Source organism: Chromobacterium subtsugae (assembly GCF_035919665.1).
Classification (GTDB): Bacteria; Pseudomonadota; Gammaproteobacteria; order Burkholderiales; family Chromobacteriaceae; genus Chromobacterium; species Chromobacterium subtsugae.
In genome coordinates this window covers 3,276,484-3,330,973 of record NZ_CP142381.1, presented here as the reverse complement: position 1 = coordinate 3,330,973, position 54,490 = coordinate 3,276,484, and the positions used below count along the sequence as shown (strand labels likewise).

The 54,490-nt window shown below is 65.1% G+C and carries 58 protein-coding genes and 1 tRNA gene (2 of these 59 running past the window's edge); 23 read left to right on the top strand and 36 right to left on the bottom strand.

The window, feature by feature from the left end:
• Positions 1-451: the 5' portion of a glutathione S-transferase family protein gene (locus U6115_RS15995; protein ID WP_043577752.1), read on the bottom strand. 161 nt of this gene lie to the left of the window's left edge; 451 of the gene's 612 nt are visible here — the first part of the coding sequence; the start codon lies at positions 449-451; its stop codon lies beyond the left edge, outside the window.
• The gene (locus U6115_RS15990) at positions 429-710 is read right to left on the bottom strand and encodes a hypothetical protein (RefSeq protein ID WP_146008470.1); all 282 of its coding nucleotides are present in this window, start codon (positions 708-710) and stop codon (positions 429-431) included. Before U6115_RS15990 ends, U6115_RS15995 begins: the two co-directional genes overlap by 23 nt.
• Positions 711-732: 22 nt before the next feature.
• On the opposite strand from U6115_RS15990, the gene U6115_RS15985 reads away from it, so the two are divergent.
• Positions 733-2,175: a M4 family metallopeptidase gene (locus tag U6115_RS15985; RefSeq protein WP_052258181.1), complete on the top strand. Its 1,443-nt coding sequence runs from the start codon at positions 733-735 to the stop codon at positions 2,173-2,175.
• Positions 2,176-2,250: 75 nt separating this feature from the next.
• Here the strand turns inward: U6115_RS15985 and U6115_RS15980 are convergent, their stop codons facing one another.
• Entirely contained in the window at positions 2,251-2,778 is a 528-nt protein-coding gene (locus U6115_RS15980) for a MarR family winged helix-turn-helix transcriptional regulator (RefSeq protein WP_043577749.1), read from the bottom strand.
• Positions 2,779-2,889: 111 nt separating this feature from the next.
• On the opposite strand from U6115_RS15980, the gene U6115_RS15975 reads away from it, so the two are divergent.
• Positions 2,890-3,768 carry an EamA family transporter gene (locus U6115_RS15975; RefSeq protein ID WP_043577738.1) on the top strand — a complete coding sequence of 293 codons (879 nt, stop codon included), beginning with the start codon at positions 2,890-2,892 and terminating at the stop codon, positions 3,766-3,768.
• Positions 3,769-3,774: 6 nt separating this feature from the next.
• Here the strand turns inward: U6115_RS15975 and U6115_RS15970 are convergent, their stop codons facing one another.
• Both U6115_RS15970 and U6115_RS15965 read right to left on the bottom strand, forming a co-directional pair.
• Entirely contained in the window at positions 3,775-4,302 is a 528-nt protein-coding gene (locus U6115_RS15970; RefSeq protein ID WP_047237539.1) for a GNAT family N-acetyltransferase, read from the bottom strand.
• Between the two features lie 66 nt (positions 4,303-4,368).
• A complete protein-coding gene (locus U6115_RS15965) occupies positions 4,369-4,761 on the bottom strand; it encodes a MerR family transcriptional regulator (protein WP_043577736.1) in 393 nt (130 codons plus the stop codon).
• A gap of 117 nt (positions 4,762-4,878) precedes the next feature.
• Here U6115_RS15965 and U6115_RS15960 point away from each other — a divergent pair, with 117 nt between their 5' ends.
• From U6115_RS15960 to U6115_RS15950, 3 genes are all read left to right on the top strand, one after another.
• Positions 4,879-6,567 (top strand): AMP-binding protein, encoded by a 1,689-nt coding sequence (locus U6115_RS15960; protein WP_043577734.1) that lies wholly within the window; start codon positions 4,879-4,881, stop codon positions 6,565-6,567.
• Between the two features lie 91 nt (positions 6,568-6,658).
• On the top strand, positions 6,659-7,336 hold the full coding sequence (locus U6115_RS15955; RefSeq protein WP_043577732.1) for a YecA family protein: 678 nt from the start codon (positions 6,659-6,661) through the stop codon (positions 7,334-7,336).
• Positions 7,337-7,505: 169 nt separating this feature from the next.
• Positions 7,506-8,663 (top strand): iron-containing alcohol dehydrogenase, encoded by a 1,158-nt coding sequence (locus U6115_RS15950; protein WP_043577724.1) that lies wholly within the window; start codon positions 7,506-7,508, stop codon positions 8,661-8,663.
• Between the two features lie 2 nt (positions 8,664-8,665).
• Here U6115_RS15950 and U6115_RS15945 read toward each other — a convergent pair whose 3' ends face one another.
• The 3 genes from U6115_RS15945 to U6115_RS15935 form a co-directional block, all read right to left on the bottom strand.
• Positions 8,666-9,181, bottom strand: a complete 516-nt coding sequence (locus tag U6115_RS15945; protein WP_043577722.1) for a DUF5610 domain-containing protein — start codon at positions 9,179-9,181, stop codon at positions 8,666-8,668.
• 25 nt (positions 9,182-9,206) lie between these two features.
• Positions 9,207-9,860 carry a DUF5610 domain-containing protein gene (locus U6115_RS15940; RefSeq protein WP_052258179.1) on the bottom strand — a complete coding sequence of 218 codons (654 nt, stop codon included), beginning with the start codon at positions 9,858-9,860 and terminating at the stop codon, positions 9,207-9,209.
• A gap of 203 nt (positions 9,861-10,063) precedes the next feature.
• A complete protein-coding gene (locus tag U6115_RS15935) occupies positions 10,064-11,848 on the bottom strand; it encodes an acyl-CoA dehydrogenase C-terminal domain-containing protein (protein ID WP_043577719.1) in 1,785 nt (594 codons plus the stop codon).
• Between the two features lie 185 nt (positions 11,849-12,033).
• On the opposite strand from U6115_RS15935, the gene U6115_RS15930 reads away from it, so the two are divergent.
• The 6 genes from U6115_RS15930 (at position 12,034) to U6115_RS15905 (ending at position 18,654) form a co-directional block, all read left to right on the top strand.
• A complete protein-coding gene (locus tag U6115_RS15930) occupies positions 12,034-12,591 on the top strand; it encodes a DUF2062 domain-containing protein (protein WP_043577716.1) in 558 nt (185 codons plus the stop codon).
• A complete protein-coding gene (locus U6115_RS15925; protein WP_043577714.1) occupies positions 12,578-13,135 on the top strand; it encodes an NUDIX domain-containing protein in 558 nt (185 codons plus the stop codon). The genes U6115_RS15930 and U6115_RS15925 overlap by 14 nt, the downstream gene beginning before the upstream one ends.
• The gene (locus U6115_RS15920) at positions 13,122-13,439 is read left to right on the top strand and encodes a PilZ domain-containing protein (RefSeq protein ID WP_230623409.1); all 318 of its coding nucleotides are present in this window, start codon (positions 13,122-13,124) and stop codon (positions 13,437-13,439) included. Before U6115_RS15925 ends, U6115_RS15920 begins: the two co-directional genes overlap by 14 nt.
• Before the next feature lie 307 nt (positions 13,440-13,746).
• Entirely contained in the window at positions 13,747-15,675 is a 1,929-nt protein-coding gene (locus U6115_RS15915) for a PrkA family serine protein kinase (RefSeq protein ID WP_043577710.1), read from the top strand.
• Between the two features lie 154 nt (positions 15,676-15,829).
• A complete protein-coding gene (locus tag U6115_RS15910; protein ID WP_043577706.1) occupies positions 15,830-17,110 on the top strand; it encodes a YeaH/YhbH family protein in 1,281 nt (426 codons plus the stop codon).
• Positions 17,107-18,654, top strand: a complete 1,548-nt coding sequence (locus U6115_RS15905) for a SpoVR family protein (RefSeq protein ID WP_047243567.1) — start codon at positions 17,107-17,109, stop codon at positions 18,652-18,654. The genes U6115_RS15910 and U6115_RS15905 overlap by 4 nt, the downstream gene beginning before the upstream one ends.
• A gap of 73 nt (positions 18,655-18,727) precedes the next feature.
• Here U6115_RS15905 and U6115_RS15900 read toward each other — a convergent pair whose 3' ends face one another.
• From U6115_RS15900 to U6115_RS15880, 5 genes are all read right to left on the bottom strand, one after another.
• Positions 18,728-19,195, bottom strand: coding sequence for a hypothetical protein (locus U6115_RS15900; protein ID WP_043577704.1), 468 nt, complete (start codon positions 19,193-19,195; stop codon positions 18,728-18,730).
• A gap of 68 nt (positions 19,196-19,263) precedes the next feature.
• Positions 19,264-20,058, bottom strand: a complete 795-nt coding sequence (locus tag U6115_RS15895; RefSeq protein ID WP_043577701.1) for an ATP-binding cassette domain-containing protein — start codon at positions 20,056-20,058, stop codon at positions 19,264-19,266.
• Positions 20,051-21,016, bottom strand: coding sequence for a FecCD family ABC transporter permease (locus U6115_RS15890; RefSeq protein WP_052258175.1), 966 nt, complete (start codon positions 21,014-21,016; stop codon positions 20,051-20,053). Before U6115_RS15890 ends, U6115_RS15895 begins: the two co-directional genes overlap by 8 nt.
• 33 nt (positions 21,017-21,049) lie before the next feature.
• Positions 21,050-21,853, bottom strand: a complete 804-nt coding sequence (gene dapB / locus U6115_RS15885; protein WP_043577699.1) for a 4-hydroxy-tetrahydrodipicolinate reductase — start codon at positions 21,851-21,853, stop codon at positions 21,050-21,052.
• Positions 21,850-22,233, bottom strand: coding sequence for an outer membrane protein assembly factor BamE (locus U6115_RS15880; RefSeq protein WP_043577696.1), 384 nt, complete (start codon positions 22,231-22,233; stop codon positions 21,850-21,852). Before U6115_RS15880 ends, dapB begins: the two co-directional genes overlap by 4 nt.
• A gap of 96 nt (positions 22,234-22,329) precedes the next feature.
• Here U6115_RS15880 and fur point away from each other — a divergent pair, with 96 nt between their 5' ends.
• Genes fur through U6115_RS15865 form a run of 3 tightly spaced genes read left to right on the top strand, consistent with a single transcriptional unit; the run spans position 22,330 to position 24,177 of the window.
• Positions 22,330-22,761, top strand: a complete 432-nt coding sequence (gene fur, locus U6115_RS15875) for a ferric iron uptake transcriptional regulator (protein ID WP_043577694.1) — start codon at positions 22,330-22,332, stop codon at positions 22,759-22,761.
• Positions 22,762-22,808: 47 nt separating this feature from the next.
• Positions 22,809-23,459 (top strand): leucyl/phenylalanyl-tRNA--protein transferase, encoded by a 651-nt coding sequence (gene aat / locus U6115_RS15870; protein WP_230623408.1) that lies wholly within the window; start codon positions 22,809-22,811, stop codon positions 23,457-23,459.
• On the top strand, positions 23,446-24,177 hold the full coding sequence (locus U6115_RS15865; RefSeq protein WP_043577685.1) for an arginyltransferase: 732 nt from the start codon (positions 23,446-23,448) through the stop codon (positions 24,175-24,177). The genes aat and U6115_RS15865 overlap by 14 nt, the downstream gene beginning before the upstream one ends.
• A 60-nt stretch (positions 24,178-24,237) precedes the next feature.
• Here U6115_RS15865 and U6115_RS15860 read toward each other — a convergent pair whose 3' ends face one another.
• From U6115_RS15860 to U6115_RS15825, 8 genes are all read right to left on the bottom strand, one after another.
• Entirely contained in the window at positions 24,238-24,702 is a 465-nt protein-coding gene (locus tag U6115_RS15860; protein ID WP_043577683.1) for an outer membrane lipoprotein, read from the bottom strand.
• 13 nt (positions 24,703-24,715) lie between these two features.
• Positions 24,716-25,756, bottom strand: a complete 1,041-nt coding sequence (locus U6115_RS15855; protein WP_043577680.1) for a quinone-dependent dihydroorotate dehydrogenase — start codon at positions 25,754-25,756, stop codon at positions 24,716-24,718.
• A 64-nt stretch (positions 25,757-25,820) separates the two neighbouring features.
• Complete coding sequence (locus tag U6115_RS15850) at positions 25,821-26,411, bottom strand: malonic semialdehyde reductase (protein WP_043577677.1); 591 nt, start codon at positions 26,409-26,411, stop codon at positions 25,821-25,823.
• Positions 26,408-27,211, bottom strand: a complete 804-nt coding sequence (gene motD, locus U6115_RS15845; RefSeq protein ID WP_043577670.1) for a flagellar motor protein MotD — start codon at positions 27,209-27,211, stop codon at positions 26,408-26,410. Before motD ends, U6115_RS15850 begins: the two co-directional genes overlap by 4 nt.
• 15 nt (positions 27,212-27,226) lie before the next feature.
• Complete coding sequence (locus U6115_RS15840; protein ID WP_043577667.1) at positions 27,227-28,165, bottom strand: S49 family peptidase; 939 nt, start codon at positions 28,163-28,165, stop codon at positions 27,227-27,229.
• A 41-nt stretch (positions 28,166-28,206) separates the two neighbouring features.
• The gene (locus U6115_RS15835; protein WP_043577665.1) at positions 28,207-28,566 is read right to left on the bottom strand and encodes a Rieske (2Fe-2S) protein; all 360 of its coding nucleotides are present in this window, start codon (positions 28,564-28,566) and stop codon (positions 28,207-28,209) included.
• Positions 28,542-29,195 carry an HAD-IA family hydrolase gene (locus tag U6115_RS15830; protein ID WP_173428522.1) on the bottom strand — a complete coding sequence of 218 codons (654 nt, stop codon included), beginning with the start codon at positions 29,193-29,195 and terminating at the stop codon, positions 28,542-28,544. The genes U6115_RS15835 and U6115_RS15830 overlap by 25 nt, the downstream gene beginning before the upstream one ends.
• Positions 29,195-30,133: an RluA family pseudouridine synthase gene (locus tag U6115_RS15825; protein WP_043577660.1), complete on the bottom strand. Its 939-nt coding sequence runs from the start codon at positions 30,131-30,133 to the stop codon at positions 29,195-29,197. Before U6115_RS15825 ends, U6115_RS15830 begins: the two co-directional genes overlap by 1 nt.
• Positions 30,134-30,659: 526 nt before the next feature.
• On the opposite strand from U6115_RS15825, the gene U6115_RS15820 reads away from it, so the two are divergent.
• The gene (locus U6115_RS15820; RefSeq protein WP_043577658.1) at positions 30,660-33,581 is read left to right on the top strand and encodes an Rne/Rng family ribonuclease; all 2,922 of its coding nucleotides are present in this window, start codon (positions 30,660-30,662) and stop codon (positions 33,579-33,581) included.
• 99 nt (positions 33,582-33,680) lie between these two features.
• A tRNA-Asn gene (locus tag U6115_RS15815) sits at positions 33,681-33,756 on the top strand.
• A gap of 46 nt (positions 33,757-33,802) precedes the next feature.
• Here the strand turns inward: U6115_RS15815 and U6115_RS15810 are convergent.
• The 8 genes from U6115_RS15810 to U6115_RS15775 are packed head-to-tail and all read right to left on the bottom strand — an operon-like array spanning position 33,803 to position 43,267.
• Positions 33,803-35,221: an alkaline phosphatase family protein gene (locus U6115_RS15810; RefSeq protein ID WP_047236807.1), complete on the bottom strand. Its 1,419-nt coding sequence runs from the start codon at positions 35,219-35,221 to the stop codon at positions 33,803-33,805.
• A gap of 8 nt (positions 35,222-35,229) precedes the next feature.
• The gene (locus U6115_RS15805; protein ID WP_043577656.1) at positions 35,230-36,123 is read right to left on the bottom strand and encodes a TatD family hydrolase; all 894 of its coding nucleotides are present in this window, start codon (positions 36,121-36,123) and stop codon (positions 35,230-35,232) included.
• Positions 36,110-36,799 (bottom strand): EboA domain-containing protein, encoded by a 690-nt coding sequence (locus tag U6115_RS15800; protein ID WP_052258174.1) that lies wholly within the window; start codon positions 36,797-36,799, stop codon positions 36,110-36,112. The genes U6115_RS15805 and U6115_RS15800 overlap by 14 nt, the downstream gene beginning before the upstream one ends.
• Before the next feature lie 26 nt (positions 36,800-36,825).
• Positions 36,826-37,677 carry a UbiA family prenyltransferase gene (locus U6115_RS15795; protein WP_043577653.1) on the bottom strand — a complete coding sequence of 284 codons (852 nt, stop codon included), beginning with the start codon at positions 37,675-37,677 and terminating at the stop codon, positions 36,826-36,828.
• A complete protein-coding gene (gene eboE / locus U6115_RS15790; protein WP_052258173.1) occupies positions 37,674-38,888 on the bottom strand; it encodes a metabolite traffic protein EboE in 1,215 nt (404 codons plus the stop codon). The genes U6115_RS15795 and eboE overlap by 4 nt, the downstream gene beginning before the upstream one ends.
• A complete protein-coding gene (locus tag U6115_RS15785) occupies positions 38,885-40,099 on the bottom strand; it encodes a 3-dehydroquinate synthase (protein ID WP_047243572.1) in 1,215 nt (404 codons plus the stop codon). The genes eboE and U6115_RS15785 overlap by 4 nt, the downstream gene beginning before the upstream one ends.
• 38 nt (positions 40,100-40,137) lie before the next feature.
• Positions 40,138-41,250 carry a ferritin-like domain-containing protein gene (locus U6115_RS15780; protein WP_052258172.1) on the bottom strand — a complete coding sequence of 371 codons (1,113 nt, stop codon included), beginning with the start codon at positions 41,248-41,250 and terminating at the stop codon, positions 40,138-40,140.
• A 10-nt stretch (positions 41,251-41,260) separates the two neighbouring features.
• Complete coding sequence (locus U6115_RS15775) at positions 41,261-43,267, bottom strand: hypothetical protein (RefSeq protein ID WP_043577651.1); 2,007 nt, start codon at positions 43,265-43,267, stop codon at positions 41,261-41,263.
• A 260-nt stretch (positions 43,268-43,527) separates the two neighbouring features.
• On the opposite strand from U6115_RS15775, the gene U6115_RS15770 reads away from it, so the two are divergent.
• The 3 genes from U6115_RS15770 (at position 43,528) to U6115_RS15760 (ending at position 46,801) form a co-directional block, all read left to right on the top strand.
• Positions 43,528-44,130, top strand: a complete 603-nt coding sequence (locus tag U6115_RS15770; RefSeq protein ID WP_043577649.1) for a phosphatase PAP2 family protein — start codon at positions 43,528-43,530, stop codon at positions 44,128-44,130.
• Between the two features lie 46 nt (positions 44,131-44,176).
• Positions 44,177-45,385, top strand: a complete 1,209-nt coding sequence (locus U6115_RS15765; protein ID WP_230623407.1) for an MFS transporter — start codon at positions 44,177-44,179, stop codon at positions 45,383-45,385.
• A 123-nt stretch (positions 45,386-45,508) separates the two neighbouring features.
• On the top strand, positions 45,509-46,801 hold the full coding sequence (locus U6115_RS15760; protein ID WP_043577646.1) for an L-cysteine desulfidase family protein: 1,293 nt from the start codon (positions 45,509-45,511) through the stop codon (positions 46,799-46,801).
• A gap of 65 nt (positions 46,802-46,866) precedes the next feature.
• On the opposite strand, the gene U6115_RS15755 is transcribed toward U6115_RS15760, so the two are convergent.
• Together U6115_RS15755 and U6115_RS15750 are read right to left on the bottom strand one after the other, a co-directional pair.
• Positions 46,867-47,001: a helix-turn-helix domain-containing protein gene (locus tag U6115_RS15755; RefSeq protein ID WP_080509542.1), complete on the bottom strand. Its 135-nt coding sequence runs from the start codon at positions 46,999-47,001 to the stop codon at positions 46,867-46,869.
• Between the two features lie 3 nt (positions 47,002-47,004).
• Complete coding sequence (locus U6115_RS15750; RefSeq protein WP_197466027.1) at positions 47,005-47,304, bottom strand: helix-turn-helix transcriptional regulator; 300 nt, start codon at positions 47,302-47,304, stop codon at positions 47,005-47,007.
• Between U6115_RS15750 and U6115_RS15745 the strand changes: the two genes are divergently transcribed.
• Positions 47,281-48,021 carry an FAD-dependent monooxygenase gene (locus U6115_RS15745; protein WP_146008471.1) on the top strand — a complete coding sequence of 247 codons (741 nt, stop codon included), beginning with the start codon at positions 47,281-47,283 and terminating at the stop codon, positions 48,019-48,021. The two genes, U6115_RS15750 and U6115_RS15745, sit on opposite strands and share 24 nt — an antisense overlap.
• Before the next feature lie 13 nt (positions 48,022-48,034).
• Here the strand turns inward: U6115_RS15745 and U6115_RS15740 are convergent, their stop codons facing one another.
• The 5 genes from U6115_RS15740 to U6115_RS15720 form a co-directional block, all read right to left on the bottom strand.
• The gene (locus U6115_RS15740) at positions 48,035-48,964 is read right to left on the bottom strand and encodes a CysB family HTH-type transcriptional regulator (protein WP_047236811.1); all 930 of its coding nucleotides are present in this window, start codon (positions 48,962-48,964) and stop codon (positions 48,035-48,037) included.
• A complete protein-coding gene (locus U6115_RS15735) occupies positions 48,961-50,040 on the bottom strand; it encodes a sulfate/molybdate ABC transporter ATP-binding protein (protein ID WP_043577641.1) in 1,080 nt (359 codons plus the stop codon). The genes U6115_RS15740 and U6115_RS15735 overlap by 4 nt, the downstream gene beginning before the upstream one ends.
• A 1-nt stretch (position 50,041) precedes the next feature.
• A complete protein-coding gene (gene cysW / locus U6115_RS15730; protein ID WP_043577638.1) occupies positions 50,042-50,920 on the bottom strand; it encodes a sulfate ABC transporter permease subunit CysW in 879 nt (292 codons plus the stop codon).
• Positions 50,917-51,783 (bottom strand): sulfate ABC transporter permease subunit CysT, encoded by an 867-nt coding sequence (gene cysT / locus U6115_RS15725; RefSeq protein ID WP_043577636.1) that lies wholly within the window; start codon positions 51,781-51,783, stop codon positions 50,917-50,919. The genes cysW and cysT overlap by 4 nt, the downstream gene beginning before the upstream one ends.
• Before the next feature lie 162 nt (positions 51,784-51,945).
• The gene (locus U6115_RS15720; protein WP_047236813.1) at positions 51,946-52,947 is read right to left on the bottom strand and encodes a sulfate ABC transporter substrate-binding protein; all 1,002 of its coding nucleotides are present in this window, start codon (positions 52,945-52,947) and stop codon (positions 51,946-51,948) included.
• A gap of 206 nt (positions 52,948-53,153) precedes the next feature.
• On the opposite strand from U6115_RS15720, the gene U6115_RS15715 reads away from it, so the two are divergent.
• The 3 genes from U6115_RS15715 to U6115_RS15705 all read left to right on the top strand — a co-directional run.
• The gene (locus tag U6115_RS15715) at positions 53,154-54,029 is read left to right on the top strand and encodes an EAL domain-containing protein (protein ID WP_157889266.1); all 876 of its coding nucleotides are present in this window, start codon (positions 53,154-53,156) and stop codon (positions 54,027-54,029) included.
• A 77-nt stretch (positions 54,030-54,106) separates the two neighbouring features.
• On the top strand, positions 54,107-54,289 hold the full coding sequence (locus U6115_RS15710; RefSeq protein WP_146008472.1) for a hypothetical protein: 183 nt from the start codon (positions 54,107-54,109) through the stop codon (positions 54,287-54,289).
• 1 nt (position 54,290) lies between these two features.
• Positions 54,291-54,490 carry the 5' end (the start) of a GNAT family N-acetyltransferase gene (locus U6115_RS15705; protein WP_080770276.1) on the top strand. 775 nt of this gene lie beyond the right edge of the window, so 200 of the gene's 975 nt are visible here — the first part of the coding sequence; it begins with the start codon at positions 54,291-54,293; its stop codon lies beyond the right edge, outside the window.

The following is a 54,490-nucleotide window of genomic DNA, read 5'->3' as shown; positions in this document are numbered from 1 at the left end:
CGGCCAGGAACGGCCGTTCCGCCAGTTCTTGCTCCATCACTTGCAGCAGCGCTTCGGCGCGGCTGACAGCCAGCGGGTAGTCCAGCGGCACGCCGCGCCATTTGTGCAGCCGCGCCTGCGCGGCGCCGAAGGCCAGCGGGCCGGCGGCGGCGGACAGCCAGCGCTGCACTTGCGCTTCGGCGGCGGGGTCGGCAGGGATCCAATCGCCATGGCCGTAGCGGCGCGCCAGATAAACCAGGATGGCGTTGGAGTCGGCGATGACGGCGTCGCCGTCCACCAGCACCGGCACCTGGCCGAAGCGGTTGCGTTTCAGGTATGCCGGCTGCTTGTGCTCGCCGGCCGCCAAATTGACCAGGATGGCTTCGTATTCCAGGCCCAGCAGAGACAGCATCAGCCGCGCGCGATGGCTGTGGCCGGACAGGGGGAAGTCATATAGCTGGATGGCGCTCATGGAGGTTTCCTGTATTGGGGGGCGATGTCACTGTGCCAGCAAATGGTCTTTTCAAGAATGCCTGAACAAGACAATAGATTATTCCGCCGCTTGCAATAAAGCCAGCGCGGCGTCCAGGCAGGATGGCAGGAGGTGCTTCCGTTTTGACGGCAATATTGATGCGCAATCTCAACTGATATAAAGCACGAATGATCTTTTGTGCCGCATTAAACATAATCGTGTGCCACTGTTTTCGGCAGAAAAAGATACTTTCACTCAAGTTTGACTACTTGGAGTCCGTGATGAACATTCGGCAGGCGATATTGGGCGGTTTGATCGGCGGCATGGCTGCGGGAATGGGCGGGGCGGCCTGGGCCGCGGAGCGCTTCGATCTGGCGGCGGCCGGGGCGGCGTTTCCCGGCATCGAGCAGGCGGGGCTGAAGGCGCAGCGCAGCGCGCAGTTTCCCGACGGCAAGGTGGTGACGCGCTACCAGCAGTACTACCAGGGCGTGCCGGTATGGGGCGAGGCGGTGGTGGAGGATAAGCGTCCCGGCCAGCCCGCGCAGTACAGCGGCCGTTATATCGCGGGGATAGAGGCCGATCTGGCTTCGGCGCAGCCCACCGTGAAGCGCGACGCCGCGCTGGCGCAGGCCAAGGCGTTGGCGGCGAACGGCTATCCCACCCGCAACGACAAGGCTGAGCTGTGGGTGCGCGTCAACGAAAGCGGCGTCGCGCAGCTGGTCTACCTGGTTTCCTTCGTGGTGGAAGGCGGCCGCGGCCCCAGCCGGCCCAATTTCTTCATCGACGCGCATGGCGGCCAGGTGCTGCAGCGCTGGGAAGGCCTGGCCCATGCCGAGGCCGGCGGCCCGGGCGGCAACGCCCGCACCGGCAAATACGTTTACGGCAAGGACTACGGCCCCTTGATCGTCACCAGCGATTGCGCGATGGACAGCGGCGAGGTGGCGACCGTCAACCTGGCGGGCGGCACCCGCGGCGACGCGCCGTTCAAGTTCGCCTGCCCCACCAATGATTACAAGGCGGTCAACGGCGCGTACTCGCCCTTGAACGACGCGCACTTTTTCGGCAACGCCGTGGTGAAAATGCACAAGGCCTGGTTCGGCGCCGCGCCGCTGCGGCAGAAACTGTACGTCAAGGCGCATTACGGCAACGGCTCCGAGGCGGCGTTCTGGGATGGCCAGGCGCTGAATCTGGGCGATGGCTCCAGCCGCTTCTATCCGCCGACGGTGCTGGACGTGATCGCGCACGAAGTGCACCACGGCTTCACCGAGCAAAATTCCGGCTTGGTCTACCAGGGCCAGTCCGGCGCCATCAACGAGGCGTTTTCCGACATGGCCGGGGAGGCCGCCGAGTATTACCTGCGGGGCCGGAACGACTGGCTGGTCGGCGCGGAAATCTACAAGCAGGGCGGCGCGTTGCGTTATTTCGCCGACCCGGCGCGCGACGGACACTCGATCGGCCATGCCCGCGACTACCGCGACGGCATGGACGTCCACTACGCCAGCGGCGTGTACAACAAGGCGTTCTATTTGCTGGCCACTCGTCCGGGCTGGAACACCCGCAAGGCGTTTGAGGTGTTTGCCGACGCCAACCGGCTTTACTGGACGGCGAATGCCACTTTCAATAGCGCCGCTTGCGGCGTGAGCCGCGCCGCGGAAACGCGCGGCTACGGCCGGCTGGATGTGGCGCAGGCTTTCGCCGAGGTGGGGGTGGTTTGCGCCGCTTGAGCGGCGTGCAGGCTTGATTGTCGCTATTCGGCGCGGGCGGCGGATCGAGGCTGCATCCGCCGCTCCGCGCCGGATTTATCTTTTGCCGCTGGCCGCCGTCGCATCCTCCAGCGCGGCGAGCAGCTCCGCCAGCCGTTTTTCCAGCGCGTCCAGGCTGCGCGGGCGCAGCGCCGACAAAATGGCGTGCTCATTGGCCACATGCGCTTCCAGCGCGCGCTCGATCAAGGCGAAGCCGGCTTCGCTCAGCCGCACCAGCGTGCTGCGCGCGTCTTGCGCGCTGGCCTCGCGCGAAATCCAGCCTTTTCCTTCCAGCACTTTCAGCCGGTGCGTCATGGTGCCGGATGTCACCATCAAGGACGAAAACAGCTCGGTCGGCGCCAGGCAATAGGGCGCGCCGCTGCGCCGCAGCGTGGCCAGCATGTCGAACTCCCAGCCGCTCAGCCCGTATTGTCCGAACACCGCGTCCATCCGTTGCGACAGCAGCGCCGCGCAGCGGTTGAGGCGGCCTATCACGCCCATCGGGCTGGCGTCCAGATCGGGTCTTTCCCTGGCCCATTGCGCCAGAATTCTGTCTACCGCATCGCCTTCCCGTTGTACGGCCATTCATGTTCCTTGTCTTGAATTCAAGATTTATTTGCCTTGAATTCAAGGTAAATGTTATCTTGAATTCAAGTTAATTGATCTAGATTATAAATCGAATGGAAAGGCTTGCCCATGTCTCTTCGGCGCGCATCCGCTCTGTGGAGCGATGTCTTGATCACCGCCATGGTGCCGGTGATCTGGGGTTCTACCTATATCGTCACCACCCAGTTGCTGCCGCCGGACCGGCCCTTCACCGCCGCCTTGCTGCGCGTGTTGCCCGCCGGTTTGCTGCTGGCTTGCCTGGGCGGCTGGCGGCCGGCCAAGGGGCAGTGGGGAAAATTGCTGGCGCTGTCGGCGTTGAACATCGGCGTGTTCCAGGCTTTGCTGTTTGTCGCCGCCTATCGTCTTCCCGGCGGACTGGCCGCGGTGGTGGGCGCTTGCCAGCCGCTGCTGGTGATGGCGCTGGCCTGGCAGGTGGAAAAGCGCAAGCCGGCGCGGCTGGCTTTGTGGGCCAGCTTGAGCGGCGTAGCCGGCATGGCGGCCTTGCTGTTGTCGCCGGGTTCGCGCTGGGACGGCTTGGGCATGCTGGCGGCGTTCGGCGGCGCGGTGGCGATGGCCTGCGGCACCTATCTGACCCGGCGTTGGCGTTTGCCGGCGCCGGTGGCGGCCTTGACCGGCTGGCAGCTGACTCTGGGCGGCCTGATGCTGCTGCCCCTGGCGCGGATCATCGATCCGCCGTTGCCGGTTTTGACCGCGGCGCAGATCGGCGGCTATGCCTATTTGACGGTTTTCGGCGCTTTGATCGCCTACTGGCTGTGGTTTCGCGGCATCGCCCGCCTGTCGGCGGTGGCGGTGACATCGCTGGGCCTTCTGAGCCCGTTGACGGCGGTGGTGCTGGGCTGGGCCTTGCTGGGCCAGGCCTTGTCGGCGCAATCGATGCTGGGCCTGGCCATTGTGCTGGCCAGCGTGCTGGCGGTGCAGTGGAGCATGCTCAATGCCGCGGCCAAATAAGAGGTCTTATGGCTTGGACGACGCGGTAGGCGTCAGCCGCGCCATCATCAAGACATCCTTGTAGCGCCCATCGATGCAGATCGCCTCGCGTTTGCGGCCTTCCAGCAGAAAGCCGTGTCTTTCGTAGAGCTTGATCGCGTTGAGGTTGTCTTCATGCACGGTCAGCTCCAGGCGGCGATAGCCGCGCTGCTCGGCCAATTGCAATGTGCTGTCCAGCAGCCATCCGCCCAGGCCCATGCCGCGGTAGCGCGGCAGCAGGCCCATGCCCAGCGTGCCGCCATGCTGGTAGATGGGAAAGTGCTGGGGGGCGACATCGCACCAGCCGACGACCTGCTTGCCGTCCAGCAGCAGCAAGTGCGGGGCTTTCCGGGCCAATTGGCTGCGCGCGTATTCGGCCGAAGCCGCTTGCGGGATTTCCAGAAAGGCCAGGTAGCGCCGTTCTCGGGCCACGCTGTCGGTGACGCGCCAGAAATTCTCGATATGCTCGGCGCTCAGGTGTCGCAGGGAAAATGCGGTGGTGTAGGGATTGGGCATGGCAATGGCCTTCTTTGAGAGGGCCATTTTATGGAATGGGAAATGACGTTGCAATATTGCTGTCGATCAGGCGGCTGGGCTCTGGCTGCCGATCACGTTGCGGCAATGGTTTTCCAGCGCGCCGATTTCGTCCAGCACCGCGTCGATGTCATGGCGCTGCGATTCCAGCTGGTTGCGGCGGGACTGGAGCAGATCCAGCAGCTTTTGCGACTGGCTGGCTTCATCGCGCGCCAATTGGTACAGGTCGATGATTTCGCGGATCTCCGCCAGCGACAGGCCGATGCGCTTGCCGCGCAGGATCAGCTTCAGACGGGCGCGGTCGCGGCGGTTGAACAGACGCTGGCGTCCTTCGCGCTGGGGCTCGATCAGCCCTTGTTCTTCGTAGAAGCGGATGGTGCGCAGGGTGACGTCGAATTCTTGCGCCAGATCGGAGATGGTGAAAAATTCTGCTTGGTTCATATGTTTTCCTTCAGGCGGCGATTGTAGCGTTTTTCCCACTCCAACAGATGAAAGCTTGATTTACGTTTACGTAATCGTCAACCTGTGTCTTCGCGCAACCGACACGGGGAACCGTCGATGCAACAGGCCAGCTACGCCCAGGGGGCCAGCGATCAGCCGCTATTGGGACAGACCATAGGACGTTTTTTCGACCAGGCTTGCGAACGCCATGCCGACCGGCTGGCGCTGCGCGTGCGGCAGCAGGACATCCGCTGGAGCTACGCCGAATTGCGGCGGCAGGTGGATCGGCTGGCCTGCGGCTTGCTGCGGCTGGGCCTGGCCCCGGGGGAGCGGGTAGGCATCTGGTCGCAGAACCGCGCCGAATGGGTGCTGATGCAGTTCGCCAGCGCCAAGGCCGGCCTGGTGCTGGTCAACATCAACCCGGCCTACCGCCGCGCCGAGCTGGAGTACGCGCTGAACAAAGTGCAGTGCCGCGCGCTGGTGCTGTCGCCCGGCTTCAAAAGCAGCGACTACGTGGAGACGATGCGCCAGCTGGCGCCGGAACTGGACGCCTGCAGGCCGGGCGAGCTGCGCGCGGGGCGCGTGCCCGAGCTGCGCTGGGTAGTGCGGATGGGGCAGCAGGCGCTGCCGGGCATCCTGCCGTTTTCCGAGCTATTGGCCGAGCCGACGGCGGCCGAGCTGGCGGCGCTGCAGGCGGTGGGCGAGGCGCTGCAGTGCGGCGACGCGGCGAACATCCAGTTCACCTCAGGCACCACCGGCCATCCCAAGGGCGCGACGCTGTCGCATCGCAATATTCTCAACAACGCCTGGTTCGTCGGCGCGGCGATGCGGCTGCGCGCCGACGACAGGCTGTGCATTCCGGTGCCGCTCTACCATTGCTTCGGCATGGTGATGGGCACGCTGTGCTGCCTGTGCCGCGGCGCGGCGATGGTGCTGCCGGCGGAGGGTTTCGACGCGCTGGCGGTGTTGCAGACGGTTGCCGAGGAGCGCTGCACCGCCTTGCACGGCGTGCCGACCATGTTCATTTCGCTGCTGGACCACCCGCGCTTCGCCGAATTCGAGCTGTCCAGCCTGCGCACCGGCATCATGGCCGGCAGCCCCTGCCCGGTGGAGGTGATGAAGCGGGTGTTGTCGCAGCTGCACATGGCCGAGGTGACCATCTGCTACGGCATGACCGAAACCAGCCCGGTCAGCCTGCAAAGCGCCGCCGACAGCCCGCTGGAGCAAAGGGTGAGCACGGTGGGCGGCGTTCATCCGCATGTGGAGGTGAAGATAGTGGACGCCGAGGGGCGCGTCGCGCCGCGCGGCCAGCGCGGCGAGTTGTGCGTGCGCGGCTACTCGGTGATGCTGGGCTATTGGGACGATCCGGACATGACGCGCGCCGCCATCGATGCGGAAGGCTGGATGCACAGCGGCGATCTGGCGATCATGCGCGACGATGGTTTGGTCAACATCGTCGGCCGGGTCAAGGACATGGTGATCCGCGGCGGCGAAAACATCTATCCGCGCGAAGTGGAGGAGTTCCTCTACCGCCATCCCAAGATCCAGGACGTGCAGGCGATAGGCGTGCCGGACGCGCGCTACGGCGAGGAGCTGTGCGTGTGGATACGGCTGCGCGACGGCGAAACCGCGACCGAGGAGGAGATCCTCGCCTTTTGCCAGGGCGAGATCGCTCATTACAAGATTCCGCGTTACATCGAGTTTGTCGATGGCTTTCCGATGACGGTCACCGGCAAGGTGCAGAAGTATCTGATGCGGCGGCAAATGCTGGAAAAGCTGGGTTTGCCGGATGTCAAAACAGCCTGATTCCAGACCGTCCAGGCAGCGAAATGCCGGCCAGAAGCGCGCTTTTGGCTTACAATGCGCCCAGACCTGATTCACCCTTGAGGAATACACCATGACCGTTACCGCTTTCAACGATGCCGACCTGGCCCGTCTCGAAACGCTGTTGACCCCGTTGTCCGCCAGCGGCAGCACCATGCGCCCGGACGAAGTGCAGGGCTTCTTCGCCGCGTTGGTGAGCGGACCAGATGCGGTCGATACCGATTTCTGGCTGCCGGAAGTGCTGGGCGACGCGCCGGCTTTCGAAAGCCAGGCCGATGAAGCCGAGCTGAAAACCCTGCTGCAAAAGCTGTTCGACACCACCCGCGACGTGCTGGCCGCCGGCGAAGAGCTGGACATGATCTTGTACGCGGAAGAAGACAGCGAAGAAGAGGGCGAGCCGGACTACTGGCCGTGGGCGAACGCCTACCTGTACGCGCTGGATCTGGTCGACACCGACTGGTTCGAAGTGGCGGAAGAGGACGAGGGCTTCGAAAGCCTGATGATGCCGATGCTGGTGCTGGGCGGCGCGTTCGAGGAAGAAGACGGCGAAGACCTGCTGACTTTCACCGACGAAGAGGTGGAAGGCTACAAGGAAGAGCTGACCGACGCCCTGCAGGCGGTGTTCGGCTACTGGCGCGCCAAGGAGCAGGCGCCGACCACGGTTCGCCGCGATGGCGACAAAGTGGGCCGCAACGACGTGTGCCCGTGCGGCAGCGGCAAGAAGTACAAGGCTTGCTGCGGCAGCAACTGAGCCGGCCGGCCGATCATGAAAGCGGACCATGGGTCCGCTTTTTTTATGGCCATGCATCCGGAACGCGCGCAGGCGGGCCCCATCGACGCGGAGACGCTAGGCGCGGGTGCTTAGGCATGGCTTAATATGCCTTTGAAATTTTCGGCCGCAAGCCTAGCCTGGACCCGCGATGAACCCCGCCCTCGTTTTCGATTACTACAATCCCACCCATCTTCATTTCGGCGGCGGCCAGTTGGCCGGCCTGGAGCGGCTGCTGCCTGCCGGCGCCAGGATCCTGCTGCTGTACGGCGGCGGCTCGATCAAGCGCAACGGCATCCACGCGCGCTTGCAGCAAGCCTTGCGCGGCCATGACTGGCTGGAGTTCGGCGGCGTGGCGCCCAATCCAGACGTGGAGGCTTTAGCCGGCGCGCTGGCGCTGCTGCGCGAGAGCCGGCGCGATTTCATCCTGGCGGCGGGCGGCGGTTCCGTCATCGACGCCGCCAAATACCTGGCGGCCGCGGCCTTGCATGACGGCGATGGCTGGGAGCTGGTTTCTGGCAAGCAGCCAGTGCGGGCGGCATTGCCGCTGGGCGTGGTGCTGACGCTGGCCGCCACCGGTTCGGAAGGCAACGGCACCGCGGTGATTTCGCGGCTGTCCAGCCAGGAGAAGCTGGCTTTTCGCTCGCCGCTGCTGCGGCCGCGTTTCGCGGTTCTCGACCCCGACACCCTGGCCACCCTGCCTGACCGGCAACTGGCCAACGGCGTGACCGACGCCTTCGTCCATGCCTGCGAGCAATACCTGACCTACCCGGTAGGCGCGCTGGTGCAGGATGGCTGCGCCGAGGCGGTGCTGCGGGCGCTGTACCGGCTGGCTTGCCGTTTCGACGAGCGCGGCACGCCGGACTGGCGGCAGAACATGATGTGGGCCGCCAACCAGGCGCTGTCCGGCGCCATTGGCCTGGGGGTGCCGCATGACTGGGCCACGCACGGCATCGGCCGGGCGCTGACCGCGCTGTACGGCATAGACCACGGCCGCACCCTGTCCATCGTACAGCCGTCGCTGCTGCGCGAGGCCTGCGCGGAAAAAGCCGCCAAGCTGCGCCAGATGGGCGCGCGGGTGTTCGACGCTCCGGAATTGGCCGCGGAGCGGGTGATAGACAAGGTGGAAGACATGTATCGCGCGCTCGGCATGCCGGTGACGCTGGCCGAGGCCGGCGTGCCGGATGCCGGGGCGGCCGCCGACGATGTGCTGGCCTTGCTGCGGCGCGACGGCCGGTTCGGATTGGGGGAGGGCGGCATCTTGATCGAGGCGCGCGTCGGCCGCATCGTGCGGGCGTTTTGCCGCTGAGGCTAGTTTTGCGCCAGGCGCTCGCGCAGCAGCCGGGCCGTCAGCTGGCACAGGCCCTGCAGCTGGGCGGCGGTGGCTGGCGGATAGGCATTCAGTTGCCGCAGCACCTGGCAGGTTTCCTGATGGCCGCGCTCCAGCCCGGCCTCGGCCAGCGGCGCGAAGGCCTGGCCGGCTTCCTGCCGCGCCAGTTGCGGATGCCGGCCGCAATAGTGCTCGAACAGGGCCGCGATGCCCAGCAGCAGGTGCTGGCTGTGGCTGTCGCCCGGCAGCGCGCTTTCCTGCAGCTGGCCCGGGTCGACGTCCAGTCCGGCCAGTTGCGCGACTTGGTCCATCACCGCGCTGTACAGCAGCTGGGCGGCCTGCCGGCCATGGCTGAGGCTGATGTCGGCATTGTCTTCCGTGTCCTGGCGGCGCCCGCGCTGTCCGTGCTGGGCCAGCGCGTGCACGCCGCGCGCCCCCCCGGCGCGCGGGTGGACGCCGCCTATCGGCGCGACGATGATGTCGTCATCGATTGCCATGGCCGACTCCCGCGGTCATGCCTGCTCAGCTGCCGCTCTGGCTGTCGCCGGCGGCCGCCTGCGAGGACTGCGTGCCGGCGGACTGATTCTGCTGCAGGAAGGCGTCCAGTCCCTGCTCGACCAGGTCGTGGGTTTGCTGGATGCCGCTGGAGACATCGCCGTTGAAGACATTGAGGTTTTTCAGGATGCCGGTGGCCTCCTGATAACCTTGCTCGAAGCCTTGGCGGATCAGCCCGACGAAGTTTTGCGCCTGCTGGTCGGAGCTCAGCTCCGGGTGCTGCTGCTTGTACAGGCCGAACAGGCTGGTGGCGCCGTCCAGGATGCGCTTGGCGGTGGCTTGCGGCGAATTGTCGTCGTCGCTGTTCTGTCCGCTTTGCTGCTGCACCGAAATGCTCAGCTGCGTGCTGTTGATCTGCAGCGTGGACGAGGAGGCGTTGCCGCTGCCGTCGCTGTTTTGTCCGCCGCTGTCGGCGCTGAGGATCTGGTTGATATTGGTGATCGAGGCGTGGAACAGCAGCGTTTGCGATTGCTTGCCGCTGCTGATGGATACGTCCAGCGACTCCACCAGCACCGAGTTGAGCTGGTTGCGGGCGGTCTGGGCGCTGTAGCCGGCGTTCTGCGTCTGGCTGGCGCCGCCGGTCTGGCCGGCCTGGTTGCTGTTCAGCGATGAGATCGACATCACGGACTCCTGTCGGCGCGTCTCTGCAATCCGGCGCACTGTATAGGGTTGAGGGAACGACTTCAGTATGACCTGATTTCGGCAGCGGCACGGAAAACTTGTGGATTGCCGATTCGGGCTAGGTGGTTTCGCTGAAGAAAAAGCAACAGGCCGCATGCCTGCATGGCATGCGGCCCGTTCGCGGCGCAATCCGCGGCGTCATATCAGAAGCCGAAGTGCGCTTCCTCCAGCGCCATCAGCGGCTTGGCGCCCGTTTTGATGCTGGCCTTCAGCGCTTCCGCTTCCGGCAGCAGCTTGGCGTAGTAGAAGCGGGCGGTGGCGATCTTGGCGTTGTAGAACGCATCCTCGCCCTGGCCCAGCTTGGCGTAGGCGACTTCGGCCATCCGCGCCCACAGCCAGGCGTAGGTCAAGTGGCCGACCAGGCGCAGGTAGTCGGTGGCGGCGGCGCCGGCCTCATCCTTGTTGGACAGGCTGGCCATGCCGATGCCCATGGTGATCTCGCCGATTTCCTTCATCAGCTTGGCGAGCGGATTGACGAATTCGCCCAACTGCGCATGGCCTTCGTACTGCTGGCAGAACTTGTGGATCAGCTTGGTGAACTTGCGCAGCTTGGCGCCCTGGTCCAGCAGCACTTTGCGGCCCAGCAGATCTATCGCCTGTATGCCGTTGGTGCCCTCGTAGATCTGCGAGATGCGGGCGTCGCGCACCAGTTGCTCCATGCCCCATTCACGGATGTAGCCGTGGCCGCCGAACACTTGCATGCCCAGATTGGCGGCGGTGTAGCCGTTGTCGGTCATGAAGGCCTTGGCCACCGGGGTCAGCAGCGCCACCAGGTCGGCGGCGTCGGCGCGGACGCTGGCGTCCGGATGCTTGTCCTCTATGTCCAGCTGCAGCGCCAGCAGCGCCGCCAGCGCGCGGCCGGCTTCGGTATAGGCTTTCTGAGTCAGCAGCATGCGGCGCACGTCCGGGTGGACGATGATGGGGTCGGCAGCCTTGTCCGGACACTGCGCGCCGTTCAACGCGCGCATCTGCAGCCGTTCGCGGGCGTAGGAGAGCGCGCCCTGGAACGAGGCTTCGCCTATGCCCAGGCCCTGCATGCCGCAGCCCAGGCGGGCGGCGTTCATCATGGTGAACATGCAGGACAGGCCCTTGTTAGGTTCGCCTATCAGCCAGCCCTTGGCGCCGTCCAGATTGATCACCGCGGTGGCGTTGGCCTTGATGCCCATCTTGTGTTCCAGGCTGCCGCAGGACACGGCGTTGCGGCTCTTGTCGTCGAGGAATTTGGGCACGATGAACAGCGAGATGCCCTTCACGTCTTTCGGCGCGTCCGGCAGGCGGGCCAGCACCAGATGGATGATGTTGTCCGATAGGTCGTGCTCGCCGGCGGAGATGAAGATCTTGGTGCCGGTGATGCGGTAGCTGCCATCGCCGTTCGGCTCGGCCCTGGATTTGAGCAGGCCGAGGTCGGTGCCGCAGTGGGGTTCGGTCAGGCACATGGTGCCGGTCCAGCTGCCGTCCACCAGCTTGGGCAAGTAAGCGGCTTTCTGTTCTTCTGTGCCGTGCGCGTGGATGGCAGAATACGCGCCATGGGACAGGCCCGGATACATCGACCAGGCGACGTTGGCCGAGCATTGCATCTCCATGATGGGGAAGGCCAGGCTCTTGGGCATCCCCTGGCCGCCGTAGGACGGATCGCAGTCCAGCGCCGGGAAGCCCAGTTCGCAGTACTGTTTGTAGGCTTCCTTGAAGCCCGTGGGAGTGGTCACCGATTTGGTCGCGCTATCGTACTGGCAGCCTTCTTCGTCCGCCTGGCGGTTGAGCGGCGCGAGCTCGGACTCGCAAAACTGGGCCGCCGCCTCCAGGTAGGAGCTGAAGATGTCCTGCGTGGCCTCTTCGTAGCCTGGCAGAGAGGGGATGATGTCCTGTACCTTGATCAACTCGTTGAGAACAAAGTCGAAGTCGCGCAGCGGTGCTTTGTAGACAGGCATTCGGTTTCTCCAGTGGGTTGGCGCGGCCTGGTGCATGCCAGGTCGATACGCTTTATGATGACCCCTTGGCCGGGGCGGTTTAATTCAAACGCTTGTTTAAATTATTCCCGGCCTTTTGACAACAAAATGCGTTGCCGCGCGCGGGCGGGTGTGGCATTACGACAACGTAGCGGCATGAAAATGGAATGACCTGGCTCAAGCGGAAAATGCGGCGGTTCGCCGGACGGCGCCACCAATGGTTCGCCCGGCCGGGCATGCGCCGGCTGGCGCCGTATCTGGACCAGCCGGCCTATTGGGCGTTCAATCGGCGCAAGGTGGCGATGGGCGTGGCGGTGGGACTTTATTCCGGCGTGATGCCCGGCTTCACCCAGAAGGCCACCGCGCTGGCGCTGGCGCTGCTGCTGCGGGTGAACCTGCCGGCGGCGATGGTGGTTTCCCTGTACAGCAATCCGTTGACGGTGTTGCCGCTCTATTATCTGGCCTACTGTTATGGCAGATGGCTGCTGGGCGGCCCCACCTCCCTGTCGATGGCGCCGCCTCCCGGCCTGGGCGGAGCGGGCTTGGCGGCTTGGCTGGCCGGCACGGTCGGCTGGCTGGTGGACATGGGGTGGCCGCTGCTGGTGGGCATGCCGGCGCTGGGGCTGACGCTGGGGGCGGCGGGCTATCTGGCGACGCGAGTGATGTGGCGCTGGGCTGTAGTCAGCGCCTGGAACAATAGAAAGGCGAAGTGTGGATCTGCTTGAAAAACAATTGACGTCGGAGCTGGTGTACGAGGGCGGCTTCCTGCGCGTGCGCAAGGACCAGGTGGCGCTGCCGGATGGCAAGCAAGCCGCCCGCGAGTACATCCTCCATCCCGGCGCGGTGGCCATCCTGGCCCTGACGCCGCAGCGCGAGCTGGTGCTGGAGCGGCAGTACCGCTATCCGGCCGGCCGCGAGTTCATCGAGATTCCCGCCGGCAAGATCGACCCGGACGAGGCGCCGGAAGAGACCGCGCGCCGCGAGCTTTTCGAGGAAACCGGCTATCGCGCCGCCAGCTGGACTTATCTGGGCACCGCCCACCCCTGCATCGGCTATTCGAATGAAAAAATCAGCTATTACCTGGCGCAAGATCTTATTCTTAGCGAAAGGCGGCTGGACGAGGGCGAGTTTCTGGAGGTGCTGACCAAGCCGCTGGACGAAGCGATGGAGATGGCGCTGAGCGGCGGGATCTGCGACAGCAAATCGATAGTCGGCCTGCACTGGCTGGCGGCTTATTTGAGCGGGAGGATGCGAGGTGTCCCGATTTGACGCGTATTACGACCGTCGGCGCGGCCGACGCGTCAGCATGGGGTGCAAGGCCCGGATCAAGTCGCTGTTGAGCGGGCAGACCTATTACGGCGAGTGCGTGGACTTGTCGGTGGACGGCATGGCGCTGCGCTCAGCCTTTGTGCCGCAGTACGGCGAAAAGCTCAATGTGATCGTGCTGGTGCCCAGCGTGGGCGGGGTGTCGGGCAAGCCATTCGAGGCCGAGGTCGAGGTCAAGCGCTGCAATGAAGTGCAGCGTGGACTCATATATGAAATCGGTGTCCGCATCCTGCAGAGAAAAAGCTGACAAGCCTTTGTAATTTCAGATTTTTATATCCAATTATTCCTTTCGGCATTACAAGAATTTACTAAGCTTCATCAATTGTTACAAAATTCCAAAATTAAAAATCCTTATTGATTCAACGGCTTTTCCCACGCGATGCCGGCTGTGCTGGTTGATTCCAGTTTTTGCCGGCTTTTGTCCGGTCGTTTCGTACTGCTATGCTATACCCAAAAAAAGACCGGAGACACAGTCAGCACTCTAATTCAGCAAGGGGAACGGCCTCATGCGAGGTGCATTTCGCCCAGCCCCTGCTACCAGCCAGGAGAGAGTCATGCACCCGGATATCTTCAGTCACTACGCAGTGCGCTACGACAAGACCCGCGAGGAAGAGTACACGATCCAGGAGTATCTGGAGCTGTGCCGGCAAGACCCCGGAGCCTACGCCACTGCCGCAGAGCGCATGCTGGCAGCCATCGGCGAACCGGAGCTGGTGGACACCCGCCACGACTCCCGGCTGTCGCGCATCTTCTCCAACAAGGTCATCAAGGTATATCCGGCCTTCCGCGACTTCTACGGCACCGAGGAAGTCATTGAACAGGTGGTCGCCTACTTCCGCCATGCCGCGCAAGGGCTGGAAGAGAAGAAGCAGATTCTCTACCTGCTGGGGCCGGTGGGCGGCGGCAAGTCCTCCATCGCCGAGAAGCTGAAGGAGCTGATGGAGCTGGTGCCGTTCTATTGCCTGAAGGGCAGCCCGGTCAACGAGTCGCCGCTGTCGTTGTTCAATTACGACGAAGACGGCCCCATCCTGGAAGAACAGTACAATATCCCGCGTCGCTACCTTAAGGGCATTCCCAGCCCCTGGGCGGTGAAGCGGCTGCATGAATTCAACGGCGACATCGGCCAGTTCCGCGTGGTCAAGCGCTATCCGTCCGTGCTGCGCCAGGTGGCGGTGGCCAAGACCGAACCGGGCGACGAAAACAATCAGGACATCAGCTCGCTGGTGGGCAAGGTGGACATCCGCAAGCTGGAAAAATACGCGCAGGACGATCCCGACGCCTACAGCTACTCCGGCGGCCTGTGCCTGGCCAACCAGGGGCTGCTGGAATTCGTCGAGATGTTCAAGGCCCCGATCAAGGTGCTGCACCCGCTGCTGACCGCCACCCAGGAAGGCAACTTCAAGGGCACCGAAGGTTTCGGCGCGATTCCGTTCGAAGGCATCATCCTCGCCCACTCCAACGAGAGCGAATGGAAGCAGTTCCGCAACAACAAGAACAACGAGGCCTTCCTCGACCGGATCTACATCGTCAAGGTGCCGTACTGCCTGCGGGTGGCCGAGGAAATCAAGATCTACGACAAGCTGATCCGCAACTCCTCGCTGGGCAAGGCGCCGTGCGCGCCGGGCACGCTGAAGATGATGGGCCAGTTCGCCGTGCTGTCGCGGCTGAAGGAGCCGGAAAACTCCAGCCTGTACAGCAAGATGCAGGTGTACGACGGCGAAAACCTGAAGGACACCGATCCCAAGGCCAAGTCGCTGCAGGAGTACCGCGACTACGCCGGCGTGGACGAGGGCATGAGCGGGCTGTCGACGCGCTTCGCCTACAAGATCCTGTCCAAGGTGTTTAATTTCGACCACAGCGAAGTCGCCGCCAATCCGGTGCATCTGCTGTACGTGATCGAGCAGCAGGTCGAGCGCGAGCAGTTCCCGGCCGAAACCGAACAGAAGTACCTGACCTTCCTGAAGGAGTATCTGGCGCCCAAGTACGTCGAGTTCATCGGCAAGGAAATCCAGACCGCCTATCTGGAAAGCTATTCCGAGTACGGGCAGAACATCTTCGACCGCTACGTGACCTTCGCCGACTACTGGATCCAGGATCAGGAATACCGCGATCAGGACACCGGCGAAATCTTCGACCGCACCTCGCTGAACGCGGAGCTGGAAAAGATCGAGAAACCCGCCGGGATCTCCAACCCCAAGGACTTCCGCAACGAAATCGTCAACTTCGTGCTGCGGGCCCGGGCCAACAACGGCGGCAAGAACCCGACCTGGACCAGCTACGAGAAGCTGCGCACGGTGATAGAGAAGAAAATGTTCTCCAACACCGAAGAGCTGCTGCCGGTGATTTCCTTCAATGCCAAGGCCAGCGCCGAGGACGCCAAGAAGCACGAGGACTTCGTCAACCGCATGGTGGAAAAGGGCTATACCGCCAAGCAGGTGCGCCTGCTGTGCGAATGGTATCTGCGGGTGCGCAAGTCCTCATAAGCCGTCATGAACCGCTCGCTCCGATTGGAGCGGGCGGGTTGGCGATGTCCGGCGGTTGACGCCGGGCGACAAGGAGACACAACCGCGCGCGGCGTCGGGCGGCGGGTTTCGGAACGGAACCGGCCGCCCGCGGCTGCGCGCAAGAGAGGTGGCTATGTCCCACATCATAGACAGACGCCTCAACGGCAAGAACAAGTCGGCGGTCAATCGCGAACGCTTTCTTCGCCGTTTCAAGGCGCAAATCAAGGAAGCCGTCTCCAAGGCGATCAAGGGACGGAGCATTACCGATATCGAAAGCGGGGAAAAGGTCTCGATACCGGTCAAGGATATTTCCGAACCCAATTTCCATCATGGCAAGGGCGGGGTGTGGGAGAACATCCACCCGGGCAATGAGGAATTCATCAAGGGCGACCGCATCCCGCGGCCGCAGGGCGGAGCGGGCGGCGGGGGCAGCAAGGCCAGCCAGGACGGCGAGGGCGAGGACGATTTCGTGTTCCAGCTGTCGCGCGAAGAATTCATGAACGTGTTCTTCGATGATCTGGCGCTGCCCAATCTGATCAAGACCCAGCTGATGGGAATCGAGGAGCTGAAAACCGTGCGCGCCGGCTACACCAACGACGGCACGCCGGCCAACATCAATATCGTCCGCTCGCTGCGCGGCGCGCTGGCGCGGCGGGTGGCGATGGCGGCGCCCACCTTGTCGAGCCTGGACGACGCCGAGGAAGAGCTGGACACGCTTATCGAGTCGGACGACGACAACGCGCTGGAGGTCCGCGAAAAGCGCCAGCGCATCCACCAGATGCGCGAGCGCCTGGCCAGCATCCCCTTCATCGATCCCTTCGACTTGCGCTACAACAACCGGGTCAAGCAACCCAAGCCGACCAGCCAGGCGGTGATGTTCTGCATCATGGATGTGTCCGGCTCGATGGATGAGCAGAAAAAGGACATGGCCAAGCGTTTCTTCATCCTGTTGTACATGTTCCTGCAGCGCAATTACGAAAAGATCGAGGTGGTGTTCATCCGCCACCATACCAGCGCGGTTGAAGTCAACGAGCAGGACTTTTTCCACTCGCGCGAGAGCGGCGGCACGGTGGTGTCGTCGGCGCTCAACCTGATGAGCGACGTCATCCGCAAGCGCTATGCCAGCAGCGAGTGGAACATCTACGCCGCCCAGGCATCCGACGGCGACAACTGGGACAGCGATTCCGCCAACTGCGGCCGCATCCTGGAGGAGAACCTGCTGCCGTACTGCCAGTACTTCGCCTACATCGAGATCACCGAGGGCGAGCCGCAAAACCTGTGGTACGAGTACCTGAAGGTCAAGTCGCAATGCCCGCAGTTCGCGATGCAGAAAATCCGCTCGGCGTCGGACATCTACCCGGTGTTCCGGGAGTTGTTCAAGCGCCAGCCAGCCAATGGAAGGGTCGGCACATGAAACGGACTCGCAAGGGGGAAGAGGAGGTCGGCAAGCCGATTTCCACCGGTTCGGAATGGACTTTCGACCTGATAGGCGAATACGACCGGCAGATCCGCACCATCGCGGTGGACGAATTCAAGCTGGACGTCTACCCCAATCAGCTTGAGGTGATCACCGCCGAGCAGATGATGGACGCCTACGCCTCGGTCGGCATGCCGGTCAACTACCACCACTGGAGCTACGGCAAGCATTTCGTCTCCACCGAGAAAAGCTACAAGCGCGGCCAGATGGGGCTGGCCTACGAAATCGTCATCAATTCCAACCCCTGCATCGCCTATCTGATGGAGGAAAACTCCATGATGATGCAGGCGCTGGTGATCGCCCACGCCGCTTACGGCCACAACAGTTTCTTCAAGGGCAATTACCTGTTCCGCTCCTGGACCGACGCGTCGGCCATCATCGATTACCTGGTGTTCGCCAAAAGCTATATCAGCAAGTGCGAGGAGCGCTACGGCATAGACGAGGTGGAGGAGCTGCTGGACTCCTGCCATGCGCTGATGAACTACGGCGTCGACCGCTACAAGCGGCCGCAGAAACTGTCGCTGGCCAAAGAGCAGGCGCGGCAGGAGGAGCGCGAGCAATACCTGCAGATGCAGGTGAACGACCTGTGGCGCACGATACCGAAGCGCGACAAGGACGACAGCGGCAAGCCGGCGCCGCGCTTCCCGCTGGAGCCGCAGGAAAACCTGCTGTACTTCATCGAGAAATCGGCGCCGTTGCTGGAACCCTGGCAGCGCGAGGTGGTGCGCATCGTGCGCAAGGTCGCCCAGTATTTCTATCCGCAGCGCCAGACCCAGGTGATGAACGAAGGCTGGGCCACCTTCTGGCACTACACCATCATGAACCGGCTGTACGACAAGGGCCTGATCACCGACGGCTACATGCTGGAGTTTTTGCAGAGCCACACCAATGTGGTGACGCAGCCGCCGGTGACGGCGCGCTGGTACAACGGCATCAATCCCTACGCGCTGGGTTTCGCCATGTATCAGGACATCAAGCGCATTTGCGAGGCGCCCACCGATGAGGACCGCGCCTGGTTCCCGGACCTGGCCGGCAGCGACTGGCGCGAGTCTCTGGAATTCGCGATGCGCAATTTCAAGGACGAAAGCTTCATCTCGCAGTATCTGTCGCCGAAGCTGATCCGTGATTTCCGCTTCTTCGCCATCCGCGACGACGACAAGGACGACAAGCTGGAGATCTCCAGCATCCACGATGAAGAAGGCTACCGCGATATCCGCGGCAAGCTGGCCGAGCAGTACAACCTGGGTTCGCGCGAACCCAATATCCAGGTGTGGTCGGTCAATGTGCGCGGCGACCGCAGCCTGACGCTGCGCCACGTGATGCATAACAGGCGGCCGCTGGAAGACCAAAGCGCCCAGGAGGTGCTCAAGCACGTCTGCCGGCTATGGGGCTTCGATGTGAAGCTGGAAAGCGTGGACGGCAACGGCGAGGTCAAGCAGTCGTACGAGGTTCAGGCGGTCAGGGATCCGGAGATGGCTTGAACGCCGGCGCGAACGCCGCGATGAAAGCCGGGCAGCCAAATGGCGGCCCGGTTTTGTTTTGGCTCCGCCGCACTCAGGCGGTGCCGGCGACGGGCGTCAGGCTGCAGCGCGAGCGGTCTTCGAAACTGCAGTTGGGCAGGCCCCAGCCATGGGTGTATTGCATCTGGCCATTGGCTTCCAGCCGAATGGTGATTTCCTGGCGGAATTGCTCGGTCAGACTGCGCGGCGCGCTGGCGAACACCACTTCCAGCGTGCCGTGGGCGCCCTCGGCCAGGCGCACCGCAGGGTGGGGCAGGATGAAGGGCAGCTCTTCCATCACCGGCCACAGGCACAGCGTGCCGTCCGGCAGATAGCCCAGCAGGGTGGTTTCGCGGTGCAGCACATCGCCGCTGGTGCCGCTGGCGGTGTAGTGCAGCAGCAGGGCTCTTTGGCCGGGCAGTGCCTGCCAGTGCAGGCAGCCGGTGAAGGTCTGGTCCTCGTGGTTGATGCCTTCGCCACAGAACTGGTTGGGAAGCGATTGCAAAGCGGCAAGCAGCGGCATGTTCAATCTTCCAGTCGCAAATGCGAGATGGTCAGAATGGCAGGTTTGCCGTTCCGGCGCAATATGGATCAGCGTTGCGGGCTGTCGGACAGGGGGATGAAGGCCCGCCATGGCTGTTCGGGGTGGCTCAGCTCCGCCAGCCTGACGCCGTATACCGCTTCCAGCCGCTCGCGCCGCATCATCTCCTGGTTGTCGCCGTAGCCGGCCGCCTGGCCATTGCTGAGCAGCAACACCTTGTCGGCGTGGCGCAGCGCCAGGTTGAGGTCGTGGATCACGGCCAGGCCGCCTATTTGCAGGCGGCGGCATAGCTGGCGCACCTGCGCCATCAATTCGTCGGCCAGTCCGAAGTCGAGCGCCGCGGTGGGCTCGTCCAGCAGCAAATAGCGCTCGGTTTCAGGCGAGAGCAGCAACTGGCACAAGGCGCGCGCCAGTTGCAGGCGCTGCAGCTCGCCGCCGGATAATTCGTTCAGGCTGCGCGCCGCCAGTCGTTCGGCGCCGGTCAGCGCCAGCGCTTCCGTAATGGCTTGGCGAATCTGCCGCGAAGGCAGGCGGGGATAGCGGTAGGCGCCGGCGGCGACCAGCTCGGTGCCGGTCCAGCCGGCGGGCGTCACCGGATGCTGCTCGACCACCGCGCGCCAGCCGGCTTGCGCGGCGGCGGGCAGATCGTCCAGATTTTCGCCGGCCAGGCGGATCGAGCCGGAATCGGGCCGCCACAGGCCGGACAGCAGCTTGAGCAGGCTGCTCTTGCCGGCGCCGTTGGGGCCCAGCGCGATCAGCAGCTCGCCCGGGCGCAGCGCCAGGCTGATGTCCTGAAGCAAAAGCCGGCCGTTGCGGCGGAGGGTCAATCGGCTGGCTTCAAGCATGGCGGCGCTCCTGCCGGCGCAGCAGCCACAGGAAAAACGGCGCGCCCAGCAAGCTGGTGATCACGCCGACCGGCAACTCCGCCGGCGCGAGCAAGCCGCGCGCCAGCCAATCGGACGAGACGGCCAGCCAGGCGCCCAAGAGCGGCGCGGCCAGCAGCAAGCGGCGCGAATCGCTGCCCAGCAGCTGGCGGGCCAGGTGCGGCGCCATCAGGCCGATGAAGCCTATCATGCCGCAGCCGGACACCACCAGGCCGGTGGCCAGCGCCGCCAGCATCACGATGCGCCACTCCAGCCGGCGCACGGCGAAGCCCAGGTGGAAGGCCGTGCTTTCCCCCAGCTGCAGCGCGTTGAGAAAGCGCCACTGGCGGAACAGGGCCAGCCAGACCAGCGGCGCGGCCAGCAGCATCAATAGCGCTTGCGGCCACTCCACGCTGGCGAAGCTGCCCATCAGCCAGAAGGTGACGATGCGCAGCGAGCCGTCGGGCAGCATGGTGATCAGCAGGGTCAGCAGGCTGCCGAGCAGGGTGCTGACCGCCAGTCCGCTCAAGATCAGCCGGTTGCCGTCCTGATCGGCGCCCAGGAGGCGCACCAGCAGCAGGGCCGCCATGCCGCCGCCGAAGGCCGAGGCGGCGACCCCGTACAGGCCGGCGCCCAGGCTGAGCGCCAGCGCCGATGCCAGCGCCGCGCCGCTGTTGACGCCTATCAGGCCGGGCTCGGCCAGCGGATTGCGAAAGCGCGCCTGCATCGCCGCGCCGGCGCTGGCCAGCAGGGCGCCGGCGCCGGCCGAGGCCAGCAGCCGGGGCAGGCGCAACTCCACCAGCAATTGCCATTCCAGCGCCGGCTGAGGCTGCAGCCGCCACAAACTGGCGAGCAGCAGATGGCTGTGATGGAGCAGGGACGCGATTGACGTCAGCGTGAGCAGGAGCAGCAGAGTGAGGGTCAGCGTGAGCGCGCGCATAGGAAGGAAAGGGAGGGGATGTCCCCTCCCGGATCAGCGCAGGCCCAGCACGTCCTGCATGTCGAACAGGCCGTGCGGCTTGTCCGACAGCCAGCGCGCGGCGCGCACCGCGCCATTGGCGAAGGTGGCGCGGCTGGAGGCCTTGTGGCTGATTTCCACCCGTTCGCCCAGCGTGGCGAACAGCGCGGTGTGGTCGCCGACGATGTCGCCGCCGCGCACGGTGGCGAAGCCGATGGCATTGGGGTCGCGCTCGCCGGTCACGCCTTCGCGGCCATAGACCGCGCATTGCTTCAGGTCGCGGCCCAGCGCGTCGGCGATCACTTCGCCCATCCGCAAGGCGGTGCCGGACGGGGCGTCCACCTTGAAGCGGTGGTGGGCTTCGGTGATTTCTATGTCGTAGCCTTCGTTCAGCACCCGGGCGGCCATGTCCAGCAGTTTGAAGGTGAGGTTGACGCCTATGCTGAAGTTGGAGGCGAACACGATGGCTATCTTGTCGGCCGCGGCGCGGATGGCGGCCTTGCCGGCGTCGTCGAAGCCGGTGGTGCCGATGATCATCTGCACCTGGTGCTCGACGCAGGCCATCATGTGTTCCAGCGTGCCTTCCGGGCGGGTGAAGTCTATCACCACGTCGGCGCCTTCCAGCGCGGCGATGAAGTCGGAAGTGATCTTGACGCCGCTGGCGCGGCCGCAGAACAGGCCGGCGTCCTGGCCGACGAAGCCGGAGTCGGAGCGTTCTATCGCCGCGTGCAGGCGCGCGCCGGGGGCGCTCAACACCGATTCGATCAGCACGCGGCCCATGCGGCCGGATGCGCCTACGATGACGATGTTTTGGCTCATGGCTGTTTCGTCTCCTGCGCCGGCATCGAGGCGTCCAGTTGCTTGGCCGGCGGGGCGGGCTGGGCGGCGCCTTCGACGCGGTCGAGCACGTCGCCCTTGAAGTAAACGGTCAGCAGCTTGTCGCTGGAGGTTTCCAGCCGGCCTTGCTTGGTGTCGCTATACTTGTAGTCCCAGCGGTCGGCATGGAAGGCGTCGGTCAGCAGCGGAGTGCCCAGCAGGAAGCGCACTTGCGAGCGGGTCATGCCCGGCTTCAGCTTGGCGACGGCGTCCTGGGTCACGTAGTTGCCCTGCTGGATTTCCACCTTGTGGGTCCAGTCAAGCGGATTTATGGAACTGCAGCCGGAGACGGCGATGACGGCGGCGAAAATCAGGGCGCGCATGATACTCCGATTGACTCAAGTGTTTATGAGGCTGTAATTAGGCAAAGCCGTCAAAAGGCTTTATCATGATTCGAAATCGACACACTTTATATCACGATGAGCAAAGCCAGTCACCTCAAAGATATCGGCCTGAAAGCCACCGGTCCGCGCCTAAAAATCCTCGACTTGTTCGAGGAGGCGGACTCCGGTCACATGTCCGCCGAAGACGTTTACCGCAAGCTTCTGGCGGAGAACATCGACATCGGTCTCGCCACCATTTACCGGGTGCTGACCCAGTTCGAGCAGGCCGGCATCCTGGTGCGCCACCATTTCGAAACCGGCAAGGCGGTGTACGAGCTGAACCAGGGCGGCCACCATGATCACATGGTCTGCGTCAGCTGCAGCAAGGTGGTGGAGTTCTTCGATCCGGAGATCGAGGCGCTGCAGGACCGCATCGCCGAGCAGCATGGTTTCCGCATCGTCGACCACGCGCTGTACATGTACGGCGAGTGCCCGGACTGCCTGGCCAAGGGCGGCCGCCGCGGATGATTCCCTGGCTCGGTCCCGAGCCTGTCTTCCCGCCGGTGGCGCAGGCCTTGAGTCATCCCAACGGCCTGCTGGCCGCCGGCGGCGATTTGTCGCCCAGGCGCATCCTTAGCGCCTACTCCGAAGGCATTTTCCCCTGGTTTTCCCTGGGCGAGCCCATTTTATGGTGGTCGCCCGCGCCGCGCATGGTGCTGTATCCGTCGCGGCTGAGGGTCAGCCGTTCGCTGGCCAAGGCGCTGCGTCGTCCCGATTACGAAATTCGCACCGATCAGGCCTTTTTCGAGGTGATGGAAGCCTGCTCCCAGCCTCGGGCGGGCCAGGACGGCACCTGGATCGTGCCGGAAATGGTGGCTGCCTACTGCCGGCTGCATCAGCTTGGCTACGCGCATAGTTTCGAAACCTGGATCGACGGCGAGTTGGCCGGCGGCCTGTACGGCGTGGCGATCGGCAGGATGTTCTACGGAGAGTCGATGTTCGCGCGCCGCACCGACGCCTCCAAGCTGGCCTTCGTGCACATGGTGCGGCACCTGGCCACGCAAGGCGTGGAAATGATCGACTGCCAGATGCATACCGCGCATCTGGAAAGCCTGGGCGCCTGCCTGGTGCCGCGCGATGTTTTTCTTGCTACTCTGAAGGAGAAGATCCGGCAGCCGCAGCCCGGCCAAATGTGGGACTATCATTACCGCCATGAGTCATCGTGAAGCCGGCCAGGTCGCGGCCATCCATTTCTACGCCACTGCGCCTTATCCCTGCAGCTACCTGTCGGGCCATCAGGCGCGTTCCCAGGTAGCCATTCCCGCCGAGGCGATAGACGGCGGGGTGTATAGCCAGCTGGTGCGGCTGGGCTTCCGCCGCAGCGGGCTCTATACCTATCGCCCGTATTGCGACGCCTGCCAGGCCTGCATCCCGGTGCGATTGGCAGTCGACCAGTTCCAGCCCAATCGCACTCAGCGCAAGGTGTGGCGGCGCGGCGGCGAACTGACGGTCGAGTGGCTGCCGCTGGCTTTCGACGCCGAGCACTACGCGTTGTACCGGCTTTACCAGCAGGCGCGCCATGCCGGCGGCGGCATGTCTGACGACGATGCCCAGCAGTACGCCGAATTCATACTGAAAAGCGGTGTGGACAGCCATCTGGCCGAGTTTCGGCTGGAGGGGGCGTTGAAGATGGTCAGCCTGGTGGACCGGCTGGCGGATGGCTTGTCGGCGGTCTACACCTTTTACGATCCGGCCGACGCCCAGATGAGTCTGGGCGTGTACAACGTGCTGTGGCAGGTGGAGCAGGCCAGAGCGATGGGTTTGAGCTATCTCTATCTGGGTTACTGGATCGCCGATTGCCGCAAGATGGCTTATAAGGCCGGCTATCGTCCGCTGCAGATGCTGCACGGCGGCCGCTGGCAGACGATGCCGGAGCCTAGCTAGGCGCGGGGAAAGTAAAAACAGGCCCTTCCGGGCCTGTTTTCGTTTGGCTGCGCTGCCCGCTCAGTACGGCACGACGCGGTCGTTGCCGCCGCCGCTCAGCAGCTTCACGCGCTGGTTGGCGACGAAGGGAATGTCGGCTTCCTGCACGATGGACACCACCCGGCCGGAATCCAGCTTGACGGTGATTTCCAGCGCGTTCTTGCCCAGCGCTTCCTGGGCGGCCTTGGCGCCGTAGCCGCCGGCCAGCGCGCCGACGATGCCGCCGGCGATCTGGCCCTTGCCGCCGCCGATATTGCTGCCGGCCAGCCCGCCCAGCGCGGCGCCGCCCAGGGTCAGCAGTTCATTGTTCTGGCCTTCCATCTTGACGTTCTGCACCGAAACCACCGTGCCGAACTGCACGGTCTGCGCCTGGCGCATCTGGCTTTTGGAATACACCGCGGCGGAGTCCGAGGTGGCGCATCCGCTGAGCGCGCCGACGCTCAGCAAGGCGATGACGGTGATGCGGCTGAGAGTAGTTGTCTTCATGTTCTTGCTCCATTCATTCTCGTGTGCGAGCTTGCAGGTATTGCGCCGCCGCCCGGGCGCATTCGCCGACCAGTTCCGGCCCGCGGTATATCAGGCCGCTGTACAGCTGCACCAGGCTGGCGCCGGCTTCCAGTTTTTCCACGGCATCGCTGCCGGAAAGGATGCCGCCCACTCCTATGATAGGCAGAGCGCCGTCAAGTTCCTTGGCCAGTTTGCGGATCAGCGCGGTGGAGCGGCTGCGCACCGGCGCGCCCGACAGGCCGCCGGCCTCGTTTTCCAGCGGATGGCCGGCGATCTCACGCCGCGACAGCGTGGTGTTGGTGGCGATGACGCCGTTGATGCCGTTGCCGATCAGCAGGCGGGCGATCTCTGCGATCTGCTCGTCGTCGAGATCGGGCGCGATCTTCACCGCCAGCGGCACATGGCGGCCGTGCCGGTCCGCCAGCTCGCTCTGGCGGCGCTTGAGCGCGGCCAGCAGCTTGCCCAGTTCGTCGCCCTGCTGCAGCTGGCGCAGGTTTTTGGTGTTGGGGGAGGAGATGTTGACGGTGACGTAGCTGGCGGCAGCGTATACCTGATCCAGGCAGGCCAGGTAGTCGTCGACCGCGTTTTCTATCGGGGTGATCGCGTTCTTGCCGATGTTGATGCCGAGCACACCCTTGAATTTGCAGCGGCGCACATTGTCCAGCAGCGCGGCTACGCCGAGGTTGTTGAAGCCCATCCGATTGATGATGGCTTCGTGCTCCGGCAGGCGGAACAGGCGCGGCTTGGGATTGCCGTCTTGCGGGCGCGGGGTGATGGTGCCGATTTCGATGAAGCCGAAGCCCAGATCCGCTAGCGCGTCGACGTGGGCGCCGTTCTTGTCCAGGCCGGCGGCCAGGCCGACCGGATTGGGGAAGGTCAGGCCCATCGCCTGCACCGGGTGGCCGGCGGCGGGCGAGCCCGCCAGCGAGCCCAGGTGCAGCCGGTGCGCGCGATCCAGCATCTTCAGCGTGTGTTCATGGGCGGTTTCCGCGTCGAACTTGAACAACAGCGGGCGCAGCAGCGGGTACAGCATGGCATTCTCCGGGCAGACAAATGCCCGGCATTATAACCGGGCATCGGGGCGGAGCCAGCGGGAATTACAGGATCTGGCAGGCGTCGGCGAAATCGAAGCGCGGCGAGCGCGGGAACAGCTTGTCGGCTTCGCCGTAGCCCAAGTTGATCAGGAAGTTGGACTTGACGTTGCCTTCGGGGAAGAAGGCGGCATCCACCGCGGCGTTGTCGAAGCCCGACATCGGGCCGCAGTCCAGGCCCAGCGAGCGGGCGGCCAGGATCAGGTAGGCGCCTTGCAGCGTGCCGTTGCGGAAGGCGGTGGTCTGGATCAGCGCGTCGTTGCCTTCGAACCAGCTCTTGGCGTCGGCATGCGGGAACAGCTTGGGCAGTTGCTCGTAGAATTTCATGTCTTGGGCGACGATCACGCATACCGGCGCGGACATGGTCTTGTCGACATTGCCTTCGGCCAGGCAGGGCTTGAGCTTGGCTTTCGCTTCCGGGCTCTTGACGAAGACGAAGCGCGCCGGCGAGCAGTTGGCGCTGGTCGGGCAGTGCTTGAGCAGGTCGAACAGCTGGCGTAGCAGGTCGTCGCCAACCGGGCGAGCCTGCCAGTGGCTGTGGGTGCGAGCGTTCAGGAACAGCTGTTCCAGCGTGGCATGAGAGAGGGGAGTGCTCATGGTTTTACCTCGGTTGCAGTGGGGGGTGTTGTCTGCGCTTCGGGCGCGCCGGCATCGTTGGCTTGCACCGAAATGGTGACGCGGCGATTGCGGGCGCGGCCTTCCGCGGTGGCGTTGTCGGCGACGGCCAGGTTGGCGCCGTGGCCGACCGCCACCATTCTTTGGGCATTGATGCCGTTTTCCTGGAACAGCCGCACCACGCCGCCGGCGCGCGCGGCGGACAGTTCCCAGTTGGACGGGAAGGACGGGGTGCGGATCGGCACGTCGTCGGTGAAGCCTTCCACCTTGATGGAATTGTCGACGCCGGCCAGCAGCTTGGCCATGCTGGACATCAGCGGCAGCGACTGCTGATTGGGCACCGCCTGGCCGACGGCGAACAGCGCGCTGTCGCGGATATCGATGTTGATGCCCTGGTCGCTCTGGGTGATGGTGACTTCGCCGCTTTGCACCAGCGGTCCCAGCACCTTGGCCAGGTTCTGCGTCAGCTGGCCGAGCTTGGCGGCTTCTTCCACATGGTGGTCGGCCTTGATGCTTTTGGAGATGGGCTTGGTTTGCGGAATCTCAATCATGGTGTTGGCTCCGCCATTGGGCGGGGAAGTTTGCACCGTGACCAGGGTGCCGCTGCGGAAGGCATCCATGATGGCCGAGGACATCACCCGGTACTTGCCCTCGTTCAGCGAGGAGATGGCGTACATCACCACGAAGAACGCGAACAGCAGTGTGATGAAGTCGGCGTACGAAACCAGCCAGCGTTCGTGGTTTTCGTGCTCGTCTTCATGTCGTTTGCGCCTGGATGCCATGTCGCTCTCCGCGTTCTAGAACAGGGCGGTGTCGAACAGCGACTTGACGCCGCCGGCGAACTGTACGCCTATGCGGCGCGCCACCCGGCTGGAAAAGTCGTCCTGCTGAGTATAGTCGACGGTCTTCTCCGCCTTGACCACGTCGCGGGCCACCGACGGCACGGTGCCCAGGCCGTCGGCCAGGCCCAGCGGAATCGCCTTGGCGCCCAGCCATACCATGCCGCTGAACATTTGCGGATCGTTCTGCAGGCGCTTGCCGCGGCCGTCGCGCACCGCCTGGATGAACTGCTGGTGGATGTCGTCCAGCAACTGCTGGCGGATGGCGTCATGCTTGGGGTTGACCGGGGAGAAGGGGTCGCCCATCGCCTTGTTTTCGCCGGCGGTCTTCAGTCTGCGCTCGATGCCCAGTTTTTCCATGGCGCCGGTGAAGCCGAAACCGTCGGACAGCACGCCGATCGAGCCGACGATGCTGGCCTTGTCGACGAAGATCTTGTCGGCGGCGGCGGCGATGTAGTAGCAGCCGGACGCGCAGACGTCGCTCACCACCACGTAGACCGGAATGTCGGCGTGCTTCTTCTTCAGGCGGCGGATCTCGTCGTAGACCATGCCCGACAGCACCGGGCTGCCGCCGGGGCTATTGGCGTCGATGATGACGCCCTTGGTGTTGCGGTCGCGGAAGGCGTGGTCGAGCGCGTCCACCATTTTCTGGCCGCTGTCGTTGTCGCTGCTGATCACGCCATCCAGCTTGATCACCGCGCTGTGTCCGCTGCCGGACAGGCCGGCGCCGGCCTTGTCTTCGCTGCGCATGAACAGGCTGGCGACGACGAAGCCGATGATCAATAGCCAGGCCAGGCGGAAGAAGATTTTCCATTGCCGGGCGCGGCGTTGCTCCACCAGGGCTGCGGTGGCCAGTTTTTCCAGCAATTGACGTTCCCAGTTGGGGGTGTCGCTCATGGTAGGGATGCTCCGGAACAATTCCAAAAGTCTAGCAAAATTCAGTCAGGCATGACATTCAGCCAGACTTGGCCGTTTTGTTCAATGACTTCCAGCCTGGCGAGCGATTGGCCGCGGCATGGCCCCCAGCTGCAATAGCCGTTGTCGGGGTGGTAGCGGGCGCCGTGCATGCTGCAGATCAGATAGTGGCCGGTCAGGTCGAACAGCTTGCCGTCTTCCAGGTCGAGCTCCACCGGAATGTGGCAGCAGCGGTTGATATAGGCGTGGACCTTGCCGCGGTAACGGACGGCGAAGGCGGGCAGGCGGCTGCCATCGGCTTGTTCGATTTCAAAGCGGTGGGCGGGGCCGCTGTCCAGCAGCTCGGCGGACGGGCAGATCAGCCTAGGCGCGGCAGCAGCCATGAGCTCAGCTCCGGCAGCGAGTGGACGAGGGCGGCGGGCTGGCAGCGGAGCAGTTCTTTGTCCGCGTGCGCGCCGTGGCTGATGCCGACGCCTACGCTGCCGGCGTTGCGGGCCATCAGCAGGTCGTGGCTGGTGTCGCCCACCATCAGCGCGCGGCCGCAGGCCACGCCGAAGTAGTCGGTCAACTGGAACAGCATGTCCGGGTGCGGTTTGGAATGGCACTCGTCGACGGTGCGGGTGGCATCGAACAGGTCCTGGATGCCGGCGGCCTGCAGCGCGCGGTCGAGGCCGGCGCGGCTGCTGCCGGTGGCGATGGCGACGAAGATGCCGGCGGCCCGGATGGCTTGCAGCGTGGACTGGGCGTGTTCGAACAGCGTCACCCGCTCCAGCCCCGCCTGGTAGCGGCGGCGAAAGGCGGCGGTCAGTTCGGGCAGGCGGGCGCCGGCCGCCGGGCAGGCGCGCAGCAGGGCGTCGTCCAGCCGCAGGCCTATCACGTGGCTGGCGGCCTCGCGGCCGGGGACCGGCAGGTCCAGATCGCGGCAGGCTTGCTGGATGGCGTGGACGATGTGGCCGGTCGAATCCATCAGCGTGCCATCCCAGTCGAACACCACCAGGTCGAACTCTCGCATCAGCGCGGCTCCAGGGTTTTCAGGAATTTCGCCAATTCTGGCGGCAGCGGCGCCTCCAGCTTCAGCGGCGCGCCGGTCAATGGGTGCGGCAGCGCCAGGCTTTTCGCGTGCAGGAACATCCGCTTCAGGCCGCGGCGCGCCAGCTCCTTGTTGAGCGCGAAGTCGCCGTATTTCTCGTCGCCGGCGATCGCGCAGCCGTTGGCTTGCATGTGCACCCGGATCTGGTGGGTGCGGCCGGTGCGCAGATGCGCCTCCACCAGCGTGAATTCAGTGTAGCGCTGCTGGATGGCGAAGTTGGTGTGCGCGTATTGGCCGTCGTCGCCTTCGGCGATCTTGACGCGGCGCTCGCCGTCGGCGGTGTGGAATTTGAACAGCGGCAGCTTCACCTGCTTGATGTTTTCCGGCCAGTGGCCGGCGCCCAGGGCCAGGTAGCGCTTGTCGGGCACATTGTCGCGCATCATGTCGTGCAGGCGGGTCAGCGCCGAGCGCTTCTTGGCCAGCATCAGGAGGCCGGAGGTCTCGCGGTCCAGCCGGTGCACCAGCTCCAGGTAGCGCCACTCCGGGTGGGCCTGGCGAAGTTGTTCGATCACGCCGAAAGACACGCCGCTGCCGCCGTGCACCGCCACGCCGGCCGGCTTGTTGATCACCAGCATCGCATCGTCTTCGTACACCACCGGGAAGGTGGCGGCGGGCACGTTTTTCTCGGCGCGCTCGGCGACGCGGATCGGCGGGATGCGCAGCGTGTCGCCGGCCGCCACGCGGTAGCTGGCGTCTGCCCGGCCCTTGTTCACCCGCACCTCGCCGGAGCGCAGAATGCGGTAGATATGGCTTTTGGGCACGCCCTTGAGCAGGCGCTGCAGGTAGTTGTCCAGCCGCTGGCCGGCATCTTCTGCGTCGACTTCAAGGAAGGTTACGGAATCTTTGCGAATGTCTGTCATATTGCTTATACTTGTGGCGCTGCCCAGCTGTGCCTATGCACGGCGCGGCGGCGGATTTCGGAAAGCCAAGGTCACGGCCTGTTTCGCGTGATGCTGCTGCGGAAATTCCGAACGGCCGGCAGGGCTTTCGTCCTGACCTGATGCCGTCAGCACCGGCCGCAGCCAAGGTTAACTCGCTCACCGAAAAGTAGCGATGGTAATGCATTTATACGCATAACGCACTCACGAGTATTCCGTTTCCTGATGCTAAGCCAGTCAGGGAATTTTGCAGCGAAGTTTGACCCGGCATGCCAGCCGTCCTGTCGATGTTTGTCCTGCCTGGTAGGCAGGATCGGTACGAAACCGATGCGCCGTTTGCGCACAGAGTCGGCGGGCTGCATGTGACCCAATCAGGAAGTAGGCTTGTTAGCAAACCTGTTTTTCTCGATCTTTACATCGACACTTCTTTCGGAAAGCGCCCATCGATAGTCACTGGGCCGTCAAATACTGGCTGCATCCTTGCGTGAGTGCCGCGCAAGGAATGTAAATGAAACGCATGTTGTTCAACGCGACGCAAGCCGAAGAGCTGCGCGTCGCCATCGTCGATGGACAAAAGCTCGTCGACCTTGATATCGAAACCGTAGGCAAGGAACAGCGCAAGGGCAATATCTACAAGGGTATCATCACCCGCATCGAGCCATCGCTGGAAGCCTGCTTCGTCGATTACGGCACGGAACGCCACGGCTTCCTGCCGTTCAAGGAAGTGTCCCGCTCCTATTTCCAGGGCTATGACGGCGGCCGTCCGCGCATTCAGGACGTGCTGCGCGAAGGCATGGAAGTGGTGGTGCAGGTGGAGAAGGACGAGCGCGGCAACAAGGGCGCGGCGTTGACCACCTACATCAGCCTGGCCGGCCGCTATCTGGTGCTGATGCCCAACAACCCGCGCGGCGGCGGCGTATCGCGCCGCATTGAGGGCGAGGAGCGCCAGGAGCTGAAGGATCTGCTGTCGCAGCTGGAAGTGCCGCACGGCATGAGCCTGATCGCCCGCACCGCCGGCATCGGCCGCAATCTGGAAGAGCTGCAGTGGGACCTGGGTTACCTGATGCAGCTGTGGCGCGCGATTGAAGGCGCGGCCGGCGCGCAGTCCGCTCCCTTCCTGATTCTGCAGGAAGGCAGCCTGGTGATCCGCGCGATCCGCGACTACTTCCATCCGGACATCGGCGAAGTGCTGATCGACACCGAGGAAATCCACGACCAGGCCCGCCAGTTCATGAGCCATGTGATGCCGAACATGCTGTCGCGTGTGAAGCTGTACAAGGACCATGTGCCGCTGTTCTCCCGCTTCCAGATCGAACACCAGATCGAAACCGCGTTCTCGCGCAGCGTGCAGCTGCCGTCCGGCGGCGCCATCGTGATCGACCATACCGAGGCGCTGGTGTCGGTGGACGTCAACTCGGCGCGCGCCACCAAGGGCGCGGACATCGAGGAAACCGCCGTCCGCACCAACCTGGAAGCCGCGGAAGAGATCGCCCGCCAGCTGCGCCTGCGCGACCTGGGCGGACTGGTGGTGATCGACTTCATCGACATGGAAAACGCCAAGAACCAGCGCGACGTGGAAAACCGCCTGCGCGATGTTCTGAAGCATGACCGCGCCCGCGTGCAGATGGGCAAGCTGTCCCGCTTCGGCCTGCTGGAGCTGTCGCGTCAGCGCCTGCAGCCTTCCCTGGGCGAGACCAGCCACGAGCCATGTCCGCGTTGCCACGGCATCGGCTTCATCCGCGGCACCGAATCGTCGGCGCTGCACATCCTGCGCATCATCCAGGAAGAGGCGATGAAGGAAAACACCGGCGCGGTGCACGCGCAGGTGCCGGTTGACGTGGCCACCTTCCTGCTGAACGAAAAGCGCGCCGAGATCCACTCGATCGAAGAGCGTCTGGACGTCGACGTGGTGCTGATCCCGAACATCCATCTGGAAACCCCGCACTATAAGATCGTGCGCGTGCGCCACGACGATCTGGCCGAACTGGGCGAAGCGCCGAGCTACAGCCGCGTCGAAGTGCAGGAAGAGGATGTGATCACCAACTTCGGCCAGGAAAAGCCGAAGGTGGAGCGCCAGGAAGCCGCGGTCAAGGGCATCACCCCGCAACAGCCGGCTCCGACCGCCGCGCCGGCAGCCGCCAAGCAGCCGGCTGCCGAGGCGGGCCTGTTCTCCGGACTGGTGTCGTGGTTCAAGGGCCTGTTCGCCGAACCGGAAAAGGCGCCCGAGCCGGAAGCCAAGAAGAAGCCGGCGGCGGCGCGCGAGCAGCGCGGCAACCGCCAGCGCAGCCAGGAGCGCCGCACCGGCGGCCAGGCGCGTCGCGAGCACGAGCAGCGCCGCGGCTCCCCGCAGGATGAGGGCCGCCAGCGTCGCCAGGACGAGCGCGGCGAGCGCAAGGACGCCGAGCGCAGCGAACGCGCCGATCGCGCTGAACGCAAGGATCCGGCCGGCCGCGAAGCACGCGAAGAGCGCAACGAGCAGGCGCGCGAACCGCGCGGCAACCGCCGCCGCGAACGCGAAGGCCGCGAACCGCGCGAAGCCCGCGAGCCGCGTGAACAGCAGCCGCGCGAAGAGCGCGTGAGCGACAAGGCCGAGAAGCAGGACAAGCCGGAACCGCGTCGCCGCCAGGCGCCGGCCGCCGCGCCGCAGGAAGCCGAAAAGCCGGTGCAGGACGAATTGCGCCTGGATACCGAAGCCGAGCAGGCGGAGCAGGCCGAGCAGCAGGAGCGCGGCGAACGCCGTCGCCGCCGCAGCCGCCGCGATCGTCGCCGCGACACGCCGGAAGGCGCCGTGGCAGAAGCGGGCGCGGAAGCGCCGGCAGCTGACGCCGCCGAGGCGGTGGTTGTCGCCGCAGTGGCCGCTGAGGTGGTTGCCGAAGCCGCCCAGCCGGCGGTTGAGCCGGAGGCCAAACCGGTAGTCGAAGCCGTGACTGAGCCGCAGGTGGAGGCGGTTGTGGAGGCCGTGGCGGTTGTCGAGCCGGAAGCCAAGCCGGTGGAGCCGGTAGTCGTTGCCGAACCTGCAGCTGCGGTGTTTGTTGAAGCCAAGGTTGACGCGGCGGCGGCGCCCGCTGTTGTGGAACCGGTTGAGGCCCGAGCCGAGCCCGAAGCCGTTCCGGTGGCCGAGCCTGTGTCGGAAGCCGTGGTGATGGCGGCAGTTGTCGAGGAGGAGCCGCAAGCGGCCGAGCCGGTGGCGGTTGCTGTCGAGCCGGTCGTCGAAGCCGAGCCGATCGTGGTGGAAGCCAAGCCGGTGGAAGCCAAGCCCATGGATCTGGGCGGCCTGGTGATGGTTGCGACCAAGCCGGTTGCCGAGCATTCGGCAGTGCTTGAGCCGGAACTGCCGCAAGGCCCGCGTCGCCGCGACATGGCGGCTGGCATCGATGCCGCTGCGCAGGCCCCGATGGAGCTGGTTCAGGTGGAAACCCGCAACAACTGATGCGGCGGATGCTGGCGCAGGGCAAGCCTTGCGCCAGCGATCGCCAGCAGAATTGTTGACAGTTATCAGAAGGAAAGCTACAATTCTTTCCTCTGATGTTCCCTGATAGCTCAGTCGGTAGAGCGACGGACTGTTAATCCGCAGGTCGCAGGTTCGAGCCCTGCTCGGGGAGCCAAAGAATCAAGAAAAGCCCGCACTTCCGAGTGCGGGCTTTTTGCATTTCAACCAGCGGTGGCCGGCGCGCTGTTGCCCTGGCGCGACGGCGCCGGGTTTGGATCGAGATGCGCCAGCATGATGTCGCGCACCGCGGAGGCGGGCAGCATGCCGTCCGCCAGGCTGCCGGCTTCGGAGCTGATCAGCAGCGGGCCGTCGTCGGGAGAGTCCGTCGGCCTGCCGTGCGAGCCTTTCACCAGCGAGCCATCCAGCGAAACCACCTCCAGCAGGCTGCGCTGTCCCAGCTTGCGCTTCAACAGCGTCCAGGCGATGCGCAGCTTGGGCAGAGCCAACTGCGGGTCGAGGAACAACTCCACCGGGTCGTAGCCTGGCTTGCGGTGGATGTCGACGGTGCGCGCGAAGTCCGGCGCCTTGGCTTCGTCCAGCCAATAGTAATAGCTGAACCAGCGGTCGGCCCGGCTGATGGCAACCAGCTCGCCTGAGCGCGGGTGATTGAGGCCGTACAGCTTCTTGCCGGCCTCGTCCAGCACCATCTCCACGCCATCCAGTTGTTGCAGCAGCGCCTTGACCTCCCCGACCAGCTCCGGCCGGCGGACATAGACATGGGCGACTTGATGGTCGGCCAGCGCGAATGCCGCCGACGCGCCGCAATCCAGCTTGTCTTCGCCTTGTTCTTCCCTGACCTGCAGCCAGCCTGCCTGCCGCAGCGCCCGATTGATGGCGATGTCACCGCGCACCTGGGTGATGCCGTATTCGGACAGCGCCAGGATGCGCGTGCCGTCGCGGCGCGCGGCTGCTATCAGCTCTGCGCACAGCTGGTCCACCGCCGCCACTTCGCGGGCGATCTGCGGATGGTCCGGCCCCAGCTTTTGCAGGCTGTAGTCCAGGTGGGGCAGGTAGACCAGCGTCAGTTTCGGGTGGCGGCTGCGATACAGGTGCAGCGCACAATCGGCGATCCAGCGGCTGGAGCGGATGTCGCTGGCGGGGCCCCAGAAATGGAACAGCGGAAAATCGCCCAGCCGGTCGCGCAATTCTTGGTGCAGTTCGGCGGGCGCGCTGTAGAAATCGGGGATCTTGCGGCCATCGGCCTTGTAGATCGGGCGCGGCGTGACGCTCCATTCCACGTCGGCGTACATGTTGTACCACCAGAACAGCTGCGCGCAGCTGAAGTCGGCATGGCGCCGGCGCGCCTCGTGCCATATTTTCTCGCCCTGGATCAGCGCGTTGTTCTGTTTCCAGAACAACGGCTCGGCCAATTCGCGCGAGTACCAGCCATTGGCGACGCAGCCGTGCTGCCTGGGCGGCGCGCCGGTGAGGAAGGTGGCTTGCGCCGGGCAGGTCAGCGCGGGGGTGACGGTGGCCAAGGGCCGCATGCAGCCGTCCTCGGCCAACTGGCGCAGCGCCGGGGCGAAGCGCAGCAGTTTGGGCGTCAGTCCTACGACATTGAGCACGATGGCGCGGGGCATGGCGCGGCCTATTGGTCCAGGGTGTCGACTTGCGGCTGCTGGCCGCGCAACACCGAGTTGCCCTGCCATTGCTGGCGCTGGTCCACATCGAGGCTGGCTTCGGCTTCGGCGATGTCCAGCTTGCCGCTTTGCGCGAAGAAGCGGATGGGATTGCGCCAGACTATGGTTTCGATGTCGCGCTCGGCGATGCCGGCCGCGCGGAATGCCGCGACGGTCTTGGGCACCTTGAGCGGATCGCTGATGCCCCAGTCGGCGGCGCTGTTGATGATGATGCGTTCGCTGCCGTATTGCTGCACCAGCGCTACCATCCTGGGTTCGCTCATCTTGGTGTTGGGGTAGATGGAGTGGCCGGCCCAGCAGCCGCTGTCCAGCACCAGTGGCAGGGTTTCCTCGGTGTTGTGGTCGATCAGCACCCGCTCTTCGGGGATGCCGCTGTCGCGCACCAGGGCCAGGCTGCGGATGGTGCCGGCCTTCTTGTCGCGGTGCGGGGTGTGCACCAGCACTGGCAATTCGTGCTTGACCGCCAGTTCCAACTGCAGCTGGAAGTAATGCTCCTCGGCCGCGGTTTCGTCGTCGAAGCCGATTTCCCCCACCGCCACCACGCCGTCCTTGTCCAGATAGCGGTCCAACAGCGCGATCACGCCGTCGGCGATGTCCGGGTTGTTGGTTTCCTTGGGGTTGAGTCCCAGCGTGCAGAAATGGCGGATGCCGAACTGGCTGGCGCGAAACCGCTCCCAGCCGAGCAAGGACAGGAAATAGTCCTCGAAAGTGCCGATGTGGGTGCGCGGCTGTCCCATCCAGAACGCGGGTTCGACGATGGCGTGTATGCCTTCGCGGCGCATCGCCTGGTAGTCGTCGGTGGTGCGGGAGCTCATATGGATGTGGGGATCAAACATTTTCATGGCGGCTTCCTTTCAGGATCAGGTATACGTCGTCTGGTATGTCGGCCTGGGTGGCTTGGCGTTCGCTGGCCAGATCGGCCGCCATGCGGCGCAGCTGCGGGGTCAGCCTGTGTCGCAGCCCGTGGATGCGCGACAGCGGCGTGCGGGTGAATAGCGCCTTCAGGACCATCTGGTTGAAGTTGAGCTCGGGGAAGAAGCGCGCCGGGTAGCCGTTTTCGCAGGCGATGGCCTCGAAACAGCCCTGGATGTGGCTGCGGCAGGCGTCAATGGCCAGGGGTAGGTGCCGCTCCGGCGCCGGCAGCAGCGGCAGCGCGCGCAACAGGCTTTGCTGTTCGCCGGCGTCGCCGCCGCGATACAGGCGCGCGAAGCAGGGATGCGCCTGCCCGTCGCGTGATTCTGGCAGGGACAGCAGCAACAGCAGCCGGCCGATGTCGCCAGGCCGCCAATCCAGCGGCGCGATGGCGCCGGCGCGCTCCAGCTCCGGCTGCAGTTGCCGGGGCAGCTGGGACAGCGGCTGCAGGCTGCGGGCGGCGGTGCTGTAAAGCCGCTGCAGCGCGGCGGCATCCGGAAGCGCCGCCAGCGCGGCGGGGAGTTGTTCCAGCCATTGCCGCGCAGCCGGCGCGGCGGGGAGTTCGGCCGATTGCCGGATGTGCAGCTGGATCAGGTTTTTCAGCATGGCAGGCTCTCCAGGTTGGCGCCGGTTCAGGTGCCGGCGATGCGTTGCTGGAACTGGGTGGTGAGCAGGAAGGCGAGCGCGCCAGCCAGCGCCCAGGCTGCCATGCCGTGCGATGCCATCAGCAGCGCGTCGGCCAGCGAGATGCCGGCGATCAGGCCGCCGACGGCGGCGCGGATGTCGCGCTGGTTGCGAAACATCGCCAGCCATACGCAGCGGCCCACCCAGGCGACAAATAGCGCCAGGCCTGGCAGCAGCAGCCAGTTTGGCGGCTGCGTCGGCAGGTACAGCAGCGGCGCGGCCAGGCCCAGCAGCGGGAGCAGGCGTTGGATGCGGCCGCTTTGTTCGTGCTTGGCGGCGTAGGTGAGGCCGATCAGGTAGGCGAGCAACGCGCCGGCGCCCAGCCAGACCGGCGGCGGCAGCTGGCCGCCGGTCACGGCCAGCGCGGCAGCGATGTAGACCAGCGCGCGGCAGAGGCCCATCAGCAGCGGACTGAAGGCATTGCCCTTGTGATGCAGGTCGTACAGCAGGACCAGGCCGGCCAGCAACAGCCCGGCCAGCAGCGCCGGCCTGCCCATGGCTGCCAGTAGCAGCACGCCCGCGCCCAGCATGGCGAAGCCGGCCGCGAACACCGCGGCGGCGGAAACCTGCCCGGAGGGAATGGGCCGTTCGGGCCGCTCCAGCTGGTCGATGCGGCGATCAAATGCGTCATTGAGGAACATGCCGGCGGTGTAGATCAGCGACAATGCCAGCAGCAGGATCAGCAGCGTGGGGGGGGAGGGCGGCTGGCCGGACAGCACGGCGCCGGCGGCGACATTGCTCCACACCGTCGGCAGGTTGGATACCCGACCCAATTTCAGAAAAACGCGCCAATCGCTCATTGCAGTTGCTCCTTGACCCATGACAGCTCCTGGCAGATCGCGTCATCGAGATTGCCGGCGCGAAAGCCGGGAGGCAGCACGTGCCAGCTGTAGGTTTCCACTTCCAGGTGGCTGGTGAGGCTTTGCCGGCGGTGCCTGGCCAGAACCTGGCGCACGCAGTCCTGGGTGCTGGAGAAGTCTCCCAGTTGTTGCGCCCATAGCGGCACATGGAAGTGGATGCGCCATTCGGCGCCCTGCGCCTGCTCCAGTTGGGACAGGGCCGCCGGCAGATCGTCGAAGCGCCGCAGCCCGGCGGGGGTGCGCTGGACGACTTGGTGCAGGTAATGGTCGTCGGCGAACGATTGCAGCTGCGCCTGGTGGCCCGGCTGGACATCGGCCAGCTTCAGGCCGGCGCTCAATTGCAGTTTGACCAAGGCGATGCCGGCGGCGGCCAGCTGGTCCAGGCTGGATTCGATGTCCTCGAACTCCACGGCGGCGTGGCAGCAGTCCAGGCAGACGCCAAGATGGCGCCGCAGCAAGGTTTCCGCATGGCCGGGCGGACAGTGGCATAAGTTGGCCAGGCGCGTCAGCGCGGACGCTGTCAGCAGATGCCGCTGGAAAAAAAGGATGGCGTCGCGCGTGGTTTCCAGCAGGCATTCCGGCTCAGGCTCCAGCGCCAGGCGGATGCAGCGGCCGCTTTCCATGTGCAGATGGTGCAGAGTGGCGGCATGCCGCAGCAGATTGTCCGCGATCAGCGGCAATTCTTGATCAGGCTGCCGCAAATGGGCGGCGTACGCGCCGGGCAGCGTGCTGATGCTGCCGTCGATGTCGGGGGGCAGCAGATGGCTGAGCAGCCGCGCCAGCCTGTCGCTGTACTCCAGCCGTTCCGGATGGCGCCAGTCGGGCAGATAGACCTGGCGCTTGGCGCCGGGGCCGTGGAAGCGGCCATAGGGGAAACCGTTCAGCGTGAACACATACAGCTGGTGGCGCGCCAGGAACTGCAGGAATTCCGGCAGCAGGCCGGCTTGCGTTTCCAATTGCCGCGCGGCCAGCGCCGACAGCCGCAGCCCGACGCCGAACGGTTGCAGCGGAGAGACCTGGGCCTTGATCGCCGGCAGATGCTTGCCCAGCGCCGCGCGGGTTTCGTCCCAGCTTTCCGCGGGGTGGATGTTGGTGCAATAGCACAGGTGGCCCAGCTCGATGGCCGGCGAGGCTGTCGTGGCCAGCCTCATGCGCAGGCCTCGGGCATGCCGTGCCTGAGCCAGCTTATGCTGCTGGCCAGCAGCGATTTGTCCATCTGGTGGACCTCTATCCCGTGTCCCAGCCTTTGCAGCAGAGTGACGGTCAATTCGCCGCCCAGATGCTCGCGGAACTCGTCCAGGCCGGCCAGAACCTGAAGCTGCCCTTGGCCGTCGCGCTGTTCCAGCAGCGGCGTCCACAGCGTGAAGCCCAGTTTCTCCAGCAGCAGGCACAGCTGGGCGGCGGCTTGTTGCGGCAGCAACCCGCTCTGCGCCGCGTAGCAGGTGTCCAACGCCATGCCTATCGCCACCGCTTCGCCATGGCTGAGCTGGTAGTGGCTCATGGCTTCCAGCTTGTGCGCAGCCCAGTGGCCGAAGTCCAGCGGCCGGGCGTTGCCGAACTCGAACGGGTCGCCGGCGCCGGCGATGTGCTGCAGATGCAATTCGGCGCAGCGGCGTATCATCCACTGGCAGGCATCGTCATCGCCCCGGCGCAGCGCGTCGGCGTGTTCCCCCAGCCAGTTGAAGAAGGCGATGTCGCGGATGGCGGCCACCTTCACCGCTTCGGCCATGCCGGAAATGCGCGCGCGCATCGGCAGGGTGGCGATGAAGTCGTAATCGTTGATCACCGCGTAAGGCGGGGCGAAACAGCCGAGGAAATTCTTGCTGCCGAAGGCGTTGACGGCGGTTTTGACGCCGACGCCGGAGTCGTTTTGCGACAGCACGGTGGTGGGAACGCGGATGGTGCGGATGCCGCGATGGGCGGTGGCGGCGGCGAAGCCGGCCATGTCCAGCAGCGCGCCGCCGCCGACGATGACAACGTAGCTGTGGCGGTCGATGTGCTCGTCATGCAGCCACTGCTGCAGCGCCTCCAGCATGACCGGATGGTTCTTGACCGCCTCGCCGCCGGGCAGCACGCGCGGCGCGGCGGCCAACTGCAGGCAGTCGCGGTGATGGTCGGCGTAGCGCTGGAAATCCTGCGCGAGGCTGGGGTGATGCTGGGCCACACCCTGGTCGATGACCACCACGAAGCGGTGCCGGATGTGGGACGCCTCCCGGCAGATGGCGTCGCGCAGCGTCGGGTTGTCCGGCTGCAGCAGCTTGCGGGTGAACCATACCTGATACTCGTAGGAAACGCTGAAGCGTTGGCGGATCGAGTCGTGCGAAATGCCATTGGTTTTCGAGCCGTCGTCCAGTGCGGGCATAGGGCGCTTTCTTTCGGAAATGCAGGGTTGGCGGGGGCTCAGTTGTAACTCATGCCGTTTTGCACATCGCGGTAGACAAAACTCAGTCCGATCGGCGGCTTGGGCTGGCCCTTGTCGTAGCCAAGCAGCATTGAAGGGTTCATCAGGCTGGCCGACAGCACCTTGAGGTCGAACATCAGGCCGATGGCCGTGTCCATCTGGCCAGGCTCGCCGTTGAAGGCCCGGTGCAGGCTGTTGAGCAGGCTGCTGTAGCTGTAGGCGAAGCGTTCGATCAGCGTGCGCTCCTGGCTGTTTTCCGGGTAGTCCTCCGGTTTGGGCGTGGGCGGCATCGGCCACACGCCGTCCTGATTGAAAGGAATGGGCTTGCCGCCGAAGCAATAGCCTTTGCCGTCGGGACAGGGCGTGATTTCGCGGCCGTTGGCGATGGATTCGAATTTGTAGTAGTGGGCCAGGTCCTCCAGTTTTTCCGGAGCGTTCGGATTCTGATAGGGGCTGGCGCTGGTGCCTTCGCCCTGGGTGATGATCACGTCTATCGCCTTCTTGGCGCTGTCCACGTCGATGATGGGGAACAGCACCTGGGGCGGGAAGTAGTTCAGCACCTGCTGCGGCAACTGGCCGAATTGCAACTGGCCGCTCAACTCGTCCAGCTTGTACTTGATGCTTTCGTAGTACTCGCCGATGGTGTGGAATTCCGGTTCCTGGCCTTTTGCGTACAGTCCGATCATTTCATGCACCGGGATCGGGTCGGTCGGCTCTTCAATTCCCATGAAGGTCTTGCGCGTCAAGTCGAGGCTGAAGGCTTCGATGCCGACGATCAGGCCGTCGGCGATGCCCATCGGCAGCGGGCCAGGGTAATTCGGGATGAAGTCCGGCGTGTTGATGCGCGGATGGCCGCCAATGGCGATCAGGATATTGGCGGAGATGGTCATGTGCAGCATCTCTTGCATCACGATGCCGTGGATCAGTTTGCCGATTTCGCGGTTTTGGCCTGGTTTCAGCGACAGCATGGCGGTGAGATAGGGCGGGATGGTGCTGTGCTCCAGTTCGATCGCCTTTTGCAGGTAGAAATGCAATTGCGCCGGCGTGGTGGCGCTGAGCAGGCCCTGGATGAATTTTTTGTCGATCTGGAAGGCGGGTATGCGCTTGGTCATGGCAGATCCTCTACTTGGCCGTTTTCTGGCGGAAGGATGTGGAGGCGGTGGGCCGCGGCTGGCGGATCGCGCTTTCCCGCAACTCTATCTCGACGATTTCGGGTTCCGACGGCGTGGTTTCCGCCTGCTTCGGCGCCATGGCGCTTAGCCAGGAGAGCAGCATCTCTCTGTTGGCGTCGGACAGGTCGCGCGACACCGGCATGTAGTTGGGGTCGGTCGGCGGCAGCGAGAAAGCCAGCAGCAGCGCGTGGCGATGGGCGCGCACCGATTCGTAGTTGCCCAGATCCACCAGGTGGCGGCTCATGATCGGATACAGGTTGCCGTATTGCTGCAGGATGGGCCGGATATCCCGTTCCCAGGTGGGGTGCTTGGGAATGGCCGTCTTGTTGAAGGCTAACAGGCTGACGAAATTCCAGTATTCGCAGTACGGCCCGCCCGGAACGGTGGCCATTTTCCCGGCGTAGCTGTCCGGCGGCGGCTGGAAGCCGTAGCTGAGCGCATACAGCTGGCCGTCGATATAGCCGCGCGGCGTTTCGCCCAGTGGTGGCGACGCGGAGATGGTCAGCGAGCCCTTGCCGTGGAAGTCGGTTTCCAGTTGCTCGGGCACCTGCAGATTGGCTTCGGGGAAGCCCACATGCGGGGTATCCACCGGCGGGGTCAGCGAATTGTTCGACATGCCGGTGCCGCCCATCGGGTTGCTGTTGGGATTGCCGGGCGGCAATTGCCAGACATGCAGCTTGGTGGCCAGCGGCTTGCCGAACTGGCTGGCATAGAAATCCACCTGCTGCGGCGCGTCGGGATTCAGCCGGAACACGTGGCCGTCGGCCCGCGCGTACTGGCCGTCGATGGCTTCGTAAGTCAGCACCGGGTATTTGCCGCTGCTTTGTTGGGGGCCCAGCAGCAGCAGCGGCGTTTGTCCCAGATAGGCGGCGATGTATTGCTTGTTTTCCAGTGTCGCCTGGTTGTCGCTTTCGCCGGCCGCGTAACAGAAACCCTGGATGCCCGCCGTGCGGGTGTACCAGCCTTCTTGCAGGTAGTCGACGGTGCCCAATGGGACAAACTCTGAGGATTTCACGAGGGATGGGATGTGGTCGGTGTCGTCATCCAGTCGCGCCAGCGCCAGCGTCAGGGTGCCGATATTGTGCAACTGGCCGGTGGCGTCGGTGATCGGCAGGGCCAGGCCGAAATCCGCATAGAGGGTTTGCTGCTCGGGACGGTTGACGCATTGAAAACCGTACACGCCTCCCAGCGGCTGGGTCGGGAAGGGGGCGCCATTGGGCGTGGTGGGTTGCAAGGGGGTGGTCAGGTGGCGGCCCAGCACGAAGTGCTTGGGCTCGTCGCGGTGGTAGGGGCCGATGCTGCCGCTGACCAGGCCCATGGTGAAGCGTTGGCTGGTGTTGTCGCGGGTGTAGCCGTACAGGTTGAAGTTGATCGACAGGCAACCTTGTTCGCTGGCTTCCTTCAAGGCCAGCAGCACGGCGGAGTCGGCGCAGCCGCTCCAGTCGACGTCGTGCAGGATGGACTGGTAGTTGGCGGCCATCGGCTGCTCCCAACGGCTTTGTGCGTTGAGCTGGCGTTGCCAGAGGTTCATCAGGGGCACCGGCAGCAGGTCGCCGCAGAAGAGCGCGCGCTCGGTCGGGCTGGCCAGCCGCACTTGCACGCCCCATAGTTGCGAGACGTACTGCATCTGCGGGTCGAGGTCGACTATCTTGCCCGGCGGCTGCTGGTCGGCGTTCTCCACGCGCAGACCGATCACCGGATCCTCCTCCGGACAGGTGAGCAGCCGGTCGCCCAGCTGGGCGCCGGTGATCTTGCATTCTATGAAACGGAAAATGCCGGTGCCTTCCGGATTCCAGTAGCCTTCGGCGCCTTCCGGGCCGCCATCCGGGTAGTGCTGACGCTGATATTCGGGGCGGAAGGCTTCGTTGTCGTAGTAGCGGACGTCGTTGTTGACGGTGGAGGGGTCTGCCTGGAATACACCGGTGAAATTGATGCGCGGCGCGTCGAGATAGCTCATGTCGGCTCCTGGGAGGGCACTGCGGTTGGCTACGGCCTCTAGCCAGAATAGGAGCCGCAAATCATGACATGCAAATTTGCTAGGCTGTACTTTGGTGCAGGTTGAATTGGGATAGCCCATAGTGTAAGCGGTGGGTGGGCTGTTTGATGTCATTGGTATTTTTGTTGCGGCGGGAACCAAGATCGGCGGATTAGCCCTAAGATGTCATCCCTTTGACTACCACGGCGCCGGGCGGGCAAGCCCGGCAGGTTTGCATACGAATGGCTTTTCTCGAATCCCTGAATCAATCCCTGTTCCTGCTGATCAACGCCACCCCCGAAACCTCCCCGCTGGCCATCAAGGCGGCCACCCTCGTCGCCAAGGACGTGATGCTGCTGCTGCCGGTGTTCCTGGCGGCCATCTGGCTGTGGGGCCGGCCCGCGCTGCGCGATACCGTGTTGAAATCCTGCCTGCTGACGCTGGTCGCCCTGCTGGGCAACTGGTTGATCGGCCTGGCCTGGCCGCATCCGCGCCCGTTCGCGATGCCGATCGGCAATACCTTCCTGCTGCACGACGCCACGCCGTCCTTTCCCAGCAATCACGGCACCATCTTCGCCGTGATGGCCTTATGCTGGTGTTTCAGCCCGGCGCGCGGCTGGGGCTGGCTGCTGAGCCTGGCCGGCATCGCCGTCGCCTGGGCGCGGGTATTTCTCGGCGTGCACTTCCCGCTCGACATGCTGGGCGCCTTGCTGGTGTCCATCTTCTGGTACGCTAGCCTGTCGCCGTTGTGGTCGCGCCGCGGGACGGCCCTGACCGAAACGCTGGAATCCTTGTACCGCCAGTTGTTGGCCAAACCGATCGCCGCCGGCCTGATCAGGCGCTAAGCGCGCCCGTCGCTTCCGGCGGCCAATGATGTCGCCGGGAGCTTTCGTGCCGCAATCTTCCTCTCTGTTGTCCGTCGCTGGCCGTGCGGCTATCCCGCGCGGCGTCTGGGTGCTGGGCTGCGTCAGCCTGCTGATGGACGTGTCGTCCGAGCTGGCCCATAGCCTGCTGCCGCTGTTTCTGGCCGGCACCCTGGGCGTGCCCGTGCTGGCCATCGGCCTGATCGAGGGCGTGGCCGAGGCCACCGCGCTGATCTGCAAGGTGTTCTCCGGCGCGCTCAGCGACTGGCTGGGCAAACGCAAGCCGCTGGTCTTGCTGGGCTACGGCCTGGCGGCTTTCTCCAAGCCGCTTTTCCCTCTTGCCGACTCCGCCTCCACCGTGCTGTTCGCGCGCTTTGTCGACCGCGTCGGCAAGGGCGTGCGCGGCGCGCCGCGCGACGCGCTGATCGCCGACATCACGCCGCCGGCCATCCGCGGCGCGGCCTTCGGCCTGCGCCAGAGCATGGACACCGTCGGCGCGGTGCTGGGCCCGCTGCTGGCGATCGCGCTGATGTTTGTTTACCGCGACGACATCCGCAGCGCGCTGTGGTGGTCGTTGCCGCCGGCTTTGCTGGCGGTGGCCGCCATTTGGCTGTGGGTGCGGGAGCCGGCGGAACATGGCGAGAAAAGAGAGCGCGCGCCCATGCTCAACCGGGCGGCGCTGTCGCGATTTTCCGCAGGTTTCTGGGGCATAACCGCGCTGGGCGCGGTGTTCACGCTGGCGCGCTTCAGCGAGGCCTTCCTGGTGCTGCGCGGCGCCCAGTTGGGCTTGCCGCTGGCTTGGGCGCCGCTGGTGATGGTGGCGATGTCGGCCAGCTACGCGCTCAGCGCTTACCCCTTGGGCTGGCTGTCGGACCGCGTCAGCCGCGCGCGGCTGCTGCAGTTGTCGCTGCTGTTGCTGATCGCGGCGGACCTGGCTTTGGGCGCGGCCTCGGGTCCGGCGCTGTTGCTGGCCGGCGCGCTGTTGTGGGGCCTGCATCTGGGCTGCAGCCAGGGTTTGCTATCGGCGCTGGTGGCGCAGACCGCGCCGGCGGGCCTGGCCGGATCGGCATTCGGCCTGTTCAATCTGGTCTGCGGCCTGGCGACCTTGCTGGCCAGCGTGGTGGCCGGCGCCTTGTGGCAAGAATGGGGCGCGGCGGCGACTTTCCATGGCGGCGCGGTATTCGCGGCGGCGGCGTGGCTGCTTGGCCTGGTTTTGCGTCCGCTGCGACAGTTCTGACAGATGGTGTCTTGACTGTGCGCAGATTGCCTGTTTTTTAAGCACACAGGCTGGCGAGTTGGTGGTAAAGTAAATGTAAAGTTATTTGCTTATATCAATTTGTTATGTGTCGGCGGAGTGAGCATGTCTGAACGTGAAGTTAGGTTGTGGCCGGAGTTCGTCAAGGCCCTGAAACAGGAAGTGGTGCCGGCCCTGGGCTGTACCGAGCCGATTTCGCTGGCGCTGGCCGCCGCGCTGGCGACGCGCGAGCTGGGCAAGCCGCCGGAGCGCATCGACGCCTGGGTATCGGCCAACCTGATGAAGAACGGCATGGGCGTGACTGTGCCCGGCACCGGCACCGTCGGCCTGCCTATCGCCGCCGCGGTCGGCGCGCTGGGCGGCGACCCGGACGGCAAGCTGGAAGTGTTGAAGAGCCTGACCGTCGAGCAGGTGGCCGCCGGCAAGCAGATGCTGGCCGACGGCAAAGTGAAGCTGGGCGTGGCGGCGGTGCCCAACATCCTGTACGCCGAAGCCTGTGTCTGGCACGGCGACGAGTGCGCCCGCGTCGCCATCGCCGACGCCCACACCAATGTGATCAGGATCGAGCGCAACGGCGAGGTGAAGCTGAAGCGCGAAGCCGCCGACGCCAAGCCGGTGGAAAGCTACGAGCTGGGCGACGCCACCGCGCGCGACGTCTATGAGTTCGCGCTGCGCGCGCCGCTGGACAGCATCGCCTTCATCCACGACGCGGCGGTGCTGAACAGCGCGCTGGCCGACGAAGGCATGAGCGGCAAGTACGGCCTGCACATCGGCGCCACGCTGCAGCGGCAGATCGAGGCCGGGCTGCTGTCTGAGGGCCTGCTGTCCAACATCCTCACCCGCACCACCGCCGCGTCCGACGCGCGGATGGGCGGCGCCACGCTGCCGGCGATGAGCAATTCCGGCTCCGGCAACCAGGGCATCGCCGCGACGATGCCGGTGGTGGTGGTGGCCGAGCATGTCAAGGCCGACCAAGAAACGCTGATCCGCGCGCTGGCGCTGTCGCACCTGATCGCCGTCTACATCCATACCCGTTTGCCCAAGCTATCGGCGTTGTGCGCGGTCACCACCGCGTCTATGGGCGCGGCGGCCGGCATGGCCCTGTTGTTGAACGGCGGTTATCCGGCGGTCAGCATGGCGATTTCCAGCATGATCGGCGACCTGGCCGGCATGATCTGCGACGGCGCGTCCAACAGCTGCGCGATGAAGGTCTCCACCTCGGCCGGTTCCGGCTTCAAGGCTGTGCTGATGGCGCTGGACGGCACCCGCGTCACCGGCAACGAGGGCATCGTCGCCCATGATGTCGACGTATCCATCGCCAACCTGGGCAAGCTGGCTACCCAGGGCATGGCGCAGACTGACACCCAGATCCTGCAGATCATGATGGACAAGCGCTGAGCGCGGTTCACCACGATGCGACAAGCCCGGCAGCGCCGGGCTTTTTTCTTGCCGCGCGGCGGGTTTCAACGGGAAGCCAGGTATTGCGCCGGCGGCGCGCCCAGCGCGCGGCGGAACATGGCGATGAAGTTGCTGGGCGAGGCGTAGCCCAGCGCGTCCGACACCTGGGCGACGGTTTTGCCCGACGCCAGCTGCTCCATCGCCTATACCAGTTGCGCTTGTTGCCGCCAGCGCGAAAAGCTCATGCCGGTGTCGGCTTGGATCAGCCGGCGCAAGCTGCGGCCGGACAGCGCGCCGAGGCTGGCCCATTCATCGGTGGAACGGTCGGCGGCGGGGGCGGCCAGGATGGCGGCGGCGATGCGGCGCAGCCGCGGGTCGGCCGGCATCGGCAGGTGCAGTTCCTGCCGCGGCGCCTGGCGGATTTCGTCGACGATGACGTCGATGATGCGCTGCTGCTCCGGCGATTGCGGAGCGGCAGGATGCCAGCAGGCGGCCAGCCGCACCAGCGCCTGCAGCAACGGCAGGACGGCCAGACATATCCGGCGGCGCTGGCGGTGGCGGCGGACGGCCTGCATTCGGCCTTGCGCCGGCAATGGCTGCCGCTGGCGGAACCGCCGGCGACCGGCGCGCTGAATCTGTACGGCAAAGCGCGGATGGCTTGCGCCGATGATTTCGACGCCGATCTGCTGCGCGGGCCGACCATCGTTTTCGCCGACGGCTGCACGCTGGTGGTCGAGCCGATGCGCTTTCGCGCGCCAATGCCGGCGTGCCGGCCGAGTCCGGTCGACGATTATATCTACTGGGCGCTGTTCGGGCGGGAAGCCAGCCTAGGCGGCCGTCTGCCGCCGGACGAGGGCGCGGCGGCGTTGCGGGAGCGTGTCAGAGCGGCGGCGCGCGGCTGGCATCCCAGCTTGCGCGCCTTGCTGGAGCCCACCGACGCGACAGCCATCATCGGGCGGGAAGTGCGGATGGCAGAGCGCGTGCCGGCTTGGCCGTCCGGCCGGCTGACGGTGCTGGGCGACGCCATCCACGCGATGAGTCCGGCCGGCGGCGTCGGCGCCAACACCGCGCTGGCCGACGCCGCCATGCTGGCGCAATGCCTGGCCGAAGGCGATATCGGGCGGGCGGTAGTCCGCTACGAAGCCGACATGCGCCAGCGCGCCGAGCGAGCGCTGGCGCTGACGCGGGCCGGCGCCGAACGGCTGCTGCGGCGCGCCTGAGCCGCGGGTTGGCTTATTCCTGCACCGCCGGGCTCAGCGCCTGGCGCACGCTCTTCTCGCCCAGCGCCGGCGCGCACAGTTCGATGAAGCGGTAGGCGTAGCTGCGCAGGTAATGGCCGCGGCGGATGGCGATGCGGCTGGTCTGCTGGCCGAACAGCGGCTCGCCGTCCACCACCTTGACGCCGTGGTCGCGCTGCGGGTCCACCGCCATCGAGGCGACGATGCCGACGCCCAGCTCCAGTTCGACATAGGTCTTGATCACGTCGGCGTCCAGCGCCGCCATCACGATGTCGGGCGCGAGGCCGGCTTCGGCGAAGGCATTGTCGATGCGGGCGCGGCCGGTGAAACCGTGGTGGTAGGTGACGATAGGGTATTCGGCCAGCGTCTCCAGCGTCAGCGCCTGCCGGTGCAGCGGGTGCTCGGGCGGCGCGATCACGCAGTGGTTCCAGCTGTAGTAGGGGAAGGACACCAGTTCCGGCACCTCGGTCACTGCCTCGGTGGCGATGCCGATGTCCGCTTCGCCGGCCAGCAGCAGCCGCACCAGCTCGTCCGGGCTGGCCTGGTGCAGCACCAGGTGCACGCGCGGGAAGGCGCGCTTGAAGGCGGTCACCACCTGCGGCAGCGCGTAGCGCGCCTGGGTGTGGGTGGTGGCGATGGTCAGCTGGCCTTCGTCGCGCAGGCTGAACTGCTCGGCCAGCCGCTTGATGTTGCCGGCGTCCAGCAGCATGCGCTCGACGATGGTCAGCAATTCCTTGCCGGGGTCGGTCAGGCCGAGGAAGCGCTTGCCCTTGCGGATGAACAGCTCCACGCCCAGTTCGTCCTCCAGGTCCTTGATGTGCTTGCTGACGCCGGACTGCGAAGTGAACAGCGCGTTGGCCACCTCGGTCAGGTTGAAGCCCTGGCGCACGGTTTCGCGGATGATGCGCAGTTGCTGGAAGTTCATGCTTCACCTGCCTGTGTCGGGGTGGCGAAAACCCTGGCGCCGCGCGCCTGCAGCCGCACCGGCTGCCCGACGGCGATTTCCGCCAGCAGCGGGTCGTCGGCCGGCAGCTCGGCGTCGAACTGCTGGCCGGTCAGCTCGCCGCGGCCCTCCAGCTCGATCCGCGACAGCGCACCCAGCGTCAGGATGCGTTGCACCTCGGCCGGCAAGCCGGCGCCGTCCGCGCCGGGCAGGATGGCCAATTCGTGCGGGCGCACGAAAGCCTGGACCGCCTGTCCGGGCGCCAGCTGGTGCTCGGCCTCCAGCAGCGATGCGCCCACCGCGATGCCGCCGGCTTGGCTGCGGCCGGCGAAGCGGTTGGCGCTGCCGAGAAAGCCATAGACGAAGGCGCTGGCCGGCGCGCGGTACACCTCGTCCGGCGCGCCGATCTGCTCCACCTTGCCGTGGTTCATCAATACCACCCGGTCAGCCACTTCCAGCGCCTCTTCCTGATCGTGGGTGACGAAGATGGAGGTGATGTGCAATTCATCGTGCAGCTTGCGCAGCCAGCGGCGCAGCTCCTTGCGCACCTTGGCGTCCAGCGCGCCGAACGGCTCGTCCAGCAGCAGCACGCGCGGCTCCACCGCCAGCGCGCGGGCCAGGGCGATGCGCTGGCGCTGGCCGCCGGACAGCTGGGCGGGGAAACGGTCGGCCAGCCAATCCAGCTGCACCAGCTCCAGCAGCTCATGCACCTTGCGGGCGATGTCGGCTTCGGACGGGCGCTCGCGCCGCGGCTTCATCCTCAGGCCGAAGGCGACGTTGTCGAACACGCTCATGTGGCGGAATAGCGCGTAGTGCTGGAACACGAAGCCCACCTGGCGTTCGCGCACATGGGTGGCGGAGGCGTCGGCGCCGTCCAGCAGCACTTGGCCGGCGTCGGCCTGCTCCAGGCCGGCGATGATGCGCAGCAGCGTGGTTTTGCCGCAGCCGGACGGGCCCAGCAACGCCACCAGCTCGCCGCCGGGGAAGTGCAGGCTGACATCGTCCAGCGCGGTGAAGGCGCCGAAGGCCTTGCGGATATGGTTTACCTGTATGCTCATCTCAGTTTTCCTTGACGCTGCGCCATTCCACCCAGCTTTTCAGCGCCAGCGTGATCAGGGCCAGCATGGCCAGCAAGGACGCCACGGCGAAGGCGGCGGCGAAGTTGTATTCGTTGTACAGAATTTCCACGTGCAGCGGCAGGGTGTTGGTTTCGCCGCGGATGTGGCCGGACACCACCGACACCGCGCCGAACTCGCCCATCGCGCGGGCATTGCTCAGAATGATGCCGTATAGCAGCGCCCAGCGCACATTCGGCAGGGTGACATGCCACAGCACCTGCCAGCCGCGCGCACCCAGCACCACCGCGGCTTCCTCTTCCTCGCGGCCTTGCGCTTCCAGCAGCGGGATCAGTTCGCGGGCGACGAAGGGCACGGTGACGAACAGCGTGGCCAGCACGATGCCGGGCACCGAGAAGATCACCTTCAGCCCGTATTCGGCCAGCCAGCTTCCCAGCCAGCCGTGGTTGCCGAACACCAGGACGAAAACCAGGCCGGCCACCACCGGCGACACCGAGAACGGCAGGTCGATCAGCGTGATCAGCCATTGTTTGCCGCGGAAGTCGAAGCGGGTGACCGCCCAGGCCGCGGCCACGCCGAACACCAGGTTGAGCGGCACCGCTATCAATGCCGCCAGCAGGGTGAGGCGCACCGCCGACAGGGCGTCGGGCTCGGCCAGCGCGGTCAGGTAGGTGCTCCAGCCTTTGGACAGCGCCTCGGCGAACACCACGAACAACGGCAGCAGCAGGAAGACGGCGAAGAAGCCCAGCGCCAGCGTCAGGATCACGTATTTGACGGCGCGCGATTCGCGGGTGGCGGCGCGGGACTCCAACTGCGCGGCCTTGTCGGACGCCGCGCGCGGATGCGGGATGGCGGCGCTCATCGGCTGCCTCCCGCGCGGCCATGGCGGCGCGCGCTCCAGAACTGCAGGCCGTTGATCGCCAGCAGCAGCAGGAAGGACGCCGCCAGCATCACCGAGGCGATGGCGGTGGCGCCGGCGTAGTCGAACTGCTCCAGCTTGCTGATGATCATCAGCGGCGTGATTTCCGACACCATGGGAATGTTGCCGGCGATGAAGATCACCGAGCCGTATTCGCCGACCGCGCGAGCGAAGGCCAGCGCGAAGCCGGTGAGCAGCGCCGGCTGCAGCGCCGGCAGGATCACGTGGCGGAACACTTGCCAGCGGCGCGCGCCCAGGCAGGCGGCGGCTTCTTCCAGTTCGGTCTCCAGGTCTTCCAGCACCGGCTGCACGGTGCGCACCACGAAGGGCAGGCCGATGAAGACCAGCGCCACCAGCACGCCCAGCGGGCCGAAGGCCACCTTGACGCCCAGCGGCTCCAGGTATTGCCCCAGCCAGCCGTTGCCGGCGTACAACGCGGTCAGCGCGATGCCGGCCACCGCGGTGGGCAGCGCGAACGGCAGGTCCACCAGCGCATCGACCAGCCGCTTGCCGGGAAAGCGGTAGCGCGCCAGCGACCAGGCCAGCAGTAGGCCGAACACGCTGTTGACGACGGCGGCCAGCAAGGCCATGCCGAAGCTCAGCCGGTAGGACGCCAGCACCCGGGGGGCGGTGGCCGCCTGCCAGAAGCTGTCCCAGGGCTGGCTGCCGGCGCGCAGGATGACGGCGGAAAGCGGAATCAGCACCAGCAGCGACAGGTAGCTCAACGTGAAGCCCAGCGACAGGCCGAAGCCGGGCAAGACGCGCGGCGGCCGGGCGGCGGGAGGAAGGGCGGGACTGGCTGGCATGGCGGATTCCGGTTCATATAACCGGATGAACGATATCTTCGCCAGTCTTATTCTGAAAATAAGTATTTATTCAATGCTTATTCAATATTATGCAAAGCGGAGCGGCGGCCAAACAAAACCGCCCGGCGCGGGCGGCGGGCGGTTGCGGGAGAGCGCGCGGTTTCAGCGGGCGATGATCTGGTCGAACACGCCGCCGTCGGCGAAGTGGACCTTCTGCGCCTTCTGCCAGCCGCCGAAGGTCTGGTCTATGGTGAACAGCTTCACCTTGCTGAACTGGCCGGCGTACTTGGCCGCCACCTGCGGGTCGCGCGGGCGGTAGTAGTGTTTGGCGGCCAGGTTCTGGCCTTCCGGGCTGTACAGGTATTTCAGGTAAGCTTCCGCCGCCTTGCGGGTGCCGCGCTTGTCCACCACCTTGTCCACCACGCTGACCGGCGGCTCGGCCAGGATGGAGAGGGATGGGGTGACGATGTCGAATTTGTCCGGGCCAAGCTCGCGGGTGGCGAGATAGGCCTCGTTTTCCCACGACAGCAGCACGTCGCCGATGCCGCGCTGGGTGAAGGTGATCAGCGAGCCGCGCGCGCCGGAGTCCAGCACCTTGACGTTGCCGTACAGTTTCTTGACGAAGTCTTTGGCCTTGGCGTCGTTGCCGCCCGGTTGCTTCAGCGCGTAGCCCCAGGCCGCCAGGTAGTTCCAGCGCGCGCCGCCGCCGGTTTTCGGGTTCGGCGTCACCACTTCCACGCCGGGCTTCACCAAGTCGTTCCAGTCCTTGATGCGCTTGGGATTGCCCTTGCGCACCAGGAACACGATGGTGGACGAATACGGCGACGCGTTGTTGGGCAGCCGCTGCTGCCAGTTGGGGGCGATGGACTTGGCCTGGCTGGAGATTTCGTCGATGTCGTAGGCCAGCGCCAGCGTCACCACATCGGCGTCCAGCCCGTCTATCACCGAGCGCGCCTGCTTGCCGGAGCCGCCGTGCGACTGCTTGATGGTGACGGTTTCGCCGGTCTTGGCCTTCCAGTACTTGGCGAACGAGGCGTTGAATTCCTGGTACAGCTCGCGCGTCGGATCGTAGGAGACGTTGAGCAGGGTGACGTCGGCAAAAGCGGAGGCGCTGCCGGCGAACAGCAGGGCAAGGGCGAGTTGGTGCAAGGGGCGCAGGCGCATGGCGGTTCCTGTATGGACTTTTTGAATGATCGCCACACTGTGGGGCCGGGCCGGGCGGGCGGGAACCAAGAAAATCTGCAATTGATATGAGAATTCCAGAAAAGGCTGTCATTTCTGTAAAGCTGATAGCCTTATCAGGAAACAATATATTCCAGCGTCAAGTCCGGGCCTATATTAGCGCCAGTCCAACTCATCCGGGTCCGGCCATGAAACGATTCAAGCCCGCCAAGCAGCTTCCCCCAGGTTTTTCCCCCGCCGTCCTCGCTGCCTGCCAGCAGTTCTTGCAGCAGGAGGGGGTGGAGGCCAGGCTGCAGTGGAACGAGCAGGAAGTGTTCGCCAGCTTCGACGGCTGGTGGTTGAGCAGCAGTTTCTTTCCTCAGGCGCGCCTGCGCGACGATCGCTGTCAATTGCTGCAATATGCCGCCAGGCTGCGTATTTTCGGCCAGTTTGGCCAGGCTTTGCCGGCCAATTGGCTGTTTGCGATGAATTACGCGGAAAGCAAGGCGGTGGCCTTGCTCAAGCTGATCCGCACCCTGCACCTGGTCAACCATCTGGGCCGCAACGGCCGCCACCTGCCGCTGCGCATAGACGTGGACCCGCGCATCTGCCACGCCTACAGCGACCGCATCGTCGATTTCACCGCGCGCCTGCTGGAGGTGCTGGAGTTTCCCGCCCGCCAGGCGCCGCTGCTGCTGTTTCTCAATGACAAGACCAGCGAGTTGGGCTTGTCCTTGCTGCGGCGCTACCGCCAGCTGGGCCATCGGGTGGGCCTGGGCGATTTCGGCGAATGCGGCGAGGACCTGCTGCGGTTGTGGCGGCTGGAGCCGGATTTCCTGTCGCTGGCGCCGCGCTTCATGAGCCGGGCCATCATGTATCCGCAAGTGCGCGACCGCCTGCTGCAACTAGTGCCGCAGCTGGTGGAGCAGGGCTACGCGCTGGCGGTGGAGGACATCGTCTGTCAGAACATGCTGGGCCTGGCGCAGCAGATGGGCGCCGAGCATCTGTCCGGCCCGCTGCTGTCGGAACGGCTGCGGCGGCAGAAAGCCGCGCAGCTGATGGATTTGAATGTCATTAACGCTTAGACTGTCGCGATTCCAAACCAATTTCACGGCGCCCTGGCTGGGCGGCGTGAACCTAGGGGGCAATCGTGGGGAAGTCATTGGCAGGTTTTTTTGCCGCGGCGTGCTTGTCCGGCTGCGTGATCGGCAACACCGACGGCTACCGCGACGCGGCGCAATTGCAAAAAACGGCAGATCAGGCGTTGAAGACGTGCGGCGCGGGCAAGGTCAAGTCGGTCAGCGCTGGCAGCTTCGCCTGCGTGGCCGCTGGCGAGCAGAACTAGCATGGCGGGCGCGACTGACAGCCGCGTGGCGGTGCGTTTGTTGAACGCCGCCGATGCCGAAGCCTACCGCGCGGTGCGCATCGCGGCGGCCACTCACGATCCGGCGGCCATCCATGCCGACGCGGCTGAAATCGCCGCTTTGTCCGATAGCGAGATCGCCGGCCAGATCACGGCTGGCGACACGCAGCGGGCGGTGGGCGC

Coding starts and splice junctions, on each gene's coding strand:
- motD (WP_043577670.1), bottom strand. CDS start 27,211: ATGGCATCCAGGCGCAAACGACATGAAGACGAGCACGAAAACCACGAA.
- U6115_RS15935 (WP_043577719.1), bottom strand. CDS start 11,848: ATGCCTGTCTACAAAGCACCGCTGCGCGACTTCGACTTTGTTCTCAAC.
- U6115_RS15715 (WP_157889266.1), top strand. CDS start 53,154: ATGAAACGATTCAAGCCCGCCAAGCAGCTTCCCCCAGGTTTTTCCCCC.
- U6115_RS15855 (WP_043577680.1), bottom strand. CDS start 25,756: ATGCTGTACCCGCTGCTGCGCCCGCTGTTGTTCAAGTTCGACGCGGAA.
- U6115_RS15985 (WP_052258181.1), top strand. CDS start 733: ATGAACATTCGGCAGGCGATATTGGGCGGTTTGATCGGCGGCATGGCT.
- U6115_RS15895 (WP_043577701.1), bottom strand. CDS start 20,058: ATGCTTGAAGCCAGCCGATTGACCCTCCGCCGCAACGGCCGGCTTTTG.
- dapB (WP_043577699.1), bottom strand. CDS start 21,853: ATGAGCCAAAACATCGTCATCGTAGGCGCATCCGGCCGCATGGGCCGC.
- U6115_RS15825 (WP_043577660.1), bottom strand. CDS start 30,133: ATGACAGACATTCGCAAAGATTCCGTAACCTTCCTTGAAGTCGACGCA.
- U6115_RS15760 (WP_043577646.1), top strand. CDS start 45,509: ATGTCTGAACGTGAAGTTAGGTTGTGGCCGGAGTTCGTCAAGGCCCTG.
- U6115_RS15745 (WP_146008471.1), top strand. CDS start 47,281: ATGCCAGCAGGCGGCCAGCCGCACCAGCGCCTGCAGCAACGGCAGGAC.
- U6115_RS15900 (WP_043577704.1), bottom strand. CDS start 19,195: ATGCCGCTGCTTGCCGCTTTGCAATCGCTTCCCAACCAGTTCTGTGGC.
- fur (WP_043577694.1), top strand. CDS start 22,330: ATGAGCAAAGCCAGTCACCTCAAAGATATCGGCCTGAAAGCCACCGGT.
- U6115_RS15960 (WP_043577734.1), top strand. CDS start 4,879: ATGCAACAGGCCAGCTACGCCCAGGGGGCCAGCGATCAGCCGCTATTG.
- U6115_RS15740 (WP_047236811.1), bottom strand. CDS start 48,964: ATGAACTTCCAGCAACTGCGCATCATCCGCGAAACCGTGCGCCAGGGC.
- U6115_RS15915 (WP_043577710.1), top strand. CDS start 13,747: ATGCACCCGGATATCTTCAGTCACTACGCAGTGCGCTACGACAAGACC.
- U6115_RS15720 (WP_047236813.1), bottom strand. CDS start 52,947: ATGCGCCTGCGCCCCTTGCACCAACTCGCCCTTGCCCTGCTGTTCGCC.
- eboE (WP_052258173.1), bottom strand. CDS start 38,888: ATGAGGCTGGCCACGACAGCCTCGCCGGCCATCGAGCTGGGCCACCTG.
- U6115_RS15950 (WP_043577724.1), top strand. CDS start 7,506: ATGAACCCCGCCCTCGTTTTCGATTACTACAATCCCACCCATCTTCAT.
- U6115_RS15880 (WP_043577696.1), bottom strand. CDS start 22,233: ATGCGCGCCCTGATTTTCGCCGCCGTCATCGCCGTCTCCGGCTGCAGT.
- U6115_RS15820 (WP_043577658.1), top strand. CDS start 30,660: ATGAAACGCATGTTGTTCAACGCGACGCAAGCCGAAGAGCTGCGCGTC.
- U6115_RS15810 (WP_047236807.1), bottom strand. CDS start 35,221: ATGCCCCGCGCCATCGTGCTCAATGTCGTAGGACTGACGCCCAAACTG.
- U6115_RS15805 (WP_043577656.1), bottom strand. CDS start 36,123: ATGAAAATGTTTGATCCCCACATCCATATGAGCTCCCGCACCACCGAC.
- U6115_RS15905 (WP_047243567.1), top strand. CDS start 17,107: ATGAAACGGACTCGCAAGGGGGAAGAGGAGGTCGGCAAGCCGATTTCC.
- U6115_RS15910 (WP_043577706.1), top strand. CDS start 15,830: ATGTCCCACATCATAGACAGACGCCTCAACGGCAAGAACAAGTCGGCG.
- U6115_RS15965 (WP_043577736.1), bottom strand. CDS start 4,761: ATGAACCAAGCAGAATTTTTCACCATCTCCGATCTGGCGCAAGAATTC.
- U6115_RS15835 (WP_043577665.1), bottom strand. CDS start 28,566: ATGGCTGCTGCCGCGCCTAGGCTGATCTGCCCGTCCGCCGAGCTGCTG.
- cysW (WP_043577638.1), bottom strand. CDS start 50,920: ATGAGCGCCGCCATCCCGCATCCGCGCGCGGCGTCCGACAAGGCCGCG.
- U6115_RS15980 (WP_043577749.1), bottom strand. CDS start 2,778: ATGGCCGTACAACGGGAAGGCGATGCGGTAGACAGAATTCTGGCGCAA.
- U6115_RS15785 (WP_047243572.1), bottom strand. CDS start 40,099: ATGCCCGCACTGGACGACGGCTCGAAAACCAATGGCATTTCGCACGAC.
- U6115_RS15860 (WP_043577683.1), bottom strand. CDS start 24,702: ATGAAGACAACTACTCTCAGCCGCATCACCGTCATCGCCTTGCTGAGC.
- U6115_RS15970 (WP_047237539.1), bottom strand. CDS start 4,302: ATGCCCAATCCCTACACCACCGCATTTTCCCTGCGACACCTGAGCGCC.
- U6115_RS15975 (WP_043577738.1), top strand. CDS start 2,890: ATGTCTCTTCGGCGCGCATCCGCTCTGTGGAGCGATGTCTTGATCACC.
- U6115_RS15940 (WP_052258179.1), bottom strand. CDS start 9,860: ATGTCGATCTCATCGCTGAACAGCAACCAGGCCGGCCAGACCGGCGGC.
- cysT (WP_043577636.1), bottom strand. CDS start 51,783: ATGCCAGCCAGTCCCGCCCTTCCTCCCGCCGCCCGGCCGCCGCGCGTC.
- U6115_RS15830 (WP_173428522.1), bottom strand. CDS start 29,195: ATGCGAGAGTTCGACCTGGTGGTGTTCGACTGGGATGGCACGCTGATG.
- U6115_RS15770 (WP_043577649.1), top strand. CDS start 43,528: ATGGCTTTTCTCGAATCCCTGAATCAATCCCTGTTCCTGCTGATCAAC.
- U6115_RS15775 (WP_043577651.1), bottom strand. CDS start 43,267: ATGAGCTATCTCGACGCGCCGCGCATCAATTTCACCGGTGTATTCCAG.
- U6115_RS15890 (WP_052258175.1), bottom strand. CDS start 21,016: ATGCGCGCGCTCACGCTGACCCTCACTCTGCTGCTCCTGCTCACGCTG.
- U6115_RS15840 (WP_043577667.1), bottom strand. CDS start 28,165: ATGAGCGACACCCCCAACTGGGAACGTCAATTGCTGGAAAAACTGGCC.
- U6115_RS15735 (WP_043577641.1), bottom strand. CDS start 50,040: ATGAGCATACAGGTAAACCATATCCGCAAGGCCTTCGGCGCCTTCACC.
- U6115_RS15865 (WP_043577685.1), top strand. CDS start 23,446: ATGAGTCATCGTGAAGCCGGCCAGGTCGCGGCCATCCATTTCTACGCC.
- U6115_RS15945 (WP_043577722.1), bottom strand. CDS start 9,181: ATGGCAATCGATGACGACATCATCGTCGCGCCGATAGGCGGCGTCCAC.
- U6115_RS15955 (WP_043577732.1), top strand. CDS start 6,659: ATGACCGTTACCGCTTTCAACGATGCCGACCTGGCCCGTCTCGAAACG.
- U6115_RS15930 (WP_043577716.1), top strand. CDS start 12,034: ATGACCTGGCTCAAGCGGAAAATGCGGCGGTTCGCCGGACGGCGCCAC.
- U6115_RS15795 (WP_043577653.1), bottom strand. CDS start 37,677: ATGAGCGATTGGCGCGTTTTTCTGAAATTGGGTCGGGTATCCAACCTG.
- U6115_RS15755 (WP_080509542.1), bottom strand. CDS start 47,001: ATGGAGCAGCTGGCGTCGGGCAAAACCGTCGCCCAGGTGTCGGACGCG.
- U6115_RS15800 (WP_052258174.1), bottom strand. CDS start 36,799: ATGCTGAAAAACCTGATCCAGCTGCACATCCGGCAATCGGCCGAACTC.
- U6115_RS15850 (WP_043577677.1), bottom strand. CDS start 26,411: ATGAGCACTCCCCTCTCTCATGCCACGCTGGAACAGCTGTTCCTGAAC.
- U6115_RS15780 (WP_052258172.1), bottom strand. CDS start 41,250: ATGACCAAGCGCATACCCGCCTTCCAGATCGACAAAAAATTCATCCAG.